Genomic DNA, 57,671 nt, shown 5'->3' on the forward strand with positions numbered 1-57,671 from the left:
AGTTTATCTATTAAAATAAAATACTTCGAACTCAAATGAGAAGAATTTTAGCAAACAAGTAAGAATCTGCCCCATTCCTATGATAAGATAGATGTATAGTAAACTTATACGTATATCAGGAGGTTTCTTATGGCAAAAGATGCTAGCTTCGACATTGTATCAGAAGTCAATACAGAAGAAGTAAAAAATGCGATTCAGCAAACAACAAAAGAATTGACTAATCGATTTGACTTCAAGGATTCTACGGTAGAAATCAAATTAGAGAACAGCAATCTAGTTGTCTTGAGCGATGATGATTTCAAAATCGAACAGATTAAAGATGTATTATTTGGTAAGTTGATCAAAAGAAATGTGCCAATCAAAAATATCCATTTTTCCGAATCGGAACACGCGCTAGGTGGCAAAGCTCGTCAAACTGCCGATCTTGTCAACGGAATCGATCGCGAAAACGCGAAAAAAATCACTACAGCTATCAAAAATGAAAAACTGAAAGTAAAAGCACAAATCCAAGAAGATCAGATTAGAGTGACAGGTAAAAACCGTGATGATCTACAAGCTGTGATTGCTTTATTACGTAAACTTGACTTACCAATCGAGTTGCAATTCACTAACTATCGTTAATGAAAAAAACGAGGCTGACATCTGTCATCCCTCGTTTTTTTGATTTACTGCTTCTTTGGATGACCAAAAACGCTGTATTCCTTCTTCCAATTCTCCAACACTTCGTACTTCTCTTGCTGTTTGCCAATGCTGTGGGAATAAACGTCGATAAGAAAAACGAGCAAATCGTTGATCTGCCAATACCACGATTCCTTGATCCGCCATGCCACGAATCACTCGACCACCAGCTTGCAACACTTTGTTCATTCCAGGAAGCTGATAAGCGTAAGCAAATCCAAGGTGTTCCTTCTCATCATAATATGATTTGATCAGTTCCTGCTCATGATTCATCTGCGGCAAACCTACACCTACGATCATACTGCCGATCAATCGGTTCCCTCTCAAATCGATTCCTTCTGAAAAAATCCCACCAAGTACACAAAATCCTATCAATGTTTCATCGGGATCTGCTTGGAATTTTGCTAAAAATCGTTCGCGTTCTTCCTCATTCATGTCCGTTTCTTGGATCAGCACATTGCTGTCAGGGTATTGCTGTTTGAATGCTTCCGCCGCAAGGTCTAAATATTGATAAGAAGGAAAGAAAACGAAATAATTTCCGACCTTTCCATCAGCAAAAGCATGGATCGTCTCTACTAATTCTGCCAGACTTTGTTCCCTTTTTCGATAAGTCGTCTCTAGGTAATTTGCGATGAAAACTTGCTGGTTTCCTTCTGGGAAAGGACTCGGCAGTTTGTAAGCTAGACTTTTTTTTCCGCCCAGTGTTTCCTGATAATAAGATAGGGGTGAAAAACTCGCAGAAAAAAGGATACTGCTTCTTCCTTTATCCAACGACTGCTCAAGAAACAAGCTTGGATCAATACAAAACTCTTTTACTATCAGATCGCGATACGTTTTTTCGACCGTTGTTTCATAGTGATCATCATAAAATTCACTGACCTTCAAAAAATGAAGCAAATCAAAATAATAAGGAAGCAATTGTTCTTGTGATGGATGCTCAGGAAATTCTGCTAGCCATTCTTTGATTTTTTCGCTTAATTGATAACCTGCCTTTACTAAAGATTCAGCCGGTGCTTTTTGATGATGATAATCCCAATGATCTTCTTTTGCTATTTCTCGGATCGAATCAAATTCTTTCAATAGTTTGTTGAAACGACGATGGAGTTTTTTGAATTCCTTTGGTATAGCTTCCTTACTTCGTTTCGTTTTTTCATAAGATAGTTCTGCCGAATACATCTCTCGGGAACGATTCACCAAATTATGTGCCTCATCAATCAAAAACAGATAATCCTCGTTTTTTTCATCTTCAAAAAAACGTCTTAAATAAACAGTGGGATCAAACAGATAATTGTAATCCCCAATGATCACGTCGCACCAGATACTGACATCTAATGATAGTTCGAAAGGACAAAGTGTATGCTTTCTTGCATAAGTTTCAATGACTTCTCGAGTGATCTGATTCTCATGATTCAAAAGATCCCATAACCCTTCATTGATACGATTGTAATAACCATTGGCATACGGACACTGATCTGGATTACAGGTCGTCTCATCTAAAAAGCAGATCTTATCTTTAGCCGTCAAAGTGACACTTTTTACTTCAGCTCCAGTATCTTTTAATGCTGTCATGGCATCTTCAGCTACTTGTCTAGTTATTGTTTTGGCCGTTAGATAAAAGATCTTTTCTCCCTCTTCTTCCCCTACAGCTTTCAAAGCGGGGAATAACGTAGAGATTGTTTTTCCTGTTCCGGTAGGTGCTTCTACAAACAATTTCTGTTTCGTACGGATCGTTTTATAAGCAGCTACCGCTAGTTCACGCTGGCCTTTCCTATACTCATCATGGGGGAATTTCAAAGCCATCAAAGAGGCATTGCGTACAGTGCGCCAGTTTTCTTGAAAAACAAGCCATTCTTTATAATCTTCAGTCAGTTTTTTAAAAAAAGTTTCTAACTGCTCTCTTGTCTGATGTTCGACCTTTCTCGTAATCACTTCTTCTGCCGCCTGAAAGTAAGTTAATTGCAGATTTATTTCTTGTAAATCATGTTCTTGACTATAGATATAAGCATATACCCTTGCTTGATGAAAGAAAAGTTCCACTTGTTCTGGTTCTAAATCTTCAAATCGTGGTTCGGAGGTTTTGATTTCATCTATATAATAAATACCGTCTCTTTTGAAAATACCGTCTGCACGGCCTTCAACGATCAGGTGATATTCATCTAATGGAACTGTTGTTTTTAAAAAGACTTCTTTTTCATAGTCTTCTCCCGCATCTTTTTGGAGCTTGCGGTGGATTCTTGCTCCTTCTAATGCAGTATGGCTACTTTTTTTACGATTGTCGATACTTCCACGTCGCAAAATAAATTCTACTAAGTGCCGCACAGATATTTTTGACTGTTTGATCATTTCCACCACCTCTTTCTCTCTAAGATTACCTGAAAAAGCCTAGTTTAGCAAAAAGAGCTCTCTTTTCAAGCATAAAAAAACACCCTGCTGATTAGGCAGGGATATAGGATATAGAATTTGGATTTTTGGATGAGTCTAATGTAACAAGGACATATTAAAATGCTATGAAAACTTACTTTCCTTCTCTTTAGAATATCCAAATACTTTTCATATAGTCTGATAATTCAGATAAGTAAAGAGAAATAAGTACCTGTTTTTGTTTCCTAGCAATGAATGCGTTATACTAATGGATGAAAGAAGTTTTGGCTATCAAGGAGGAATGCACATGCATATCGAAAGATTAAAAACAGGAATGATTGAAGAAAACTGTTATTTGGTCTACAACGAAGAAGCACTTTTGATCATTGACCCTGGAGAAGATGCGGAACAAATCAAACAAGAAATCAAAAAAACAAACCAACAACCGGTAGCGATTTTACTTACCCATACCCACTATGATCATATTGGTGCAGTAGAACCCTTACGCGCATATTATCAAATCCCGGTGTATGTCAGCCCACTAGAGCAAAAATGGCTAGGTGATCCGATTTTGAACCTTTCTGGACTCGGACGACATGATGATATCGCTGATATTATTGTCTCACCTGCAGAATATGAATTTGAAATGAAAACTTATACTTTAGGGAACATGTCTTTTCGTGTAGTCCCTACTCCAGGGCACTCCATCGGAAGCGTTAGCTTTATTTTTGATGATTTTGTCGTTTCTGGCGACGCCCTATTTAGAGGAAGTATCGGTAGAACCGATTTGTATTCAGGGAATTTAGAACAATTACTTCACAGTATTCGGACCCAGCTGTTTGTTTTACCTGATGAATTTGCAGTCTATCCAGGACATGGTGATGCAACAACGATCGAACAGGAAAAAAGGACAAATCCTTTTTTCAATCGTTAAAAACGATTTAGGAGGAGAATAAAATGACAGAAACTACACTTTATATCGTACGGCATGGAAAAACGATGTTCAATACAATCGAACGCGTACAAGGCTGGTGTGATACGCCACTCACAAAACAAGGACAAGAAGGCATCCATTATTTAGGGCGCGGGTTAAAAGATGTCGACTTTTCTTTTGCTTATTCTAGTGACAGTGGTCGGGCGATCGAAACTGCTCGTATTATTCTAGGAGAACATTCTAAGGGAAAAGAAATTCCTTATTTTATCGAGAAACGGATCAGAGAATGGTGCTTCGGGTCTCTTGAAGGCGGCTATGACATGGAAATGTGGGGTGTGATCCCTCGCGTATTGAATTTTAAAACATATGATGAAATGTTTACCACAGAAGTTTCTTTTGAACAAATTGCCAATGCTGTATACAACTTGGATACGGCTGGATGGGCAGAAACTTATGAAACATTGCGAGATCGTGTGTGGACAGGATTTGAAGATATCGCCCATCACTGCGAAAAAAACGGCGGCGGAAATGTTTTAGTCGTATCACATGGTTTGACGATTGCCTTCTTGCTTAATCTGATCGATCCTAAACAGCCTGTTCGTGCTGGTCTTTTAAACGGCAGCGTAACAAAGGTTACTTATGCAAACGGTCGATTTTCTATCCATGGTATCAACGATACGTCTTATATCGAAAACGGGAAAGCACATAGTCGAGACTCGTTTTTATGATGGGATATTTTAATTTTTAACAGAGAATCATAAAAGGCAAAGTCTGAACGAGGGCTTTGTCTTCTTTTTTTCTCTTCGTATTCTTATCTGCTTCATTTCTCAAGTTTTTCTTAATATTAAAAAACAGATTGGGTTTATCAAAAAATAACGGTATACTATAAGATGTATCTTAATTGGGAAGGAAGGAATTTATGTTTTTTGCAAATATTATTAAAGCAGTGATTCTCGGTATTATTGAAGGAATAACGGAATGGCTGCCCATCAGTAGTACTGGTCATCTGATCCTAGCAGATGAATTCATCAAACTGGATGCCAGTTCACAATTTATGTCGATGTTCAATGTCGTTATCCAATTAGGGGCGATCTTAGCTGTCGTCGTTCTTTATTTTCACAAATTAAACCCCTTTTCTCCAAGTAAATCAACGATAGAAAAAAAAGATACTTGGACACTTTGGTTTAAAGTGATCGTTGCTTGTATACCAGCCATCATCATTGGTTTGCCTTTGGATGATTGGTTAGAAGCAAATTTCCACAAGTTCTTACCCGTTGCCATTGTTTTGATCGTTTACGGTATTGCCTTTATTATTGTCGAAAAACGTAACAAAAACAAAACACCTCGTTGGACTTCGCTGAATGACTTTACGTACCAAGCAGCTCTTCTTGTTGGGTTATTCCAAGTCTTGGCACTTGTTCCCGGAACATCCCGTTCTGGTGCAACGATCCTAGGAGCTATCTTGATTGGCGCTTCACGTTTTGTCGCTACAGAATTCTCATTTTTCTTAGGGATTCCTGTCATGTTTGGCGCAAGCGGCTTGAAGATCGTCAAATATTTAGCTGAAGGGAATTCATTCAAAATGGAAGAAACTGTTGTTCTTCTTGTAGGAACATTCGTCTCTTTTGTGGTTTCTGTCTTAGCTATTAAATTCTTATTAAGTTATTTGAAGAAAAACGACTTTACCGCTTTTGGCTGGTATCGTATTATCCTTGGTATCATTTTAATTGGTTATTGGTTTATCGCAATGTAAGAAAAACCAGAACAATTCTCTTGTATGAGAAATGTTCTGGTTTTTTATTTTATTTGATGATAATTATTATAAATAATAAAAGCCGCATCGAGCTCCATAGTCAAATGATAACCATTATCGTTCTCATTTAGCTGTTTTTATTATCAATTACATTTTTATTATGCTATCCTTGTTTTGACAAGGAGGACTGATAACGATGACTAATCAGAAAAAAGCTTTTGCAGCAACAATTGGCTGTCTTTTATTTATGATTGCCGGTTTTATTTTCGACCGATTCTCTCTCACCATCACCCCGCTTTTTTATATCAGCGCTATTATCATCGGTGGATACAAACAAACATCGGAAGGCTTGAAAGAATTGTGGAATGACCGAACACTGAATGTGGACTTATTGATGGCTTTAGCCGCTATCGGTGCCTGTTTGATTGGTAATTACTTTGAGGGAGCAATGTTGACATTCATCTTTTGTTTAAGCGGTGCATTAGAGGAATACACAACCAATAAAAGTCAAAAAGAAATTACCGCTTTGATGAATCTTCAGCCACAAAAAGCTCAGTTGCTAAAAGAAAACGGACAAATGCAAGAAGTAGATGTTTCGCAATTAAAGGTGGATGACTTGGTGTTCGTCGCTAAAGGAGCGGCTGTTCCGATCGATGGTTGTTTAGAAAGCACACAGGCAACGATCGATGAGTCTGCATTAAGCGGTGAATCTGTACCTGTAGAAAAATATTTAGGAGATGAGATGTTTGCAGGTACGCTGAATCAAGGAAATCCCATTACGATTCGAGTAACAAAAACGAGTGCCGAAACTGTCTTTGCTAAGATTATCCAATTAGTGGAAGAAGCGCAGAATACGCCAACTCAAACAGCTTCATTTATCGAACGGATCGAAAACAATTATGTAAAATTGATTTTGCTTGCTGTGCCTCTAATGATCCTTCTCCCCCACTTTTTCTTAGGTTGGAGTTGGGATGAAAGCTTTTATCGAGGAATGGTATTATTAGTCGTGGCTTCTCCTTGCGCGCTTGTCGCATCCGCTACTCCTGCTTCTCTAGCTGCTCTTTCAAATTCTGCAAAAAATGGGATTCTAATCAAAGGCGGGATCCATTTAGAGAAGCTATCTGAATTAAAAGCGATTGCCTTTGATAAAACAGGAACGCTCACTAAAGGAAAACCAGTTGTGACTGACAGCTTTTTCTTTGATGAGAAGGATTTGGCACAACAACTTCTTGTTACTATGGAACAAAAAACGACACACCCTCTTGCTCATGCGATTTTACAATATTTCGATTGCACAATACCCGAAGCAATCCAATGCCTATCAATAGAAGAAATTACTGGTTTTGGATTACAAACTACCTATTTAGGGGCGCAATGGAAAGTTGGCAAACACGCTTATGATCCTGAAACGATGATAATCAGCAAAGAGATTGGGGAAATGATCGAACGTTTAGAAAATCAAGGAAAAACTGTAATCTATCTTTCTAAAGATCAACAGTTAATCGCTGTTTTAGGTCTGTTGGATATTCCAAAAGCAAATGCCCAACAGGTGATTTCCTACTTTAAATCCCAAAACATCCATACAAGTATGATAACTGGCGACCATTCTGGCACAGCAAAGGCTATTGCTGAACAAGTAGGGATTGAACATTACTATGCAAGCTGTACTCCGGAAGAAAAAACACAACTAGTCAAAAAAGAAAATAAACTTTACCAAGTAAATGCGATGGTTGGTGATGGAGTCAATGATGCGCCTGCTTTAGCAGCTGCTTCATTAGGTATCGCTATGGGACAAGGAACAGACGCCGCAATGGATATCGCAGACATCGTCTTAATGAAAAATGACTTAGATAAATTCGTCTACAGTCATCGGCTATCTTTAAAAATGCGGCGGATCATCAAACAAAATATCATTTTTTCGATTCTTGTTATTCTCTTGTTGATTGCTTCTAACTTCTTGCAATTTTTAAATCTACCTCTTGGAGTAGTAGGACACGAAGGAAGCACGATATTGGTTATTCTGAATGGCTTGCGCTTACTAAGACCTTTACCTGCTCTTTCTGATTCTTCAAAAAAATGTAAGTCTTGTCCACTATACCAAGCACGGCTGTCTTCTGCCAAATAAGTGAAGTTTTTTATGATTTTGTTTATTTTATGAAAAAATCAGCGTATGAATAGATTTCGAAGGATAAATTCCTGCTTTTGCAACTTTCAAAAAAGATGTTATGATTGTTTCGAAGAAAGTGAGGAATATATTTTATGGAAAGTTGGCTTTTTTTAGGTATTATTTTACTTGTAGCAATTTTAGCTAAGAATCAAAGTCTAATGATAGCGGCAGCTTTTGTTCTGATTATGAAGCTCGTACCAGCCTCCCGTTCCTTTTTCCCTTGGCTTCAAGGCAAAGGAATCAATATTGGTGTGACGATCATCACTGCAGCTATTCTGATCCCTATCGCAACAGGAGAAATCGGTCTACGTGATTTATTAGAAGCCTTTAAATCCCCTATCGGCTGGGTAGCTGTTTTTTGCGGTGGGCTAGTGGCTGTCTTATCTTCCAAGGGCGTAGGATTGATTGCTTCTGATCCGCAAATCACTGTTGCGCTTGTGTTTGGCACGATTTTAGGTGTTGTTTTCTTAAGAGGAATCGCCGCCGGACCAGTCATTGCTTCTGGCATTACTTACTGTATCTTACAAGTATTTGCTTTAGGAAAATAGATCAAATTTTGCCTATTTTTAGGAGATTCTTAACACCCCCAATTTACTGATCCGTGATATACTGACAACGAGGTGATACAATGTTCGAAAAATTGAAGTATTTCATAGGAACAATTGGCTGGTTTCTTTTAGCGGTACTTTTGATTCTGGGCTTAGCTTATCTTTTATTTCCTGATTTGATACAAAATGTGTTAGATACTGCTTTTTGATTGACCTATTAGAATGATATAGGGGAAGCTCCTGCGATGCAGGAGCTTTTTTAAACAATGACCGAGCGAATGAGATTTCCTATTGAAATCGATGCTCTTTTTTCTTTTTGGCTCTTCTCCTCTTTTTTGTTATACTAGATTACAGTGGACAAAAGAAGGAATGATTGCATCCACTTTAACGAATATCAAAATGGAAGAAATAGTACCTGTTCTCAGGTTACTTTGGAAAGAAAGGAAGACGCTTGTGGAAACTTTTGAAGGTCTTTTAATTGATACGTATGTTTTACAAGAACAGCCAATGATGCTGACTGGAATCAACTTGCAGCTTGAGGACCGTGTGATCAATGGCCTGCTTAAAGATCGCTATTTGGCAAAGTACATCTTACGTTTGCCACTAAATAAATATGTACTGGAAGTAAGTGGCAAATGGAACCGTCGGAATCAGTTAGTCATTAAAAAAATGTTGATAAAAAATATTGATGAATACATTAAAATAATCGGTACACCAGAATAACCTTTACCGATCAAAGGTGACTGGTTATAAAATAACTGCAGTTTCTTAATAGAAAAACAAAGAACAATAGGGAATCGTATCCCTTTTCAAAAAAAACTTTGCAAACGGTTCTCTTTGTTATATAATGACTTAGTACCAAACATTCCCATTCAATCTTTGTTTAAATAGATAAATAAAAATCTAGTTTGGTTTGACGCTATTGCCTCCCACAATAGCGTCTTTTTGATTTTTTCAGCTTGATTTATCTGTTTTTACTGATAAAAAAGTTTAAATAAAAGACTGTTAAGGAAAAAAACTTGTCATGTTCATATTGCAAAGCGCGCTGCCTTTAGGTATAATAATGAATGTTGAATTATGCGGTCACACGCGTAAGAACTTAAGTTATCGGAGGTGAAACTAATGCCAAACATTGAATCTGCAATCAAACGTGTTCGTACAAGCGAAAACGCTAATGTGAAAAATTCATCTCAAACAAGCGCTATGCGTACTGCAATCAAAAAATTTGAAGATGCTGTAGCTTCAGGTGCTGACAACGTAGATGCGTTATATAAAGAAGCTGTTAAAGCTATTGATATGGCTGAATCAAAAGGTCTAATCCACAAAAACAAAGCTAACCGCGACAAATCTCGTTTAAGCAAAAAAATCGCTAAGTAAAAGAATCGGCTTCGGCCGGTTTTTTTATTTGTCAAAAAAACCAAAAGCAACCAGTATTCCCGCATGCTTTTGGCTTCTTCTTTCTTTCTATCGATTTCTCAACAACTGCCCTGTGCGCAAAACGAAAAGTTGAAAACTTAATTCTTTTTCGATTTGTCCCGTTTTGATTTGATAATCCATTTCGACTAATTGATCAAATAACTGTACCAGCAACTGTTCATCGAATTTCCGTACTTCTTGCATGGCAAGTTTTACACGGTAGGGATGGATTTTTAATGTTTCTGCAATATTGGCCTGCTGATAGCCAATCTTTACAAGAAATTTTGTCTGTAAAAACAAACGTAATTGAGAAAGTAAAATCGCATTGATTTTAATTGTTTCCTCCCCTTGCATGACTAAATCTTCATATAAACGCAAGGCTTGTTCTGTCTTCCCTTTTAAAATATATTGGGTCATGTCAAAAATATTATGTTCCAATGTTTTAGGAACTAATTGTTCTACTTCTCGAACAGTGATCTGCTGTTGATTTTGTCCATAAAGAATTAATTTCTGTAACTCTCTCATCATTTTGGATAAATCTAAGTCGGTCAACCGCAAGAATAAATCAATGGCGTTTCGTTCCATTTTGATGGAAGAGTTCTCTAAGGTATTCATCAGATATTGACGTACTTCTTTTTCATTCAACTGTTGGACGTTGATGATGGTTGCTGTTTTTTTCAATTGTTTCGTTACTTTTTTCCGTTCATCCAACTTTTCATATGGTGCAAAAAATACTAATACAGTCGATTCTAGTGGTTCTTTCAAATAAGCTGTCAGTAAATCAGTATTTTGTTCGATCCCATTGTTTACTTTCTCACCTGTTAAAAAATATGGGTTCTCCACAAATACTAATCGTTGATCTCCGAAAAACGGCAATGTCTCTGCTTCAGCCACTACCTCCTCTAAACTTGCATTTTCCATGTCAAAACTTAAAAAATTTAAATCATCTTCGCCCTCTAATTTGATTTTTTTAACTATTTCTGCCCGAACTTGATCTTGGAGAAACTTTTCTGTTCCTAAGATCAAGTAACAAGATGCAAGTTTTTCTTTACGTATTTTTTGTAACTCTGCTTGTATACTCAAATTACTCACCACTTTCAAAATTATCCTACCATGAGAAGATGAGAATTACTAGTCTATCATTATTTCCACTAGACCATGAGGATGAAAAACTGGATGCCAGCGATAGGTGATCATTCCTTGCTGATCGGTTCGCCATGTTCTTATCTGATTTTCTTCTAGTGCCTCCAATACTTCGCTGTGAGGGTGACCATAACGATTATTTACTCCGCAGGATATAATTCCATGTTTCGCTTCAATACGGGAAAGAAAATCCGTATTACTTGATGTGCGGCTACCATGGTGACCTAATTTGACTACGTCGGCTTTCAAATTAGGATAAACAGAAAGCAGCTGTTCTTCCATCGCTTGATTCAAATCGCCTAAAAACAAAAAACGCTGATTATTATAGTCCAGCCATAAACCAACCGAATCTTCATTTCTTCCTTCTCCCTTTTCAAAAGGGGTCAATACATAAAGATCATAATAGCCTTTGATCCTGTCGCCATGTTTGACTTCAATGATTTTAGCGCCATTTTTTTGAGCTTCTGTTAAATGCCTTCGCAACGGCTCATTTCGTCCAGCACCCCAGCCAATATAAATTTTTTTGATGGTGAAATGCTGAGATAATGTGGACAATTCTCCCACATGATCCGTATCGTCGTGTGTCAAGATGAGTTTATCGATCACACTTATTCCCTGTCCTTTTAGATATGGAACGATATTCCTTTCAGCAGGAGGTCGTACGATACCTTGCGCCCACTTTTCCCTTTCAAAGTACAACTTACCACCCGTATCAATCAAAATCGTTTCCTTTCGAAAAGGACTTTGCAAAAAGATACTGTCTCCTTGGCCAACATCGATAAAAGCAATCGTTGAAGAAAAACGTAAAAATGGCAAAGTCAATAACATCAAAGAAAACAGACCAACATAAAACAAGAGTTTCATCGGCTGCTCGTTCAATCTATCCATACAAATCAGCAATCCGAAAATATATACCCCTGATAGCACAAGAGGTAGACGCCCTATAACAAGAGGCGATCCTGAAAACAAATCGATTACTCGTTCAAACAAGATCAGTCCCTCTTCTATCAGCAAAAGTAAGGTTCTCGGCAACCAGCGATTGAAAAGCGTGAGAAAGAACGCACTAGGAAGAAAAAGAAACTTGAATACCGGTGCAATCAGTAATGTAAAAAGACTGCCTAAAAGAGGCCACTCATAAAAATGCCATACAATCAATGGCATCGTGATCATGGTAAATAGGACATGAGAAGCCGTTTTTTTCATCCAATCTCCATCAAAAGAAATCAGGATAAACAAAAAACTCATGAAAAAACTAAGCTGCCCGCCCGCATGAAAAAGAAATCGAGGATCAAATAGCAAAAGAAGCCAAAAGACAACTGCAAATAAGTCCATAGAGGAGTAACGTTTATTCAATAATTTGACTAGCAACCGCAATAAAAACAACAGACTAGCACGCAAGACAGAAATAGAACTGCCTGCAAGAGAAACATAACAGATAGTTAGCAGACTCAACGGAATGATGCTGACGTGCAGTGGCCATCCGATACGTCGAAACAAATAATACAGCCACCCTAAATAAAATTGGATGTGTAATCCCGATAGGCTGAATAGATGCAGCAAACCACTCGCCCTAAAAATTTCTTCTGATTCTCTGAATCCTGAATCTTTATAACCCCATAATAAAGAATTGATATATACACTTATTTTTTGCGGAAATTCAGATTGGACAAAAGAAATAAGAGCGCCTCTTTTTCTCTGGAGCCAATTTCGCCAATGATTTTGTATGGTAATTTTTTCGACCCTTTGAATTTGGAATCGACCAGAGATTCTATGGTTCCTGAAGTAAGCTTCTTGGTCAAAAGTATAAGGATTTCGCTTTTTTTCGGGAGAAATAAACTCGCCTTCAGCTGTCAATTCTATCCCCTTCCCTCGGAACCCAAGCCAAGTTTTCAACTCTGCTTCGGTGTTTACTTGATAAGAAAGCTGTATCTTCTGTTTACTCTCTGACAACCTTCCTTCCATTGTCAAAAAACTACCATTTGCACGAATCGTATCTGTAGATAAAATCATTTGCGCAGCTGTTTCTTTTTCCTCTAAAAATGAATATTCTTGTAGCTTATAAGAAACGGATACCATTATGCTACCCACAATACAGAAGTACGCGATAAAACGTCCTTCTTTTAGCGAAAACCACAAAAAAATTCCGGCAAGAAACAAACGATAAATCCAATTGTCCGTATCATACAACAAACAAATAATCATCGACGTAACTGCCGGAAAAATCAACCGATTTCGAACATGCCTTTCTAAAACGCTAGACATGTTTTCCTGTTAATTCATTTTGAAGTTTTGAAAAATGCTGCGAGTCTAAAGCAACTTGGTGTACAGATACGCCTAATTGTTCAATCAACGCTTGAGCATACGGATCATTTCGATAGTCATGGAGATAATTGATCCCTTTAACACCAGCTTGCAGCAAAGCTTTTGTACAAGCTAAACATGGAAAATGTGTGACATAGATTTCCGAACCTTCCGTCGGGATACCGAGTTTCGCGCACTGTAGCAGCGCGTTCATCTCTGCATGGATCGTTCGCAAACAGTGTCCATCTACAACATAGCAGCCTTCATCTATGCAGTGGACATCTCCACTGACTGCTCCATTATAGCCGCCAGCAATGATCCGTTTTTCCCTCACGAGTGTCGCTCCTACTTCTAAACGTGTACACGTACTGCGTAAAGATAACAATACTGCCTGAGCCATAAAGTACTGGTCCCAGGGAATGCGTTTGTTTTGAGTCTTATCAGTAATTTTTTCTTTGTTCGTATCGCATGGTTTTGAAGATTTTTCTAACATGGTTTACATTCCTCCGTTTTTTCAAGTTGGTCAAAAAAGCACTCCATTGCTTAAACAAACTATTCTTTAAATATACCGAATCATCACGTCTGACAAAAGAGCATATCCTTCACTGCCGAAATGAAGTCCGTCATCCATTAGCCTCCATTTATTGCTCTTTTCAGTTGATTCTGAATCATTCTATTTAATTGTAACGAAGTTTTTTAGTTTTTCAACTGTCTTTTCACCGATACCAGAGATCTCCTGCAGGTCTTCCACTTTCTGGAATGATCCGTTTTCTTCTCTAAATCGAATGATTTCTTGCGCCTTGACTGATCCGATCCCAGGAATCTGCTGGAGTTCTGAGGGACTGGCTGTATTGATATTTATTTTTGAAGGCTCGGAATCTGCTGTAGATTGTTTTCCTTCGGGGGATACCAACTGATCAAGATGTTCTGGCAGCTCTTCACCTATAGCAGGGATATATAGGACTTGCTGATCTTCTATCTTCGCAGAAAAGTTGATTCGATCGCTATCCGCTTCTTCTAATAATCCTCCTGCGCGCTTTAGTACATCATAGACCCGTTCTTCTGAAGAAAAAGAATAGATACCAGGCTCCTTCACACTTCCTTTGATATCGGTGTACATAACCTTTGGACGAACGTCCTCTTCTACAGTGTTTCCTCCAGGCAATTGATTTTCTTCACTGGAACTAAATGGAGAAAGTATTTCTTTTGCAGCGATTTCTTCTGGTTCTCTATGAAATAACAGATTTGACAATAAAAAACCACTGGCTATACAAAAAATAAGAACTACCGTAGACATACAAATAATCAACCTAGGGGAGGTGAGTATTTTCTTGCTGATTTTTTCTATCATTATTCCTTTTTACAGAGAATGATCAGTAAAAATCATTCATTACTCCTTTCATTTGAAATCGAAGAAACAGTGTGCTCTGGCAAAATCGTCCCTTCAACATCTAATTACGTCAATTTTTTCTTTTTTTTTTAGCAGAAAGATATTTTGACGAAAAAAAGGATTGTGACAGAAAATATGTCACAATCCCTTATTCAAAATAAATAGTATTCAATTAGCTCAAAAGCTTGCATCTGCGGTAAATAAATCCAATCAAAAGAGGAGAATCTGTTTTTGCTTAGCTATTTATTCTTATTACTTGATACAGAGCAGCTTTTTCACAATTTTTTTAGTTGGTTCATTTCATTTTCTCTAGATAGTCAAGCGCATCTTGTACTGTTTTTACTGGTACGATTTTCATGGAGGAATTCAATTTTTTGGCAGCGGCTTTTGCTTCTTCATAGTTGGTTTTTATTTCAGGATATTCTTTCTTAACATCGTCTGAGATCGTATCATCTGGTGCAAAGAAAATCTCTACACCGGCTTTATCCGCACTTGCTACTTTTTTATCGATTCCTCCGATTCGGCCGACTTCTCCTTCGCTGTTGATCGTTCCAGTTCCGGCAATTTGCTTACCATGTCGCAAATTTTTACCAGTGACCTGTTCATAGATCTCTAAAGTGAACATCAATCCCGCTGATGGTCCACCAATAGAGCCAGAATTAATGCGAACGTCTGTATCTGATTCGATCTCTGTATGATCAGTAAGTGTGATGCCTATTCCTGCCTTTTTATCTGTTGGCAACTCGATCAGATCACCAGATGCTGTTTTTTCTTCACCATTATGCAAATAGCTGATTTCGATTGTTTGTCCAACTTTTTGGCTTTTTACATAATCCATAAATGCTTCTGTACTTTGAAAGCTTTTGCCGTCTACTTTTGTTACTGTATCTCCAACTGAAAGCTTGCCAAAGAAATTCGATGTTTTCTCTACACTCATGACATATACGCCTTTGAATTCCATTTTATAAGGCTTGCCTGCAAGTTTTAACGCTTGTTCGATTGCTGCGTTTTGGGAAGAATCCATATAATACTGCTGCATTTGATTATATTCTTCATTTGTTGCCCCACCAGTCAGTTCTTCTTTACTGATCAATTCTTCAAAGGGGGCTAGTTTAGCCTTTAGCGCCAAAAATCCGGTAGCTTGCCTGATACCAACAGAGGTAAGAGAGAAAGACCCAGAACCTTTGTCTTCTTTGTCATTGACTGTAATTAATTCTTTCAGATCGATCGTTGCTCCTGGTGATTCCACATAATATGGCAGAGGAACTACTACAAATCCGATGATCAACATTCCAAATATGATAATCAGTACTGTTTTCAACCATTGTTTAGCTTTCATTTGATTCACGCTTTCCAGCTAAAGCTTCGTTGATAACTGGCGGTAAATAACTGCTCACGTCTCCACCAAAGTGCAGTACTTCTTTTAAAATACTGGAACTGACATGGCTATATTCTGGTTTTGCCAATAAGAACACCGTTTCCAATTCCTCGTTTAGATGATGGTTCATCTGAGCGATTTCTCGTTCATATTCGAAGTCTTTGATACTCCGTATTCCTCTGACTAAGGCATCCGCGCCGATTTCTTTTGCCGTTTCCACTGTCAATTGATTTTCCTGATGTATGACTTTTACATTAGGAAGATGTGCCACAGCTTTTGCGATCAATGTCATTCTTTCTTCTGGAGGAAACAAACTTTTCTTTGAAGTATTGATAAAAACACCAATTACCACCTCATCGAATAATTTAGCCGCACGCTCCACTGTATCTAAGTGTCCTTTTGTAAAAGGATCAAAACTTCCTGGGAATAATGCACGTTTCATTGATTTCCCTCTTTTCTATAGATAGTCACAGCTGTTATGCCATAAATCTGTTTTCTTATTTGATGGAATCCAGCCACAGATTCTGGCAATTCGACTGTTTTATCCGTTTCGCATACGATAACTGCGCTTTTAGAAAAAAGTCCCAGTTCTTCCATTTTATGGATTTGATCAATGATTTTTTGTTTTGCATACGGCGGATCAAGAAACAAGTAATCGAATTGTTGTTTCTCTGCTGCTAGCCGTTCGATTGCTTTGTCCGCATCAAGTTTTATTGTGGTAAACTTCTCTGGTTCTTTCGTAATCTCGATGTTTTCTTTGATGATTTTTAGCGCTTGGTAATTTTTGTCTACGCATACTGCATGACTACAGCCTCTGGATACGGCTTCGATAGCTAGACCGCCGCTTCCTGCAAACAGATCCAATACTGTCTCTCCATCAAAATATGGTCCAATCATATTGAATATGGATTCTTTTACTTTATCTGTAGTTGGTCTGGTGTTCGCCCCTGCTAAACTTTTTAAGCGGCGTCCGCCATAATTTCCTGATATTATCCGCATCTACTCACTCCTTAGAAATGGTACTGGTACTAGTATACCAAAAAAAAGACAAAAAAATACTTGGACAATGATCAATTTTTGATAGTTGTCCAAGTTATTTTTTTATTAAAAAACTGCTCATAAGAGATTTTTAAAGATGTTCAGCTAATCGGATTTCTGTATTCAGCTCTTCGATTTCGAAACCTTCTTCTTTTAATACCGTTTTATTACCTATCTTATCAGCAAAATTCATTTCGATATCTGGTCGGTAAGAACGTTCTACGTTTCGAACAAAATGTAATTTACGGATTCGTTCTTCTGTCTCTTCAAATGTCTCTTCATTCAAGTAAAGAACGACATATTTCATTCTTCTTGAGACATAATGCAACAAGCCGAACTTTTTTAGATTCTTTAATTGTTTTAAGCTGTAGACCCATACGATCAGCCCGCGTCGTTTTATTATTTCAAATTCACTATTGTCAACTTGCATGACAATTCCCTCCGCATCCAAAGTGTTTTTTCGTTTCAAAGAACGGACTACCTGCATCTACCTTGATTTCATTAGAAACTTCTTCGGCAAGTGCTTGGACAATTTGATCCAACAGACTTTGTAACTGTGTTTCACTATACCTAAAAGCTGCGACATGCTCATTCAGATCAAGCTGTCTTTTTGCGTTTCGAAGAGCACGTTTTTTTTCACGGTAATCAGGTGCATATTCACCGTATGCCGCTACATTTTCAAACGCCTTTTTCTGCGACAGGAACGATTCTTTTAATTGGCAGACTTCTGCAGATTCTTTCATTGATTGTTTATGTTTGAAATAAGAAGCCATCGTTTTACTCTTTTTTATCATTTCAGCGACTCGGAGGCATTGATCCTCCAGTTGAAACAGCTCTTCGTTAACGATCACTGCTATCACTACTTTCTCCGTTTTCTTCTTGCAATAAGACTAACATATTTTCTTTAGAAAAAGCAATGCCTAATGAATCCGTTCCCGGATCCATAAAGCGGTCATGATTATATGGATCGCTGTACCAATATAAAAACGAAAAAGTAGCGTCGATTGCTGGATGAATAAACAGCCCACTAGTATTTTCTAATTTCTGTTTACTGATTAACTTCTCCAATTCATCATTCGTCAAGGAGAATTTCGTTGTCGTTTGTCCACTGCCTAGCGATTTTTGCCAATCAGCCATGCGTTCGTCTGACAAGATTTCTTCAGGCTTTGTCAAGAAATCATGTAGCAGCAGCCGACTGTGGTTTTGAAAGGCAAGTGTTTGGTTGTATATAGGAAGTTCGTCTTCTCTTCTAAGCATGTTTAGTAAAGTCGTACTTTTTCGTTCTTTGCCGCGATTGATCGATTCCCAGTCAGCCGATTTATCTGCTTCATAATGTGGGAGACCTTCACCAAACACTTGATACGGTAAAAGTTTCAAAAGACTATCTTTATCTAAATATACAACTGAAAACAGACCGTTAGTTGTTTGATCAAAAAACAAAATAGCAAAAGTGTCATTATCAAAAGCAATCAGTGGACGATAATTCATATCCTCTTCCATCAGTTCGATTCCAACTTCTGTGTCATGATACTCAAAAGTGAAATTAGTATAGATAGTCGTGAGCTTTGTTAGGTCCTGCATCGTCATTCCTAAATAAAACGGCGTGATATCAGCAGGTCCTGTTTGCAGTACTTTAACAGTTGCGACCATGCTATCTTGGACATTCACTTCAAACGTGAGATGACTGGCTTTATTTTCATAATATCTTGTTTCAAAACCAAACCCACTAGTTAATCGATCATAGGATTGTCCAAAATCTTTTTCTAGCTGTTCGATCGGTTTTCCAATATAAGTAGAAAAACCAGTTGCTTTAAGCTCCTGGTATTTCCACGTTGTCATTTGATTTGAGATTTGTTGATCAGAGTTTTCCTTCACTTCAAGTTTTGGCGGGAACAAGACTGGTTCCATATAGAATGCCGCAATAACTAATAGCAGAATCAGCCAAAACAAACCCAGTCTTTTCATGTTTCCCCACCTTTCACTTATTATTTTTCAGTCACTTCAATCAAAAGGTCGCCAGATGAAATCGTGTCGCCTGAAGATACATATACATGTGCGACTTCTCCGTCAAAACGTGCTTCGATGGCTGTTTCCATTTTCATTGCTTCAGTAATCATCAACGTATCGCCTTTTTTGACGTTATCCCCTTTTTTCACTAATACATCAAGCACAGAACCAGACATCGTTGCTCCGATTTGTTCTCGGTTTGTTGGTTCAGCTTTCAATCGAGTTTGGACCGCACTGATGATTGAATTATCTTTGATAGTGATTTCACGTCTTTGCCCATTCAAATTGAAGAACAGTACGCGATTTCCTTCGATATCGGGTTCTCCGATTTCATCTAAACGGATGATCAGCGTTTTTCCACGTTCGATTTGTACATTGATCGTTTCACCTAAACGTATCCCTTGGAAGAATGTTGGTGTATCCAGTAATGTAACATCGCCAAATTGATTATACGCTTTTTGATAGTCCAAAAAGACTTGCGGATACATCAAATAACTTAATACTTCGTCTTGTTTTGGTTCATAGCCGATTTTTTCTGCCAATTCTTTTTTCACTTCGTTGAAATCGACTGATTTCGCCAACAGTCCTGGACGTTCACTCAACGCGGGTCTGCCCTTAAGAATGATCTTTTGCAGTTTTTCAGGAAATCCACCGACTGGTTGTCCTAGTTCTCCTTGGAAGAAAGTCACTACAGATTCAGGGAAACTTAATGTTTCGCCTTTTTCATAGATGTCTTCTTCTGTGAGATCATTTTGGACCATGAATAGCGCCATATCTCCTACGATTTTAGATGATGGAGTTACTTTCACGATATCGCCAAACATCAAATTGACAGTATGGTACATTTGTTTGATTTCATCCCAGCGATGACCTAGTCCGACAGCTTTTGCCTGCTGTTGCAGATTTGAATACTGTCCTCCCGGCATCTCATGCATATATACTTCTGTTTCAGGAGCATTCAAGCCATTTTCAAATGGTTTGTAATACATACGCACATCTTCCCAATAATGGTTCAATTTCTGTGCATTTTCAATTGTGATTTCTGGCAGCCGTGGGCCATTGACCAGCGCATAATACAAGCTGCTCATGCTAGGCTGACTCGTGTTCCCACTCATTGCACTCATTGCTACGTCAACGATGTCTACTCCTGCTTTTGAAGCAGCGGAATAAGTGATAATCCCGTTTCCACTAGTATCATGAGTATGCAGATGGATTGGCAGATCCGTCGTTTCTTTCAATTCACTAATCAAACGATAAGCTGCTTGCGGTTTAAGCAATCCAGCCATATCCTTGATTGCAATGATATGCGCACCCAGTTGCTCTAGTTCTTTTGCCATGTCTTTATAATACTGAACATTGTATTTTGCTCGGCTTGGATCGTTGATATCGCCAGTATAGCAGATAGCTGCCTCTGCGATTTTACCAGTATCCCGTACAGCTTGGATACTTTTTTCCATTTGAGGAGTCCAGTTCAAACTATCAAAGATTCGGAAAACATCAATCCCTTGTGCTGCTGCTTCTTTGACAAATTCCACCAATACATTGTCAGGATAATTAGAATACCCAACGGCATTTGAACCTCTGAAAAGCATTTGCAGCAAGGTATTAGGCATTAAAGAACGGATTTTTCTCAATCGTTGCCAAGGATCTTCATTCAAAAAGCGGTAAGCCACATCAAATGTTGCTCCCCCCCACATCTCACTTGAAAAGAGTTCAGGAAGACCTTCTCCCGTTAAGCGTGCAATCTGCTTGAAATCCTTTGTCCGAACACGAGTTGCTAGCAGACTTTGATGAGCGTCTCTAAATGTCGTATCCGTCAACAATAAATTTTCCTGTCCTTTGATCCATTCGACCAAAGCATCGGCACCCTTCGCATCTAATACGTTCTTAGCCGTTACATAATCAGTTCTTGTGATTAGATCTTTAGGCATACGTGGTTCTTCATAAAATGGTTTTTCACCACTTTCGATACCTGGAAAACCATTGACAGTAATTCCACCGATATATTTCATCGTTTTGTTTCCGCGGTCTCGTAGTCGAGGAAATTCAAATAATGTTGCTGTACTATCGATAAAAGTTGTTTTTGCATTTCCTGATTGGAATTCAGGATGTGTGATGACATTTAGCATAAATGGAATATTTGTTTTTACTCCACGGATCCTGAATTCTTTCAAGCAACGTTCCATTTTCTGAATGGCTGTTTCAAAAGTAGCACCATGCGTACATACTTTTACTAACAATGAATCAAAATACGGCGTCACCACATAGCCAGCGTAAGCATTCCCTACATCCAGACGTACGCCAAAACCGCCAGGTGAACGATACGTATCGATTTTTCCTGTGTCTGGTAAAAAGTTATTCAACGGGGCTTCCGTAGTGATTCGGCATTGAATAGCTGACCCATTCAATTTGATTCCTTCTTGCTGAGGCAATCCGATTTCTTTATGCAAATCTAACCCTTGGGCAATCAATAGTTGCGTTGTCACGATATCAATATCTGTAATCATTTCTGTGATCGTATGTTCCACTTGGACGCGAGGATTGACTTCGATAAAGTAAAAATCATCTCCTTCAACAAGAAATTCTACCGTACCCGCATTGACATACCCAACATGTTTCATCAATTGGACAGCTGCCTGACAAATTTTTTGACGTTGCTGTTCGTTCATAGAGACACAAGGCGCTACTTCTACTACTTTTTGGTGGCGACGCTGAACAGAACAGTCTCTTTCGAAAAGATGGATGACATTTCCATGTGTGTCACCAAGAATCTGTACTTCGATATGCTTAGGATTGGCGATGTATTTTTCAACATACACTTCATCGCTACCAAAGGCAGCTTTTGCTTCGCTTTTTGCACGTTCGTAACCTTCTCTTGCACTCTTTTCATCATGAGCCACACGCATTCCGCGACCTCCGCCGCCTAGAGCTGCCTTGATCATAATCGGATAACCGAATCGTTCAGCAAATTCCAATGCATCGTCTACAGAAGCGATGGGACCATCTGTGCCTGGAATCGAAGCAATCCCTGCTTCAATGGCTGCAGCTTTTGCTTTGATTTTATCTCCAAAAATATCTAAATGATGCAGTTTGGGTCCAACAAAAGTGATGCCCTCTTCCTCGCACCGTTGCGCAAAATTCAAGTTTTCCGATAAAAGACCATAACCAGGATGAATGGCATCAGCCCCGCATTCTTTCGCGATAGAAATGATCCCTTCAATATCTAGATACGCATCAATCGGTTTTTTCCCTTGTCCTACTAAATATGCTTCATCCGCTTTAAAACGGTGTACGGAATATTCATCTTTTTCTGCATAGATTCCAACAGTTTTAATTCCTAATTCTGTACAAGCACGAAATACACGTACAGCGATTTCACCCCTGTTAGCAACTAAAACTTTTTTCATCGAACCACTCCTACATCTTTTTTTATTATAAACCTAAGCTCTTGCGTTTTTCATCCGCACTAATGTTGAGGACAAAGCCGACACAGATCGAAAGCATCAGCAAACTGGATCCTCCTTGACTTAAGAATGGGAACGTGATCCCTGTCAAAGGAATGACACCAGTGATTCCTCCCAGATTGACAAACACTTGGATCAAAAACATTGCGCCGATCCCAATGCACAAAAGCGAATTGAACGGATCTCTTGAACGAATCCCTACAAGAATAATGCGCACGATCATAAAGAATAGCAACGCTAATATCAAAATCCCCATAATCACTCCGAGCTCTTCCACTACGATTGCATAGATAAAATCGGTTTGTGCTTCTTGTAAAAATCCCTTTTTCTGAATACTGTTACCTAATCCTCTGCCAAATAACCCGCCATTGAACATGGCATAGTAGCCGTTAACTAATTGATGGCCTTTATTTAATTCATCCGAGAAAGGATTTTGGTAAATAGCAAAGCGATTATAGATATACTGTAAACGCCCAGGCAAGATTTTTCCGTTTGTAATATTGATTAGCCAAATCGTAAAAGTACTTAAACAAAAACCGCCTACTCCTACAATCAAAGTATACACATAATTGACTCCGCTGGCTAAAAGCAGAACCAAAATAATCAAAAAGATAACTGCCGCATTCCCAAAATCGGGAAGGATAGCGACCAAAGCAGTCAGTCCGATAACCATTGCAAGTGGACGTTTCACAGTCCCTAGAAAATCTTTTTGCACACTGTTTTGCCTTTTTGATAAAGTCAGAGACAGATACCAGATAGAAATGATCTTTAGGTATTCGGCAGGTTGGATCGAAAATCCTGCAATTTGAAGCCATCCTTTTGCTCCATTGATTTCTTTACCGAAAAACACAACGATCAGCAGCAAAATCGTCAAAACTGCGATGGCTGCCATAATCAAACGCTGGTTTTTCAAAACATCTGTTTTCATTTTGTAGAGTAGTGCGATAGCAATCAAGCTGAGCACCCAAAAAATACTTTGGTTAATGACTGATGCGGACGGATTTTGTCCGTTTTCTAATAATAGATACGACGTAGAACTATATACCATGATCAAACCCAAAACACATAAAATCAAATAGGGAATCAAGATACTATAGTCTAATAGATGCCTTTTTTTTACTTTCTTAGGCAAGTCTATTCCTCCTTGCCAACTTCTTTTTTATCATAATTTTCTTGGTAAACCTCACTGTATAACTGATTCAATTCTCGTTCCAGCTCACTTAACATCAGCTGTCCCTCGTTTTTTTCGATTACTCCTATACGAACAGCAAACCCGACTTGCTGGGAGAAACCGTACATCTGTGTATCTACCACTTCTTCGAAGGCTTTGCATTGCGAGATACAGAGACTGTTATTTTGGTTTCGGATTAATCGTTTGATCCGTTCTGCTTCATCATTTAATACTTGGATCGCAAGTTTTTTCGACAAAGAATCCATCTGTGCTTACCTCCCGTTCTAATTCCTTAATTATAACATATTTGATTTTCATAGGGAGCAAAAAAACAGATTTAACCAGTTGTTTTTATTCGTTTTTACGTAATGGTCCTTCTTACTTATCCAGAACGTTAGAATCCATATTTTTTATCCGAGATAAAAAGGCTTCTCCGTATTTATCAAGCTTGCTTTGACCAACTCCCTTTATCTGAAGCATCTCCAGTCTGCTTGATGGACGTATTCGGCTCATTTCTTTCAAGGTGGAATCTGAAAATACAACATACGGGGGAACGCCTGCTTCTGATGCTAGATCCGTTCGAAGTTCCCGCAACACTTCAAATAGTGTATCGGTCTCTTCATCCGACAGCTGCTGGACTTTCTTGGGTTCCTTTCGATAAACAGCTTCTTGTCCTTTTAATACTTGGATCCCTCTTTCTGTTACTTTCAAGATGGGATATTCTCCATTAACGGTCAGAAGATAGCCATTCGATATCAAATATTCAATCAATTGCATCGTTTCTTTTTGCGATTGTTTTTTCATCAGTCCATAGGTAGATAAACGTTCAAACCCTAAGGCTCGCAGCTTTTGTTCTTTCGATCCTGCCAAGACTTTCATTAGCATCTGCTTGCCATAATTCTCCCCCATACGTTTCAAACAAGAAAGGACCATCTGTGCTTGTGTCGTTACTTCTACTATTTCTCTGTCATCTAAACAGTTACCACAACGATTGCACGGACTGCTTGTCTCGCCAAAATAGTTTAGGATGTATTGCTGAAGACAGGATTCTATATACGCATATTCTGTCATCGCTTTTAATTTTTCATATTCTTTTTGCTTTTGCCCCTCTTCTCTTTGGGACTGCTGGATAAAAAACTTTTGGACCTGAATATCTTGAGGAGCGAAAAGCAGGATGGCTTCACTGGAAAGACCATCTCTTCCCGCACGACCAGCTTCCTGATAGTATGCTTCTAGAGACCCAGGAATTTGATAATGGATAACAAAACGGACATTGCTTTTATTTATGCCCATGCCGAATGCATTGGTCGCTACGATTAGCTGTAAGCGATCGTATAAAAAGGCCTCTTGCATTGCCGTTCGCTCATTCTCATTTAGGCCACCATGATATCTGCCTATAGAAAATCCAAATTTTTTAAGCAAATGATAGATTCGGTCTACTTCTTTTCTCGTCGCTGCATAAATAATACCCGATTGATTTTTGTTGATTTTCAAATACTCGACTAGATACTGTTCTTTTTTTTGGTCTTTCACTACTTGAAAGCGGAGATTTTCCCGTTCAAAACCAGTCTGGATGTGATTGCCGTCAGGGATTTTTAAAAGTCTTTTTATGTCAGCAGCTACTTGTATAGTTGCTGTAGCCGTCAGAGCAACAATGACAGGTCGATTTGCCAGTTGATCTAGCTGGTTCGCCATTTGTAAATAACTTGGACGGAAATCATGCCCCCACTGAGAGATACAATGCGCCTCGTCAATGGCAATCATACAGACGTTCCATCGATTCATCGCTTGAATGAAATCCGGCATGATAAAACGTTCTGGAGCAATATAAAGTAAACGATACTGCTGCCTATCGATTTCTTGGAAGCGCCTAGCTGTTTCGTAACCATCTAACGAGCTATTGATAAAAGTGGCGGGTATACCTAATTGATTCGCTGCATCCACCTGATCCTTCATCAGAGAGATCAAAGGGGATACAACCACAGTAAGCCCATCTAATAGTAAGGATGGAAGCTGGTAACAGATTGATTTCCCACTTCCGGTAGGCATGATCCCTAATACATTTTCCTGATCAATGACTTTCTGGATAATTTCTTTTTGACCAGGTCTAAACTCATTATAACCAAAGTATTGTTTTAATAAGTCGTTCATCTTCCCGCTCCTTTCCCTTGCCATTTTACTTCGGTTTTCACCGAAGGACAAGTTGGTCCTCTCGTGAAACATACGTACAATATGAAACAAATTCAGACTATAATTAAGTTCTTTAAAAGTCTTTTAAATGTCTTTTGGCGTATTTTCTGAATTTATGTCCATTGACAAAGATGACTTCTCCACAGAAATGAGTTGGACAAAAAAAGAAACCAGCTATTTTTTATAACAAGCTGGTTTCTCTCTTCATCCTTTTACAGATTATTTTTTCTTTTTAGATGCTTTTTCACGAGCATTTTTCTCTAAAATTTGTTTTCTCAAGCGAATGCTTTCTGGTGTTACTTCGCAATATTCATCATCATTCAAGAATTCCAAAGATTCTTCCAACGTCAATTGTTTTGGTTTTTTGATGACAGATGTTTGGTCTTTAGTAGCAGACCGTACGTTCGTCATTTGTTTTGCTTTTGTGATGTTGACAGTCAAATCATTATCACGGCTGTTTTCTCCGATAATCATTCCTTCATATACTTCCGTACCTGGTTCTACGAAGACTGTACCGCGTTCTTCGATACTCATGATAGAATAGGTCGTTGCTTTTCCTGTATCGATCGAAACAAGCGCACCTTGGTGACGTCCACCGATTTGACCAGGAAGCATTGGCAAATATTGATCAAAAGTATGGTTCATGATTCCGTAACCGCGTGTCATTGAAAGGAATTCAGTTGAATAACCGATCAAACCGCGAGCAGGTGTCAAGAATGTCAAACGGATTTGTCCGTTTCCTGTATGGACCATATCTTGCATTTCACCTTTACGTAAGCTCAAGGATTCGATGACACTGCCCATATATTCTTCTGGTGTATCGATTTGCACGCGTTCAAACGGTTCGCATTTTACACCGTCGATTTCTTTTTCAATAACTTCTGGACGAGATACTTGCAATTCGTATCCCTCACGGCGCATGTTTTCAATCAAGATAGACAAATGCAATTCTCCACGACCAGAAACTGTCCATGCATCTGGAGAGTTTGTTGGTTCAACTCGTAAAGATACATCTGTTTGAATTTCTGCCATCAAACGTTCTTCAATTTTACGAGCAGTTACGAATTTACCTTCTCGACCGGCAAATGGTGAATTATTAACTAAGAAAGTCATTTGCAATGTTGGTTCGTCAATGTGAAGGATAGGTAACGCATCTTGATGATCCACAGGAGTAACTGTTTCACCGACAAAGATGTCTTCCATACCTGAGACAGCAATCAAGTCTCCAGCTTTTGCTTCTTGAATCTCTAGACGTTTTAGTCCAAAGAAACCAAATAATTTCGTTACACGGAATTTCTTAACTGTTCCGTCTAATTTAATTAATGCTACTTGGTCGCCTACTTTGATTGTTCCTCTAAATACACGTCCGATTCCGATACGACCTACATAATCGTTGTAGTCAAGTAATGAAACTTGGAATTGTAATGGTTCGTCGCTATTATCGACAGGAGCAGGAATTTTTTCAATGATCGTGTCAAAAATAGGTGCCATTGTTGGTTCTTGATCTGCTGGGTCGTCTGATAAGCTTGACGTACCATTCAGTGCAGACGCATAAATCACAGGAAAGTCTAACTGATCATCATCTGCTCCCAATTCGATAAATAGTTCAAGAACTTCATCTACGACATGTTCAGGACGAGCAGAAGGTTTGTCAATCTTGTTTACGACAACGATTGGTGTGATATGTTGTTCCAATGCTTTTTTCAATACAAAACGTGTTTGAGGCATTGTTCCTTCATACGCATCTACGACCAACACAACGCCGTCAACCATTTTCATGATCCGTTCTACTTCGCCACCGAAGTCCGCGTGTCCTGGAGTATCCATGATGTTTACGCGGATTCCTTTATAGTCTACAGCTGTGTTTTTGGCTAAAATCGTGATACCACGTTCTTTTTCTAGCGCATTTGAGTCCATCGCACGTTCTTGCAATTGCGTATGTGCGTCTAATGTATCTGATTGTTTTAATAGTTCATCAACTAATGTTGTTTTTCCGTGGTCAACGTGGGCAATAATTGCGACGTTACGGATATCGTTTCTATAATTCAATGTAACTAACTCCTTTTTTATTGGTTCTTTATGACAGGGCAAATTTTACTCGACTGCTAATTATAGCAGACTTTTTTCATGAAATATAGTAAAATGTTTTCATTTTTTCGAGAAAATTAATCTTTTGCCCGTTTTTATCATTTTTGTGAATGATTTCTACCTTTTTTCAGCCTTCTTTTTTCAAAAGGTCTGCGATTTCTGCATATGCACAAGGAGTCCCTGCTAAATAGTATTCCCTTTTGTCAAATGTCAAAGGAGTGCCAAAAAGACCGCTTGTCACCATACCAAACTCTTCCAATAAAACATTTCCCGCTGCATAATCCCAAGGGCTGAGATTCGAAATGTAAGCAATATGGTTTCCTTTCAAGATTGCGGCTAGTTCAAGACCTGCACACCCGTACATACGTGTTCCCATGCTGCTTTCCGCAATCTCTCGGATTCCATATTTATTATGACCGAAAAGATAGCTATTCACACCAAGTAAGCCTTCTGATAATGATTTATTTGTTGGTCTAGGCATTGGTTTGTCATTTTTATAGACACCTATTCCTTTTCCACCCCAAAAAAGCTCATTTCTCATGACGTCATAAATGAAACCAAGTTTTCCAACGCCGGATTCATAAACAGCGAGCATGATACAAAAATTTTCCCCTTCAATCACGAAATTCAATGTGCCATCGATAGGATCGATGATAAAGACTCTTCCATCGAGATCCGATAGTTGATTACACCCTTCTTCTTCTGCCAATATTTTTGCCTCTGGATCAAAGGAATGGATTTTTTCGATTAGAAAATTCTGGATGTTTCGGTCGACGTTTGTCACTAGATCCGTTCGATTTGATTTTTGCGAGATCGTTAATGTTTGTTGAGAAGATTTGATTTTCTCACCAGCTTCTTCTAGCCAGGATTTGATATGATCAATCATCTGTTCCATTTATCTCACCCGTTCATTCTCAAAGTTTTGTTTGGATTTTTTTTTGCTTGCTGCACTGTACGATATAAGGAGTACCCGGAAGCTTTTTCAAATTCCCGTCCCAATCGTTTTTCTTCTCCGATGGATTTGACAACTGTTTTGAACTGCTGATAGGTCTTCAAAAAATCTTCATTATTTATCCCTTTTTCGTTCGCACGTTCCAGATCTTCCCACATCTTCATTACAATGACCATTTCATCTGTTGTCCAGTCTAAATCAAGTGGATACTGATATTCTTGCATCTTCAACTCTCCTATTTCATATTCTTCTTTAGTGTAGCACAGGAGACGGTAATAAACCAAGAAGTTGTCGTATTATTAAGTTTACATAATTAAATTATTGATAATGAAAAAAAATAAAAAAGGAGACTGAAAACTTACTCCTTTTTTTATCATTCTTATCAATTATTAAGTTTCTTCGTATTAAACCTAAAGAAACTTGATTTATCTTAGATGATCGTGTGTAATATTGCTTGTTTTTCTTCTCTTGGCGAGTAATTGAGAGTTAATCACTCGGATTGACTGCCCGTTTTTGTTTTTTTCTTCCATTTGACGTTCTGCTTTCCTTCTCAGCCTTTCTTGTACTCCATTATTTATAAAAGTTTTTTCTTCATTGATAAGTTTATCAAAGCTAGGGGTCATGATTTCACGAAGGGTATGATCTTGATTCCTAGCGTATGTTTCCCATAATATATTACTTGCTTCCATATTAGATTGTTCTCTAAGCGCTATAATCGTGTTTTTTTTATACCAAATTAATTCGGAATCACCTATAAATACTACTTGGCTTTGTTCAATTCCGTGTCCTTCTCGGTCAAGTACCTCAAGCAAAGAAGGTCCTTCGATACCAGCATTTCGGAGCATGATAGTTTCAATCTTTGCGTACTTCTCGGAATTTGCGTCAAACAAATCAGATAAATGATGAAAGAAGCGCTCTTCAGTTCTACGAATCAATTGTCTAATCTGTTCTATTTGTGGTTGTTGACCAAGTGGTAATGATGGATCAATTTGGATATTTGCGCCTACCTCAGTTCCTGGAATTTTCATTTCTAACTTCCTTCTTTCCCATTTGATAGATTACATTGCTCAAATATTTCTGCTTATTTTTTATGATATCAGTTTATGTAATAAAAATACGTACCATTATTTTCTAGAAAAAGAAAAAACGCAACCGATTTCTCAGCTGCGTTTCGCCTGTATTATTCAAATCAAATATGGATTGGCAAGCCTAATGCTAATTCCGAAGCATCCATGACGATTTCGCCAAGAGATGGATGCGGATGAATCGTCAAGGCGATATCTTCAGCATTCATTCCTGATTCGATTGCTAAAGCTAATTCAGAAACCATATCGCTTGCACCGACTCCACCGATTTGTGCACCAATCAGCACGTTATCTTCGATCGTCGTAACTAGACGGATGAATCCTTCTGTTTTACCAAGCGATAATGCCCGACCGTTCCCTGAAAATGGGAATTTATATGCTTTTGCTTCGATACCAGCATCTTTTGCTTCTTTGATCGTCATACCTACAGAAGCCAATTCAGGATCAGTGAAGGCTACTGCCGGCATTGCTTTATAATCTACAGCTACTTTTTTGCCAGAGATTGCTTCAGCAGCGATTTTTGCTTCATAACTGGCTTTGTGTGCTAATGCCGCCCCTGGAACGATATCACCGATGGCATAGATGTTAGGTACGTTCGTACGTCCTTGTTTATCTACCGTGATCAATCCTCGTTCTCCTACTTCGACACCCGCTTGTTCTAAGCCCATATCATCTGTATTCGGACGACGGCCTACAGTGACCATCACATAATCAGCAGTAACAGATTCTTCTTTTCCGTCCACTGCATATTTCACTGTCACGCTGTCACCGTTATCGACTGCTTCTTTCGCCATTGCATTCGTTACGACTGTTACGCCTTTTTTCTTGAAATCATCTTCTACTAATTTTACTAGATCTTTTTCGTAAGTTGGTAAAATTTGTGGTGAGCCTTCAAGAATCGTTACTTCTGCTCCTAAGTTTGCGTACGCTCCGCCCAATTCGGCACCAATCACACCGCCACCGATGATCACAAATTTCTTAGGTACTTCTTTCAATGCTAATCCGCCAGTAGAATCTAACACACGTCCTCCGAATTTAAATCCTGGAATCTCGATTGGACGGGAACCTGTTGCGATGATTGCGTTATTGAACGAATAAGTTTGAGCTGAATCTGGATGGATGACGCGTAGTGTGTGATCATCTACGAAGAACGCTTCTCCTTCGATTGTTTCAACCTTATGTTTTTTTAATAGGAAACCAACTCCAGAAGTCAACGTATGGACAACTTTGTTTTCTTTCCATTCTTGTGTTTTCGCAAAATCTAGTTTGACGTTTTCACTAGTTACTCCAAACATTTCAGAATCTAGTGACTCTTGATAATGGTGTCCTGCAGCTATCAGTGCTTTTGAAGGAATACAGCCGACATTCAAACAAACACCGCCAATATACTCTCTTTCAATGATTGCTACTTTTTGTCCCATTTCAGCAGCGCGGATGGCAGCTACATAGCCACCAGGTCCCGCACCGATTACAACTGTATCTAATTCTACAGCAAAATCTCCAACTACCATTTGTTTATCATCCTTCCATCATTAATAGCTCTGGATCAGCTAAAAGACGTTTGATATTATTCATTGCTTGTTGCGCAGTTGCTCCATCTACGATACGGTGATCGAAACTTAATGACAGTTTCATCACACGACCGACAACGATTTCGCCTTCAGCATTTACGATTGGTTGTTGTGCAATCGTACCTACACCTAAAATAGCTACTTCTGGATAGTTGATGACTGGTGTAAACCAACCGCCACCTACAGATCCGATATTGCTGATCGTAATCGTTCCATTGCGCATATCTTCTGCAGATAGTTTGCCGTCATGAGCTAATTTTGCTTTCTCATTGATTTCGTCTGCAATAGCAAACATTCCTTTGCGGTCTGCATCTTTCACATTTGGTACATATAGTCCGTGATCCGTATCAGTTGCAATACCGATATTGTAGTAATGTTTATAAACGATTTCTTGGTTTGCATCGTCGATAAATGCATTCAATACTGGGTATTTCTTAACAGTCGCTGTTAAAGCTTTCACGACATATGGCAAGAAAGTAAGTTTCGTACCATTTGCAGCAGCAACTTCTTTAAATCGTTTCCGATTATCCCATAGTTTAGACACTTCTACTTCATCATGCAATGTCACGTGTGGAGCTGTATGCTTACTGTTGACCATTGCTTTAGCAATAGCTTTACGTGTTGGTGTCATTGCTACACGTTCTTCCAAGTCTCCTAAGTTGGACTTGAATGGTTTTGCTGGTGCAGCTGGTTTGCTTTCTGCTGCAGGAGCTGCTTCTTTCGGCGCTGCCGCTTCTGGCGCTTCTGATTTCGCTGGTGCGCTGCTTGGACCACCTGCCAAGAAGTTTTCGATGTCCTCTTTTGTTACTCTGCCACCTTTTCCAGTTGCAGTTACTTGTGAGATATCTACATCTTTTTCGCGGGCAAATTGACGAACAGATGGCATAGCCAATACACGTTTATTTGGATCGGCAGCTTCAACGACACTTGCTGAACCTGATGTTTCCACTTTTTCTTTTGGTGCTTCAGCTGATGGCGCACTAGTTGATGGTGCGCCATTGTGTCCAGGAGCATCGATTTCTACTAACACGTCCCCAACATTTGCTACTGTGCCTTCTGGGACAATTACGTTTTTAACTGTCCCGGTTACGGGTGACGGGATTTCTTCTACTGATTTGTCGTTTTGAACTTCTAATAATGTATCATCTTCATTGATTGTATCTCCTGGTTTGACGAACCATTTGACGATTTCACCTTCTGCAATTCCTTCACCGATATCCGGTAACTTGAATTGGAAGACTCCTTCGCTTGACGATCCAGCTGATCCTGTATCAACAGTTGGTTCAGCAGCCGGGTTAGCTGGAGTTTGGGATTCTGCGGCTACACCACTGTCCCCTTCATTGTCTTCGTGTCCTGGTGCATCGATTTCTACCAATACATCCCCAACATTTGCTACTGTACCTTCTGGAACAATGACATTTTTAACCGTTCCTGTTACAGGTGAGGGGATTTCTTCTACTGATTTGTCGTTTTGAACTTCTAATAATGTATCATCTTCATTAATCGTATCTCCTGGTTTGACGAACCATTTGACGATTTCACCTTCTGCAATTCCTTCACCGATATCCGGCAATTTAAATTGATAAGCCATGACTTTGTTTCGTCCCTTCTTTTCTTAAAATTCCGCGATTTCTTTTACTTTGTCTTCGATATCTTTTGCGTTTGGTAACCAAACATTTTCTGCTTGTCCAAACGGGAAGACTGTATCAGGTGCAGAAACTCGTCCGATTGGGGCTTCTAATGAAAGGATAGCGCGTTCTGAGATCTCAGAAACTACTTGCGCAGCAACACCCGCTTGTCGTTGCGCTTCTTGGACAACGACTACGCGACCCGTTTTTTCCACGGATTGAATGATCGTTTCTACATCTAATGGCGCAACTGTACGAAGATCAATGATTTCAACAGAGATATTTTCTTTTGCAAGATTGTCTGCTGCTTTGATTGCTTCACGCACCATTGCCCCGTATGTGATAACAGATACATCTGTTCCTTCACGAGTAACTGCTGCTTTGTCCAAAGGAACTTCGTAAGCTTCATCCGGCACTTCTTCTCGGAATGAGCGATATAGTTTCATGTGTTCTAGGAAAACAACTGGATCGTTACTTCTAATAGAAGAAATCAATAGTCCTTTTGCATCGTAAGGATTTGATGGGATCACTACTCGAATACCAGGAGACTGGGCAATCAAACCTTCTAAATTATCTGAATGCAGTTCTGGGGTATGAACACCGCCACCAAATGGTGAACGGATCGTGATTGGTAGATTTCTAGTACCGCTCATTCGATATCTTGTACGAGCCATTTGAGCTACTACTTCATCCATTGCTTCGAAAATAAAACCAAAGAATTGGATTTCAGGAACTGGACGAAATCCTTCCAACGCAAGCCCAAAACTCAACCCTGCGATTCCAGATTCAGCTAAAGGAGTATCGAATACTCGGTCTTCTCCGAATTTTTCCTGCAATCCTTCAGTTGCCCGGAAAACTCCTCCGTTTTTCCCAACATCTTCACCAAAAACAACGACATTCTCGTCATTTTCTAGTTCAAGTGCTAAGGCATCGGTGATTGCTTGGATCATTGTTTTTTGTGCCATGATTATTTCGACTCCTTCGCTTCATAAATTGCAATTTGTTCTTTGATTGATTGTGGAGATACTTCGAACATGTTTTTCAAGAAATCTGAAACCTTTTGTTTTGGAACTTTGTCGGCTTCTGCGATAGCTGCCTTGATTTCTTCTTTAGTTGCTTCAATCACTTGTTCTTCTTTTTCTTCAGACCAAAGTCCTTTTTCCGTCAGATATTTACGGAAGCGGATCAATGGATCTTTTTTCTGCCATTCGTCATCTGTGTCTTTTGTACGGTAGCGGGTTGGATCGTCCCCAGATAGTGTATGTGGTCCGTAACGATAAGTCAGTGTTTCGATTAGGACTGGTCCATTTCCACTGATTGCCCATTCCCGTGCCATTTTAGATACAGTATATACTGCAAGCGGATCCATTCCATCGACTTGAATACCTGGAATCCCAGCTGCGACAGCTTTTTGTGCAAGTGTTTTTGCTGCGGTTTGTTTTTCACGAGGTGTAGAGATCGCATACCCGTTGTTTTGGATATAAAATACAGCATTTGCATGGTAAGCGCCAGCGAAATTGATTGCTTCGTAAAAATCACCTTGTGATGAACCGCCATCACCAGTATAAGTGAAGACGACATTTTTCTTGTTGCGTTTCTTCAAACCTAATGCAACACCGGCTGCTTGTACATATTGTGCACCGATGATGATTTGTGGTGGTAGAGCTTTCAATTCTTCCGGATAAGAATTACCTGCAGCATGTCCTCTAGACCATAAAAATGCTTGTGATAAAGGTAAACCATGTTTTACTAGTTGAGGGACATCCCGATAACCTGGAAGAAGAACATCTTCTTTATCAAATGCATACGCACTGGCTAGCTGACTTGCCTCTTGTCCGGCAGTTGGTGCAAAAAAGCCTAGGCGTCCTTGGCGGTTCAGCGCTGTCGAACGTTGGTCTAATACACGAGACCATACCATGTGAGTCATTAATTCAACGAGTTCGTCATCGGATAAATCAGGTACTAAATCTTTGTTAACTACGTTTCCATCTTGATCAAGTGCTTGATATACTGGGAAATCTGCATTGACTTCATCTAGCAGTGCTTGGAAGTCGATCGGTGCTTTTTTGTTTGCCATTTGTCACACATTCCTCTCTCATCTATAAGAAAATCTCTTCATTCTGCGATTGAAACAGCGAATAAAACTGTATCACTATTTAACCGTCTTCATTAATAAATTATCATGGATTTATGAGAAATACAAGCTAAAAGCACAAATTTTCACGATGAAAGGAAATTATGTCAATCCGCATATTAACAGCTTTAGTGAATATAATCACAATAAGGAAAGCGTTTTATATTTATACTGTGTTTTTTCTATTTTCTAATCAAACTTAGAATGATCTGTTTCTATTTAGAAACGCTGGTGTTATACAGTTTTGCTGCAACTATTTATTTTCTTAAGATATCGTGAACGGTTGTACAAAGAGTGTTTTTTTCCCTAATACTTTGCCTCATCTTCTTTTTACGAAAAAAAAAGAAACAGCCGGAAATTTAAATCCCAGCTGTTATATTCTTTAATCTTTTTACTTTGTGAAATTATTCTGTTAACCACTGTTCTAAAGTTTTCATTTTTGAATAAAACAACGATATGTTGGCTTCATCTAGACGACTGTAATTGATTCTGATTCCATTTATATCTTGCCCAAAAAGTAGACTTGGTGCGATTCCTAGACCCATATCTACTACTTTTTCTGCTAGTTGGGGGTCCAGCTTTTTTCCATCCCAAGTGATCCAAGCATAATAACCACCTAAAATCGAATGAAGCTTGAAAAACGATTGAGACTCCGCCCAAATGCTTATCAGTCGGCTTTTTTCTTTCAATTTTTTTCTTACATCCAACATTTTCAAATCAATTGCTTCATCAAATACATTAGCTGCCGTGATTTGTGTGAGGATGTTCATCGAAAACTCCATCATTTCTTGCGCTTTAGCTAGTTGCGAGATAAAGGCGTCCGGTCCGATCAGCCAACCGATTTTCGTTGTTTTTCCTAAAATCCTAGATAACGAACCGACATATAATACATTATCCGGATCAATCGTTCGTATAGGAAGAACTTCATCTTGCTTTAGAAATGAAAGGTCCGTAAATACATCGTCTTCAATAATTGGAAGCCGATACTGCCGACACAATTCTACTAGCTTTTCTCGCCGCTTTTGACTCATCACTTTTCCTGTAGGGTTTTGAAAATTCGGGTTGATAAGCACTGCTTTCAATTTATTTTTATGGATCGATTCTTTCAGTTTTTCTAAGTCGATCCCTTCTTCATCCATCGGTATCCCAAATAAACGCGTTCCTGAGGCTTTGAAAAGAGGTAATCGGTAAAAAAAAGAAGGTGACTCTACAGCTATCCCCTCTCCAGCAGAAAGAATCGTTTGTAAGATCAAAAAGATTGCTTGCTGGCCACCACCAGTCACCAGAAGCTGGTTTAGGGAAAACGTCAGTTCAAATTTACTTTCCAAATACCGTTTGATTTTGTTACGTAACGGAGTATAGCCTAAAAGATCCATTTCTTTTTCTTCCGCTAAGATTTCTTCAAGAGAATAAGAAGGAAACTCAAAATTCGGCAAAAGCTCATCTGGCATCTCACTCGCAAATAAATCAAGGAACAATGTTTTTTGGCTCTGCTTTGCTTCTTTTATTTTTTGCTCATACCAATCCGTCTGTTCATAGCGAGGTGAGATCATTTGTCGCCAATCGATTCTTGGAACGGCGAATTTCCCCCATTCAGTCTGATTGACGAACCAACCGCTACCACGTTTACTTGTTAAAACGCCAAGCTCTCTAAGTTCTTCCAATGCATGAACAACGGTGGAACGATTTACACCAAAAAATTGCCCTAGTTTTCGTTCCGATTCAAGTTGATCTCCAGGATTGATTCTTCCACTTTCGATTTCTCTCATGATCTGTTCCATGATTTGACGATAAATCGGTCCTTGTTTTTTCTCTACTTTTTCCCACATAGTCCTCTCTTTTCTGTTGTCCATTCTTTCTATTGATTTTACCGAATTTACGAGAAAAAAGAAAAGCTTTTTTTGCAAAACATAAAAAACGGAAGGTTCTGTTAAGAACCTTCCGCTGATATTTTACTCATTATTTAGATCGTATCTCCGTTAAAAATCGAATTTTTCACGATGACATAATCAACTTTCCGAATGGCTTCCAGATCTCTTCCTCCAGCATACGAAATAGATGATTGAAGGTCTTGTTGCATTTCCACTAGTGTATCTTTCAAAGATCCTTTGTGTTGGATCCAGATTTTCTTTCCTTCAACATTTCGTTTTTCACCTTTTTGGAATTCTGAAGCAGAACCAAAGTATTCTTTATATACAATTCCGTTTTCGACTTTTGTTTCGCCAGGAGATTCCTCGTGACCGGCAAACAATGAGCCAATCATAACCATTGTCGCTCCAAAACGGACAGATTTTGCAATATCGCCATGTGTTCTGATCCCACCGTCAGCGATGATCGGCTTGCGAGCTGCTTTCGCACACCATCTAAGAGCTGCCAGTTGCCAGCCTCCAGTTCCAAAGCCTGTCTTGATTTTTGTAATACATACTTTTCCTGGACCAATCCCGACTTTTGTTGCATCTGCGCCCGCATTTTCCAATTCACGGACGGCTTCCGGTGTACCAACATTACCGGCAATCACAAAAGTTTCAGGCAAATATTTTTTAATATGCTGAATCATATCAATAACTGAGTTAGCATGTCCATGCGCGATGTCGATAGTGATATAATCAGGATTTAGCGATTCTTCTGCCAACTTCTCTATAAAGGAATATTCCTCTTTCTTGACACCAACGCTGATTGAGGTAATCAATCCACGTTTTTTCATTTTTTTGATAAACGGAATTCGAGCTGCTTCATCAAACCGATGCATGATATAGAAATAACCATTTTCCGCTAAGAATTCTGCAATCGTTTCATCAATAATCGTCTGCATGTTGGCAGGCACTACTGGCATTTTGAATGTATGTTTACCTAATGTGACCGTTGTATCACATTCAGAACGGCTATTTACGATACATTTATTAGGAATTAATTGAATATCTTCGTAATCAAATACTTTCATTACATTATCCTCCTGATGTTCACATCCAGCAAAACACGAACATTATTAATTTAATCAAGGCTTTTTTTAGCGCCCTATGTAATTTAACTCAATTAAGCGAAAAAATCAAGAGCAAAAAGAGAATTTATACGAACGGCAAAAAAACATACATTATTTTTTAGTCTATACAAACGAAGCAATGAATGTTCGCTTTTAGTGAAAAAAAGACTGTGACAAACGTTTTGTCACAGTCTTTTTTCTGAATAAACGGTGTTCTCCTACGTTGTCCGTTTTTTCTTGTTATACAAGTCTAATACAACGGCTAAAAGCAAAATCAACCCTTTGATCGCCTGCTGCCAATCTACCCCGACGCCTAAAATCGACATGCCATTGTTCAATACACCCATGACCAAGCCACCGACAATCGCACCCATAATCGTTCCGATGCCGCCGGATGTTGAAGCACCGCCAAAATATACTGCCGCCATCGCATCTAGTTCCATCGAAGTACCCGCTTGAGGTGTCGCCGCATTTAACCGAGCAGCTAAAACTAATCCAGCTAAAGCTGCCATAACTCCCATGTTGACGAAAACCCAGAACGTGATCCGCTTTGTTTTGATTCCTGATAGTTCAGCCGCTTTTCGATTTCCGCCCGTCGCGTAAATCTGGCGACCTGCTACTGTTTTATTTGTCAAAAACCCATATGCTGCGACGATCAAACCGAGAATGATCAAAATAATCGGATATCCTTGATAAGAGGCAAAGATATAAGTTATCCCTAGTACAACGACTGCTGTAAATACCGCCTTTACCAAGAAAGCTGCTGGAGATTCCACTTCAAATAAATGATTTTTCCGACGATTTCTTGTTCGCCATTGTCCAACAACTAACACGACTGTGATGATCATTCCTAAAATCAATGTCAAGAAGTGAAGGCTGCTTCCTTCGCTTAAGTCTGGTAAATAACCCGTAGACATTTTTTGGAAAACAGCTGGAAAAGGTGCTAGAGATTGACCGCCTAGAACAACTTGTGTCAGTCCACGAAACATCAGCAATCCTGCTAAAGTCACGATAAACGCCGGTATCCCAGCATAAGCTACCCAAAAACCTTGCCATGCGCCGATCAGCCCGCCTACTGCAAGACATGCGATGACTGTCACCCACGGGTTCATTTGGCGATTGACCATCATCATGCCCGCAATTGCACCAACAAACGCCATCACTGACCCTACCGACAAATCCACATGACCTAAGAGCACAACTAATAACATCCCTGCAGCTAGTACTAATATATGACTATTTTGCAAAACAAGGTTAGTTATATTCAATGGACGCCAGAAAATACCATCCGTCATCAATTGAAACGCAATAAGTAGTCCCGCTAAAATAATCACCATGCTGTAGCGACCAAAAAGATCAGCTGCTCTACTTTTCAAATTTAGTTTTTTCTCTTTTTTATCTGTAAGATTTTTTGCTTGTTCCAACTTAACCCACCTCTTCTTTCGTCATTAATTTCATCAAGACTTCCTGATCTGCATCTTCTCGCGAGACTTCTCCTGTAATACGTCCTTCGTTCATCGTATAGATTCGATCACACATTCCTAAGATTTCAGGAAGTTCAGAAGAGATAAGACAGACAGCTTTGCCATTTGCTGCCATTTCTTCGATAATCGTGTAGATCTCATATTTTGCCCCAACATCTATCCCACGGGTTGGCTCATCTAAAAAAAGAATATCGGGTTGTGTCATCAGCCACTTAGATAAAACGACTTTTTGTTGATTCCCACCACTAAGACTACTGACAATTTGATGGATGGAGTTTGTTTTTATACGCATCTTTTTCCGGAAATTTTCTGCCTCAGTTACTTCTTTTTCTTTATCTAATACTCCTTTTTGACTTATTTTATCCAAACTGCTCAGCGTCACGTTTTCCCGAATATCCATCAGCAGATTCAGTCCTAAAGATTTTCGGTCCTCCGAGACATAAGCGAGTCCGTTTGCAATGGCTGAAGGAACGGTCTTAACTGATATCTCTGCCCCCTCCTTTAATATACGTCCGGATATCTTGCTTCCATAAGAATGTCCAAATAGACTCATAGCGAATTCAGTTCTGCCCGCTCCCATCAGCCCAGCTATTCCTACAATCTCTCCTTTTTTCAAATGCAAGTTGATATGGTCGTTTATGATTCGCTCATGATCAAGAGGGTGATAGACCGTCCAGTCTTCTACTTTAAAATAAACTTCTCCAATATCCGGTTTTCTTTCAGGATAACGATCAACTAAATCTCTGCCCACCATTCCGCGAATAATATGCTCTTCGCTGATCATTTCATTTTCTAGCGTCTCAATCGTCTGTCCATCCCGTAAAATGGTGATTTGATCTGCGATATCCACGATTTCATTCAGCTTATGTGAAATAATGATGGAGGTTACACCTTGCTCTTTCAACTCTCGGATCAATCTCAGCAAATTCGCGCTTTCTTCTTCATTCAATGCAGCGGTAGGCTCATCCAAAATCAACATACGGACGGATTTTGATAACGCTTTAGCTATTTCAACTAGTTGCTGTTGCCCTACGCCAATCTGAGATACTAGAAGATTCGGGTCGATAGACAAACCGACTTTATTCAGCAATTCATACGTTTTCTTTTCTGTCAGTTCCCAATCAATCACGCCTCTTTCTGCTTGTTCATTTCCGAGAAAAATATTCTCTTTTATTGAAAGATAAGGACTTAGTGCTAATTCTTGATGAATGATGACGATGCCTTTTTCTTCACTATCTTTCAAATCTTTGAATTGACACAGCTTTCCATCATAAAAGATTTCCCCGTCATAGGAGCCATATGGATACAAGCCGCTCAAGACATTCATCAATGTTGATTTTCCCGCTCCGTTTTCTCCGCACAATGCATGGATTTCCCCACGTTCAATCATCAGATTCACGCAATCTAACGCTCGGATTCCAGAAAATTTTTTGGTGATATCTGCCATTTTTAAAATACAATCCGCCATAATTCTTATCCTCTCTCTGACTTAGATCTCTTTAGTTCCTTGTTTGTTCCTCTTAATTTTTCAGATCGGATTCTTTATAATAATCGGTGTCGATCAGCTCAGCTTGATAATTATCTTTATCGACAGATACTGTATTTGCTAAATACGTAGGAACAGTCTTCACCCCATTATCATAAGTTTCAGTATCATTGACCGGAACCTCTTCTCCATCACTGATTGCTTTAATCATTTCAATCGTATTTTTTGCTAAGATACGTGTGTCTTTAAAGATCGTTTGTGTTTGTTCCCCGGCCATGATCGATTTGACGCCAGCAACTGTCGCATCTTGTCCAGTAATCACAGGTAAAGGTTTACTTTCACTCCCATACCCCACGCCTTTTAATGACGAAATGATCCCTAAACTTATTGGATCATATGGCGACAAAACAGCATCCAATGTTTGGTCAGTATAATTTGCGCTTAACAGATTATCCATCCTTGCTTGCGCCGTAGAACCATCCCAGCGAAGCGTAGCGATTTGACTGAAACTCGTCTGTCCAGATGGCACGACCAACTGACCGTTGTCCATATATGGTTGTAAAACAGACATCACTCCGTTGTAATTAATTAGTGCATTGTTGTCGTCAGGCGAACCACCAAATAATTCAATCGTGAATGGTCCTTTTCCTTCTTTCAATCCTAAGTGCTCCTCAATATAAGCTGCTTGCGATACACCTACTCCAAAATTATCAAAAGTCGCGTAATAATCGACATTTTCTGAATTCATCAGTAAACGATCATAGGCGATTACCTTGATATCTGCTTCTTTTGCTTTAGCTAACACATCAGTTAAAGCCGAACCATCGATAGAAGCAATCACAAGTGTATCTACCCCTTTTGTAATCATATTTTCGATTTGTGCTACTTGATTTTCTACTTTATCTTCTCCATATTGAAGATCTGTTTTATAACCCAGTTTTTCTAATTCCGAGACCATGTTGTTCCCATCAGCGATCCATCTTTCTGCTGATTTGGTCGGCATAGCGATTCCTACATACCCCGTACTATCATCTGCAGATCCTGAATTGCCACACGCACTTAATAGAATGCTCGCGGTCAAAATAGCGATACTCCCAAGAATCTTTCTAAATTTGTTTTTCATTTTTTATCCCCCATTCCAATTGATACACCGAGTATAGCTAATAAAGAAAGCGTTAACATTGATTTTTTTATGGGATTTACTTTAAATTTTTTAGGTGTACTTTTTTTGTCTTGGATTTTTTTAAGTTTCTTGGATTTTTTTCGATTGATTCCTTTTGACTTTGATTTTCCCTTTTATCTGATAAGATAGTACTAACAAATCCAGATGGAGTGATTTAAAGTGAAACGTGTTTTATTTTTTTTAGCCCTTATTGTAATCGCTTACCAAACAATGGGGTGTACACCTAATACAAAGGAAGCACCTGACCCACTAGTCGTTGGTTTTTCGCAATCAGGAACGGAGAGCAGCTGGCGGAAAAAGCATACTGAATCAATTATCACTGCGCTTGAAAAAGAAGATTACCAAGTTCTCTACCGAAATGGTTACATGAATCAGGAACGGCAAATCCAAGATATACGGACGTTCATTGCTTATAAAGTGGATATGATCATTTTTACTCCTTTGCAAGAATCCGGGTGGGACTCTGTATTAAAAGAAGCAAAGCGAGCAGGAATCCCTGTCATACTTGTCGACAGACATATTCAAACGAATGATTCCGAGCTTTTCGTCACCCACATCGGCCCCAGTTTCAAAGCAGAAGGAAATCGGGCAGGTTTATTTGTCAGCAATCACTTCACAAATTCAAAGAAACAGGAAATCAGAATCCTAGAACTTGCTGGTTCAGAGAACTCCACACCGACCAAGCTACGCTCCGAAGGATTTTTGGAATCAATCAATCGTAAACCAACCCTAAAAAAAGATGGAACCATCGACCATAAACCTCCAATGACTATTGTTCACCGAATTGTCGGTGATTTTATTCGGATGAAAGGAAAAGACCAGATGAAACGATATTTAGAAACAAATGATTTATCCGAAATCGATGTATTATACAGCCATAGTGATGAAATGACTCACGGTGCTTTAGCTGCGATAAAAGAAACATCAATCAAACCTGGAGAAGATTTGATCATTGTAACGATTGATGGACAAGAAGATATGATCGAGAAGCTACGCTCAGGAATCGTCAATTGCGTAGTCGAGTGTAAACCTGATGTCGGCTGGTATGTAGCCAATACCGTTACTCGTTATTTTGGAAATCTTCAAACAGGAAAAACATTACCTAAAGATATTTTTATTTCCGAGACTGTCTTTTCCCAACAGAATATAGCTAACATCCCAACCAGAAATTATTGACTGGAGAAGTATCATGACAAAAAATTTAAGCATAAAACAGATTTTTGCCCAAGCAAACAAAGCCATGCTTCTATTTGCTGTTATCCCTTTGCTACTGAGCATACTGTTATATTCGCAGCAGCTTTTGATTTATCAACAAACGATCGCAAATATCCAAAAAGCAGATGCAATTGCTTTGAAGGTTGATCAAAAAGTTTTGGAAAGTATGTGGGACTTGATTTCTGGCCAAGTAACCGTAGATGAGTTCAATGAGGAAAATATCCTAGAAGAACTTAGGAATGATATTCGAGAGATCAAAAATAATACAAATACACTTAAAGAAATTAGTACGTTAGATGTATCGTTACGTACGATCGATACATTGGAAGATTATCAAACTGAGCTCATTCATCATATCTTGGCAGAAGATTTTATGGATACCAATGAGCAGATCATCAATCAGGTAGATTCTGTCACTCAACTACTGTCAGATATTTTACAGGATTTTGTTCGTGTGGAAATCGACTTAGCAAGTCAAAAAAATACGACGCTTGTCCGCTCGCTCATTTTATTAACGATAGTCGAATTGGGGGTTCTTAGTACTATTTTTTTCTATGCGAAAAAGAATCGTCGCTTTTTAGAACAAAAGGTCCAAGAGCCGATCAATCAGCTGATCACAATGTCCGAACAGCTTTCTTCAGGAAATCTTGGATTTCGTTTAAACATGCCAGAAACACAAGAACTACAGACACTTACCGCTAGTATGAACAAAATGGCGGAAGATCTAAACCAGTCTTTACGGGAGAATGCTTTGAAACAATACCATTTAGCACAAAGTGAAGTTCGTGTATTGCAAGCTCAGATCACTCCCCATTTTATTTATAACAGTTTGGATGCCATCATTTCTTTGATCGAACAAGACTGCTTTGAAGAAGCTCTGACTATGACCCATGCACTTTCCGGCTTTTTTCGTACGTCTTTAAGCAAAGGACAAGACTGGATTCCTCTTGAAAAAGAAATCAGCCATATCAATGATTATCTGGTCATTTTAAAAATAAGATATGGACATATGCTTGACTATAAGATCGATATACCAGAAACACTTTTTCCTGTTTCTATTTTAAAGATGATCTTGCAACCATTGATCGAAAATGCTGTGTACCATGGAACAAAGTACGTTCGTCACAAAGGATTTATTCGTATTACTGCATGCAAAATCGACGAAATGATCCAATTCAAAGTCATAGACAACGGTATTGGCATTCCTGCAGAAAAACTAGCAGAAATACGTAAAGAGTTAGCCAAAGGGATCGATTCAGATTTCAGTATCGGCTACGGGCTTTACAACGTAAACAAGCGTCTCCTTCTCTATTACGGAAATAATCAAAAACCTATCACGATTGACAGCAAATACCGAGAAGGGACAACTGTCACACTGACGATTCCTATATCTCCCAAAACAATTGGAGGAAACAAACATGTATAAAGTTTTTATCATCGAAGACGAATACCTCATTCGCAATAACTTGCGGGAACAAATAACTGCCCTTGGTTCTTATTATCCAATCACTTATGTCGGGGAAGCTGGAGATGGTGAGATGGCACTGTCTTCGATTATCGACTTACAGCCCGATATCATTCTGACTGATATCCAAATGCCATTCATGGACGGTTTAACTTTTTCAAAAGAAGCAAGGAAACTGCTTCCTTGGACTCGCCTCATATTTATTAGCGGATTCGACGATTTCGATTATATGAAAGGGGCAATCCAAGTACAGGCAGATGATTATCTACTTAAACCAATTAAAAGCAACGAATTGAAACAAGCAATTGAAAAAGCAGTGACTGCTTTAGACTTGCAGCAAAAAGAAACGCACCCTTCTTCTGATCTTGTTTTCGAATTGAAAAAAAATCATTTCTTGAACGGTTTGTTCAAAGGCTCACTTACGATCAGTGAAACATTGAAACTTGCTGAATCTTTCAATCGCTCTTTAGCAGGGAAAAAAATGACCGTATTATTAGCAGCAAACCAAGTCAGTACAGACTTTGAAGATTACGCTCATCTCAGTGATTATTTGAAGTTTTTATTTAGGGAGAATCAACAAGTGATTTTTTCTGCTGTTTCCTCTCGATTCATTAAATTTTTAATAGTTGATCCTCTTGAAGAAAATGTGATCGAAACCAGTTATCAGGTAGCCCAAACGTTGGTCCATGAATTAGAAAAGGGACAAAAAAATAATTTTTCTGTCGCCATCGGTCCTGTCGCAGAAAGAATCAGCGAATTACCTGCATCTTTTGAGATCACGCAGATGATACTTGAAACCGCCAGTTCCCTTAAAGATCAAATTATCAGCTATGAGGATTTGATTAAAGAAGCGAAACTTCCAGTTGATTCTGTCTTTTACTTTGATCTCTCACTTGATTTGTCTTCATTATCGAAAAACGAAGTATCTAAGTACATCGAACACTTGACGAAACCACAAGGCACACCAACTCGAACACGATTATATCGTTTATTTGTCTTGACTAAGCTACTCCAGCATGTCCGCCTGAAAGAAAAGGAAATCCCGCAAGAAATGGTTCATTGCACATCCACCAGTCAACGCTTAGCAATCAGCGCCGACGACTCGCTTTACCGTTCGACTGTTTATATGTTCATTTCTTTCTTAACTGCTCTGCCCTCACAGCCTTCAAGGAACAAATATCAGCCAATTTTGAACCATGCATTGGATTTTATCAAAGAAAATTTTACCAATCCAGATATGTCCTTAACTTGGGTCGCTCAACAAGTTGCATTAAGCCCCTCTCATTTCAGTACGATTTTTTCTCAATCGTTTAACCAAACATTCATCGATTATCTGACAGAACAAAGAATCGAATTAGCAAAAAAATTATTACAGCAATCAGACTATCGTATCTCAGATATTGCTTTTGAGATTGGTTATAATGACCCTAACTATTTCAGTTATTTATTTAAGAAAAAACAAGGGATTTCCCCAAAAGAATATCGGACACAGCTTTTCCTTGAAAACAAAAATAAATAATAAATAATAAATAAAATCCGTATAGTGATACTCTTTCCCGTTGGCAATTAAAAAAAGACGGAATATCTCGAAGCTGAAAATAGCTTTCAAGATATTCCGCCTTTTTAACTGATCGCACCGTTCACCTACTTATGACAACTTTTAAGGTAAAATGTTTCCAGCAGCACGGTACAATTCGTACCAATCTTCCCGAGACATGTTAATTTCTGATACTTGAGCGATTTCCTTGATTCGCCCTACGTTCATCGTACCGGCGATTACTTGCATATTGGCTGGATGGCGCAAAATCCAAGCAGAAGCCAAGCCAGTTGGTGTCGTTTGATATTTAGCTGCTAGTTCTTCTAATGTTTGGTTTAATTCAGGGAATTTTTCGTTCCCGATAAATACACCTTCAAAAAATCCATACTGGTATGGCGACCACGCTTGAATCGTCATATCATGCAAACGGGAATAATCAAGTACACTACCATCATGGTCGATACTTGCTTCATCTGTCATATTGACATGAATCCCTTGATCGATCATTCCAGTATGTTTCAAGCCAAATTGCAGCTGATTAGCTACTAATGGTTGACGAACATATTTTTTCAGCAATTCGATTTGCATTGGTTTTTGATTGCTGACACCAAAATAACGGACTTTACCTGATCGTTCCAATTCATCAAACGCTTCAGCTACCTCTTCTGGTTCCACCAATGTATCTGGACGATGAAGAAGTAAAGCATCCACATAATCCATTTTCAGACGGGTCAAACTTTTTTCCACAGATTCAATGATATGTTTTTTAGAAAAATCAAACATCACACCTGGAACGATTCCACATTTTGTTTGAATAAAAAGATCTTCTCGTTTGATTGATGTTTTTGCTAGAGCATCTGCAAAGATTTCTTCACATTCACCGTTTCCATAAATATCTGCATGGTCAAAAAAATCAATGCCGTTTTCATAAGCTGTCTCAATCACTTTTACTGGATCTTCCGCATTGTTGATACGCATACAGCCTAAGATTACTGCAGCTACTTTCTGATCAGAAGTACCTAATTGAACTTTTTTCATCTGAACTCCTCCTTATTTATATACACAACAAAAGTGTACCACACTCTTTATGAAAAGGCTTCACTAAAATCGGCGCTTCCCACTATATTTGTTGTATTTTTTTATAAATGGAAGCAGCTGATTTACTTCACGACCAGTTCGCTATTGGCAGCTTTTTCTCCAATATCTGTACGATAAAATGTTCCATCTGTCGTTTTATCCATTAACGCGGTGTAGATTTTTTCCTGCGCTTCTTTGATCGTCTCACCGTATGCTTCTACTAGATAAAGGCGTCCTCCTGTTCCAACTAGTTTGCCGTTATTTGAGGACACTCCAGCATAGTAAACAGAAAGCTCTTCTTCCAGAAAATCTGGTAGAACCATTCCTGTCTCATGTTCTTCGGGGTAACCGGCAGCTGCCACCACAACGCCTACATTGTATCCTTCTTGCTGCCACTTTAACTCTACTGCACGATTCTCTAATAAGTCATCGATTACTTGCGCAAAGTCACTCTTCAACCGAGAAAGAACAACTTGCGTTTCAGGATCACCGAAACGCGCATTGAATTCGATCACTTTTGGTCCTTCCTTCGTAGCAATCAAACCCGCATATAAAACACCCGTGAAAGAGCGTCCTAGTTCTTTCATTCCCAAAGCCGCTGGTTTTAAAACTTCTTCCACAGCTTTTTCAATCATCTTTTTTGGAATTTGCGGCACTGGTGAATAAGCACCCATTCCGCCTGTATTTGGCCCTTTATCGTTATCAAATGCCCGCTTATGATCTTGCGAAATGACCATCGGATACACCTTGGTATCACGGACAAACGCCAAAAGGGAGAATTCTTCTCCTGCCAAAAACTCTTCTACGACGATTTTTTTGCTGCTGTTCCCAAATCGATGCTGGTTCAACATTTGTTCTGCTACATCCAGCGCTTCCTTCACTGTTGTAGCCACGACTACACCTTTTCCAGCTGCTAAGCCATCCGCTTTCACTACGATTGGCGCACCGTTTTCTTTGATATACGCTGCTGCTTTTTCGTAACATTCAAAACTTCTGGATTTAGCTGTCGGGATTTGATAAGTATCCATCAATTGTTTAGCAAAACTTTTCGAACCTTCGATCAGAGCTGCTGCTTTTGTCGGACCGAAGATTTTCAATCCTTCTGCCATAAAATCATCGACGATCCCATTTAATAAAGGAACTTCAGGACCAACGATACTCCAATCAATAGCCTCATTCTTAACAAAATGAATTAATGCTGAATGATCTTGTTCACTGATAGCGACACAATTGATGCCATCCTTTGCCATTCCAGGATTTCCTGGCGCACAATACACAGTATCCACCTTCGGACTGTCTAAAAGTTTTTTACTTATTGCATGTTCACGACCACCTGCACCGATCACCAAAATGTTCATTTATCCGACTCCTCTCTAATGTCTAAAATGCCGAACATCAGTAAAGACCATTGCTAGATCGTATTTGTTCGCCATATCAATAGAATCTTGGTCTTTGATACTTCCACCTGGCTGAATGATTGCTTTTATACCATGTTTAGCTGCATATTCAACTGAATCATCCATTGGAAAATAAGCATCGCTAGCTAAAACTGCACCTTCCATTTTCTCTTGCGCTTGTTCAATCGCAATTTTTACTGAACCGACTCGATTCATCTGCCCGGCTCCGATTCCTACTGTCTGACGTTCGTTTGCCAGCACGATCGCATTAGATTTCACATGTTTGACAGCTTTCCAAGCAAACGCCAATGCTTTTGCTTCTGCTGGAGTTGGCTTACGTTTTGTCACGACTTTCCACTCTTCTTCGTTTTCCATTGCCAGATCTTGATCTTGTACAAGAAGTCCACCTAAGACTGAGACCGTTTCTTCTCGATTTTGATTTTCTTCTTGCGCAAAGTCTACTGTCAGTAATCGGATGTTTTTCTTTTTTTGCAGTAATTCCAAAGCTTCTTTTGTATAAGAAGGAGCAATGATGATTTCTAGAAACAGCTTATGCATCTGTTCTGCTGTTGGCAGATCTACTTCTCGATTCAAAACGATGATCCCACCAAAGATTGAAACAGGATCTGCTTCATATGCTGCTTCCCACGCTTCTGAAATCGTAGATGCTGTCCCAATACCACAAGGATTCATGTGTTTCAAGGCGACTACCGTTGGCTCGTCATATTCCTTCATGATCCGTAACGCAGCATCTGCATCTCGGATATTATTATAAGAAAGTTCTTTCCCATGGAGTTGTTTTGCTGCTGCGATCGAATATTTTTCCAGAAGAGCGGACTGATAAAAGGCAGCGGCTTGATGGCTATTTTCACCGTAACGAAGCGTTTGTTTTCGTTCATACGTAAGTGTCAATTTTTCCGGTTCTTTTTCTTCCACCCAATCCGTTAAGTATTGAGCGATCAATGCATCATATGCAGCAGTATGACGAAAGACTTTTGCCGCTAGTTTTTGTCTGAAAGAAAATGAAGTATGCCCATACTGACGTAATTCTGAAAGTACTTCTTCATAGTCAGATGGATCAACAACAGCGGTGACAAATTCATGGTTTTTTGCTGCACTACGGAGCATACTAGGACCACCGATATCAATATTTTCAATAGCTTCTGCTATTTCGACATCTGGTTTCATAATCGTTTCTTTGAAAGGATATAAATTAACACAAACAAAGTCGATTGGTTGGATATTTTCCGTTTCCATTGCCTCCATATGGCTAGGGAGATCGCGTCTTCCTAAAAGACCACCATGGATTTTAGGATGAAGTGTTTTGACACGGCCATCCATCATTTCAGGAAACCCTGTCACTTCTTCGATCGAAAGCGTTTTGATCCCAGCTTGATCCAACGTATGCTTTGTTCCTCCTGTTGAAATGATTTCTACTCCTTGTTCAATCAAACCTTGGGCAAATGCTACAATCCCAGTTTTATCTGATACACTGATCAATGCTCTTGTCATTTCAGATAGCCTCCATTTTCAATAATTTCACTAATCACTTCTGGATAGATCCGATGCTCTACTCTATGGATTTTTTCTTCTAAAGAATCGAACGTGTCCTCCTGTTCGATCCTCACTTTTTCCTGCCGGATGATTGGTCCAGTATCTACACCTTGGTCGATATAATGAATTGTGACACCCGTTTCTTTTACTCCAGCTTCAAATGCATCACGAATGCCATGCAAACCAGGGAATGCAGGTAAAAGAGATGGATGGATATTGATGATTCTTTTATCATAATTTTCCAGCAATACTGGTCCAATGATTCGCATGTATCCAGCTAATACAATCAAATCGATCTTTTTTTCTTTCAATTTATGCAAAATCGCTTCTTCATACTCTTTTTTGGAGTCAAATTCTTTAGGTGAAAAACAATCTGCCGGTACATTCAATGCGACTGCACGTTTCAAAACATATGCTGCAGGCTGATCACAAAACAACCAGTCAATCGAAGCTTCCAATCCTTTTTTCGATAGATAATCGGCTAGCGCTTGAAAGTTGCTTCCGTTTCCAGAAGCAAAAACAGCGATTCTCATCGTTCTTCTCCTGTAAACACTACACGATGTTTTTCTTTGGCGATCACTTTTCCGATTTCATAAACTTTTTCGCCAACTTGCTCAATCTCATGTACTATTTCTTTTACTTTTGCTTCCTCGACTGCTAAGACCATCCCAATGCCCATATTGAATATTTCATACATCTCCATCATAGGAATCTCACCATATTTTTGTAAACAGCCGAAGATCGGAAGAATCGGCCATGTGCCAAGTTTGATTTCAGCAGCCATAGATTCTGGTAACATTCGCGGGATATTTTCTACAAACCCTCCACCAGTGATATGTGCAGCTCCTTTGATTTTCTTTTCTTTGATCAGGGGAAGCAAGGCAGAAACATAGATTTTCGTTGGTTCAAGTAATACTTCGCCAAGTGTTTTTTTCAATTCTGGCAGGTTTGATGATAAAGAAAACTGCTGCTGCTCAAAGAAAATTTTGCGAACAAGAGAGTACCCATTTGAATGGATTCCGCTAGATGCTATTCCAAGCAACACGTCTCCTGGGTTGATTGTTTCTCCTGTCAATAATTGAGATTTTTCAGCTATCCCTACAGCAAATCCGGCTAGATCATAATCATTTCCTGAGTACATACCGGGCATTTCAGCTGTCTCTCCGCCAATCAGTGCCATATTTCCTTGAACACACCCATCCGCTACACCTTTTACTACATTTTCTAAACGTGTCGGATCATTTTTCCCCGTTGCTAAGTAGTCTAAGAAATACAACGGCTCTGCGCCTTGTGCTAAGATATCATTGACACACATCGCTACGCAGTCGATTCCGATCGTGTCGTGTTGGTCTGCTTCGATTGCCACTGCTAATTTCGTCCCTACACCATCGGTCCCCGAAACAAGGACTGGCTCTTTTAATTGAAAGACCGATAAATCGAAACAGCCGCCGAATCCTCCTATAGCGCCCATCACACCTAATCGTTCCGTTTTTTTGACATGCTTCTTGATCCGTTCTACTACTTCATATCCAGCTTCGACATCTACGCCAGCTTTTGCGTATGCATTTGCCATTGGCTTCATATGCTCCCTTCTTGATCTGCTTTTAAAAGAACGATACTTTTTCTTTTAGTGATTCCTGATATTTTTCTTCATAGTCATATAACGGCGTCGGATAATCTCCGTTGAAATAAGCCATACACAATCCTGAATACGGAGCATCTTTTTCCAGACCGATCGATTCGATCAGACCCTCTTCACTTAAAAAACCTAAAGAATCGGCACCGATACATTCTTTGATTTCATCAATCGTGTGATTGGCCGCAATGAGTTCTTTACGCGTTTGAATATCAATCCCATAAAAACATGGATATTTCAAAGGAGGAGAAGCAATCCTCACATGTACTTCTTTTGCTCCTGCTTCTTTCAAAAGATGGACGATCCGTCTGCTTGTCGTGCCCCGAACGATCGAATCATCAACCATAATCACCTTTTTCCCTTCCACTACCCCACGTACAGCAGATAATTTCATTCGGACGCCTTGCTCTCTTAGCTCTGGCGTCGGCTGGATAAATGTTCGGGCAATGTATTGATTTTTTACTAATCCAATTTCGTAAGGGATACCGCTAGCTTCTGCATAACCACTTGCGGCTGATAAAGAAGAATTAGGTACACCAACAACCATGTCTGCTTTTACTGGCGATTCTTTCGCTAAATTCCGTCCCATATTTTTCCGTGCAGTATGCACATTGATTCCTGCGATATTTGAATCCGGTCTGGCAAAATAGATATATTCCATCGAACAAATAGAAAGCTGCGTGTCCTTCGTAAAGCAAACAATCTGGATTCCTTCATCATTGATGATCACTATCTCACCAGGCTGGACATCTCTTATAAAACGTGCCCCAATAACTTCTAATGCACAAGTTTCCGAGGCAATCACGTATGCTCCGTTTTTCATTTGTCCGATTGCTAATGGACGAAAACCATTTGGGTCCAAAGCGGCAATCATTGCCGTTTCTGTCATTAATAAATAGGCAAAGCCACCTTTGACTTCATTTAAAGCACTTTTCAATTTATTTAAAAAATCTGTTTCTTCACTTCGTCGGATCAAATGCATCAATATCTCCGTATCGGAGTTGGAATGGAAGATCGCCCCATTTTCCTCTAACTCTTTTCTAAGGGAACGAGCATTGATTAAGTTACCATTATGCGCTAAGCCGATCGACTGATCATGGAATTTGAATAGAAAAGGCTGAATATTGTCCACACTTCCATTGCCTGCTGTTGCATAACGTACATGTCCGATTGCAGCTTCTCCCGTTAACTGCTGCAATTTTCTTTGATCTTTGAATACCTCAGAAAGTAGACCCAGATCTCGATGACCCATGAGTTTTCCTCGATCATTGGACACGATACCAGCACCTTCTTGTCCTCGATGCTGAAGACTATGGAGCCCGAAGTATGCCACACTAGCGGCGTCTGGATGACCCCAAACACCGAAGATTCCGCATTCTTCATTTAAACTCTTCACTTCATAAGACATACGATTGCATCCTCCCAGCACTTTCTTGCTACTGCTGTTTCTATTTTGATTTGACCGTCAGTTGCTGAAATTTCGATTATCGCTTCATCCGTCACCTTACCTGCTAAAACAGCAGCATCTCCCATCATTTCTTCGAATCGTGTCTGGTTTTCCGGTGCAACTGTCAATACAAATCTTGATTGAGTTTCTGCAAACAATTGAGCAGAGGGCAAGCCAAACTGCACAGATAAACCTAGCTGATATTTGAAAGCTGATTCTGCCAGTGCAATTGCCAAGCCACCTTCTGAACAGTCATGGGCACTTTCGATCAATCCGTTTTGGATGGCTGTCAATACTAACTCCTGGTTTTTCTTTTCAACGGCTAGATCAAAGTTTCGAATCACCCCTTCGATTCTTCCAAGCTGCATCTTTTGTAATTCACTGCCATCAAAATCTGCAAACGTCTTGCCTAATATATAGATTAGATCCCCTGATTTTTTGAATTCCTGAGTAGTGATATGTTCATGATCCTCGATCAATCCGACCATACCGATCATCGGTGTTGGATAGATTGCTTGACCGTCCGTTTCATTATATAAAGAGACATTTCCTGAAATAACAGGAGTTCCTAACGTTTCACACGCAGCAGCAATGCCGTCAGCTGAAGTCGATAATTCCCAAAAAACTTCTGGTTTATCAGGAGAACCATAGTTCAGGCAGTCGGTGATCGCCAAGGGTCTACCACCGCTAGCAATGATATTTCTAGCTGCTTCTGCCACTGCTATTTGTCCTCCGACTTTTGGATCCAAATAGAGATAGCGAGCGTTGCAGTCTGTGGTCATCGCTAATGCTTTATTCGTCCCTCTGACTCTCATCACAGCCGCATCGCTTCCTGGACAGACAACTGTATTGGTTTGTACTTGTGAATCATAAGTTTCGTAGATTGAACGTTTCGAAGCAATCGTCGGTTGTTGCAACAGATCAAGCAATACTTGTCCAGGTTCTTCAATAACCGGCTGATAAGGGGCCAACTGCTGAAAATCTGCGATTCGAGCTGGTTCTTTCATCTCTTTATGATAGACTGGCGCATCTTCAGCCAGCGCATCGACTGGCAGATTCGCTACTTCTTTCCCTTGATGATATAGACGATATTGCCCGTCGTCTGTTACTTTACCGATAGTGACTGCATCTAGATCATACTTCTGAAATAGTTCTTGGATTTTTTCTTCCTCTCCTGATTTGACACAAATCAACATCCGTTCTTGTGATTCCGATAGCATCATTTCATAAGGCGTCATTCCAGTTTCTCTTTGTGGGACTTCGTCTAATGTCAATATAAGTCCTGAACCAGCTTTTGAAGCCATTTCCGCACTAGATGAAACAAGTCCTGCTGCTCCCATATCCTGTATACCTACTAGAGAATCCGAATGATGCAAGATTAATTCCAAACACGCTTCAAGCAGCAGCTTTTCCATAAAAGGATCGCCTACTTGTACAGCAGAACGTTGCTGTTCTTCTTCTTGACTAAATTCTTCTGAGGCAAAAGTTGCGCCGTGGATGCCGTCGCGACCTGTTTTTGCTCCTACATACATGATCGAATTGCCGACACCAGCGGCTTGCCCTTTCTGGATATCTTTGTGTTCAATCAAACCTACACACATTGCATTGACTAATGGATTTCCTTCATAACAAGGATCAAATGCAATTTCGCCACCTACAGTCGGTATGCCGATACAATTGCCATATCCGCCGATACCTGCAACTACTTCTTCTAGTAAATATTTTGTTCTTGGATTATCTAATTCGCCGAATCTCAATGAATCTAGCAACGCAATTGGACGAGCCCCCATGCTGAAAATATCTCTGATGATTCCGCCAACTCCTGTCGCAGCTCCTTCATAAGGCTCCACGGCTGAGGGATGGTTGTGACTTTCTGCTTTGAAGACAACTGCTAGTCCATCACCGATGTCGACGATGCCTGCGCCTTCTCCAGGGCCTTGCAAGACATGAGGTCCACTAGTAGGAAATTTGCGTAGAACCGGTTTAGAATTTTTATAGGAACAATGTTCGCTCCACATAACAGAAAACAGTCCAGTTTCCGTATAATTAGGCATTCTTCCTAAGATATCTTCTTCGATCATTCGATATTCTTCATCAGTCAATCCCCATTCGGCATAGATTCTTTTTTTCTTGATCTCTTCAGCTGTCGGTTCATTCAATGTTTTCATCTATACGGTCACCTTTCCGAAGTTTTTTAAAATGGAAGCAAAGAACCGTTTCCCATCTTCTGATCCTAGCAAGTCTTCTACTGCACGTTCTGGATGAGGCATCATTCCTAACACATTCCCCGCTTTATTCGTAATCCCTGCAATGTTTTCCACGCTGCCGTTGATGTTGTCATTATAAGTAAAGACGATCTGATTATTTTCCTTTAGTTCTTCAAGTGTTTCTTCGTCACAGAAATAATTTCCTTCCCCGTGAGCAACTGGAAGAGAGATTATTTCATCTGCTTCATATTCTGAAGTAAAGGCCGTCTTAGGATTGACTTTCAATGGTACAGTTTTACAAATAAAATGCAAAGACTCATTTCGTCTCAGTACACCTGGCAACAGTCCAGCTTCTGTCAATATCTGGAATCCATTACATGTACCGAATACGGGTTTCCCTTCTTCAGCAAAACGAATCACTTCTTCCATGATTGTAGAAAACCGAGCAATCGCGCCGCATCTCAAATAGTCACCATAGGAGAATCCTCCCGGCAGTAAAACCCCATCAAATCCTTCTAAAGAGGACTCATCATGCCGAACGAATTCGGCATCAGCGCCCATGATCTCGCGAACTGCCCATAACATATCTGCGTCACAATTTGAACCTGGAAAAACGATGACCGCAAATTTCATGTTACACTTCCTCCATTTTTTTGATTTCATATCGGTATGTTTCCATATTTACATTTGCAAGCAACTTGTCACAAATCGTTTCAATCACTGTATCGATTGGTTCTTCTGTATCAGCAAGTTGTATCTCAAAGTATTTTCCGATATGGATATCTTCGATTGTTTCATATCCCATACGATGGACTGCTTTTTTTACTGCCTCTCCTTGAGGATCTAACACTGAATCTTTATAGGTTACATAAACTTTTACGAAATACATCATACTCGCTCCTTTTCTTCAGTTAGTTCCGATAGACGGTTATATACTTCTTGATAGACTGGAATCAGATCACCTAAGCCTCTGCGGTAAACGTCTTTGTCCATATGTTCATTCGTACGTTCATCCCATAATCGGCAAGTATCCGGTGTTACTTCGTCCGCAAGTAATATTTTTTCATTCGACCGACCAAACTCTAGCTTGAAATCTACTAAAACCAGACCAACCTTAGCGAATAATTCGATCAAAATTTTATTGATAGCTAATGCTTGGGTTTTCAGCTCACTGATTTCTTCCGGTTTTGCCAGTTGCAAGAAATAGATATGCTCTTCATTGACAAAAGGATCATCCAACTGATCATCCTTATAGTAGAATTCAACGATTGGCTCGATTAATTTTTTGCCTTCAGGAACACCTAGACGTTTTGAGAAACTTCCTGCTGCAATATTTCGGATAACCACTTCCAGAGGGATGATTTGTACTTTTTTTACTAATTGTTCGGTTTTAGATAATTGTTCAATAAAATGATTTTTTATTCCTCGCTGGGTCAGATAGCGGAAAATCGTACTTGTGATTTGATTATTCAATTCTCCTTTCCCACTTATCTGATCTTTCCTCGCGCCATTCAACGCAGTCGCCTGATCTAAGTATTCTACCCAAATCAAGTTTTCATCAGAGGTAAGATATAATTTTTTGGCTTTCCCTTCGTACAGAAGTTCT

General features: G+C 39.3%; 50 protein-coding genes (1 of these 50 cut by a window edge). 12 read left to right on the forward strand and 38 right to left on the reverse strand.

Annotated features, from left to right (window positions below):
• Window positions 1–129 precede the first annotated feature (129 nt).
• Entirely contained in the window at window positions 130–621 is a 492-nt protein-coding gene (locus tag IGJ53_RS08270; protein WP_002309430.1) for a YajQ family cyclic di-GMP-binding protein, read from the forward strand.
• 24 nt (window positions 622–645) lie between these two features.
• Here IGJ53_RS08270 and IGJ53_RS08275 read toward each other — a convergent pair whose 3' ends face one another.
• Window positions 646–3,021 carry an ATP-dependent DNA helicase gene (locus IGJ53_RS08275; protein WP_010732697.1) on the reverse strand — a complete coding sequence of 792 codons (2,376 nt, stop codon included), beginning with the start codon at window positions 3,019–3,021 and terminating at the stop codon, window positions 646–648.
• A gap of 325 nt (window positions 3,022–3,346) precedes the next feature.
• Here IGJ53_RS08275 and IGJ53_RS08280 point away from each other — a divergent pair, with 325 nt between their 5' ends.
• The 8 genes from IGJ53_RS08280 (at window position 3,347) to rpsT (ending at window position 9,818) form a co-directional block, all read left to right on the forward strand.
• Window positions 3,347–3,973 carry an MBL fold metallo-hydrolase gene (locus tag IGJ53_RS08280; RefSeq protein ID WP_010732698.1) on the forward strand — a complete coding sequence of 209 codons (627 nt, stop codon included), beginning with the start codon at window positions 3,347–3,349 and terminating at the stop codon, window positions 3,971–3,973.
• A 23-nt stretch (window positions 3,974–3,996) separates the two neighbouring features.
• Window positions 3,997–4,701 carry a histidine phosphatase family protein gene (locus IGJ53_RS08285; protein ID WP_002329133.1) on the forward strand — a complete coding sequence of 235 codons (705 nt, stop codon included), beginning with the start codon at window positions 3,997–3,999 and terminating at the stop codon, window positions 4,699–4,701.
• Window positions 4,702–4,892: 191 nt separating this feature from the next.
• Window positions 4,893–5,726, forward strand: coding sequence for an undecaprenyl-diphosphate phosphatase (locus tag IGJ53_RS08290; protein ID WP_002309434.1), 834 nt, complete (start codon window positions 4,893–4,895; stop codon window positions 5,724–5,726).
• Between the two features lie 196 nt (window positions 5,727–5,922).
• A complete protein-coding gene (locus tag IGJ53_RS08295; RefSeq protein WP_438750023.1) occupies window positions 5,923–7,851 on the forward strand; it encodes a heavy metal translocating P-type ATPase in 1,929 nt (642 codons plus the stop codon).
• A 134-nt stretch (window positions 7,852–7,985) separates the two neighbouring features.
• The gene (locus IGJ53_RS08300; protein ID WP_002315133.1) at window positions 7,986–8,441 is read left to right on the forward strand and encodes a DUF441 domain-containing protein; all 456 of its coding nucleotides are present in this window, start codon (window positions 7,986–7,988) and stop codon (window positions 8,439–8,441) included.
• Window positions 8,442–8,521: 80 nt separating this feature from the next.
• Window positions 8,522–8,650: a hypothetical protein gene (locus IGJ53_RS08305; protein WP_002292186.1), complete on the forward strand. Its 129-nt coding sequence runs from the start codon at window positions 8,522–8,524 to the stop codon at window positions 8,648–8,650.
• A 244-nt stretch (window positions 8,651–8,894) separates the two neighbouring features.
• Window positions 8,895–9,164 carry a hypothetical protein gene (locus IGJ53_RS08310; protein WP_002289125.1) on the forward strand — a complete coding sequence of 90 codons (270 nt, stop codon included), beginning with the start codon at window positions 8,895–8,897 and terminating at the stop codon, window positions 9,162–9,164.
• Window positions 9,165–9,563: 399 nt separating this feature from the next.
• Window positions 9,564–9,818 (forward strand): 30S ribosomal protein S20, encoded by a 255-nt coding sequence (gene rpsT / locus IGJ53_RS08315; protein ID WP_002292188.1) that lies wholly within the window; start codon window positions 9,564–9,566, stop codon window positions 9,816–9,818.
• A gap of 87 nt (window positions 9,819–9,905) precedes the next feature.
• Here rpsT and holA read toward each other — a convergent pair whose 3' ends face one another.
• The 27 genes from holA to chvE form a co-directional block, all read right to left on the reverse strand.
• Entirely contained in the window at window positions 9,906–10,952 is a 1,047-nt protein-coding gene (gene holA, locus IGJ53_RS08320) for a DNA polymerase III subunit delta (RefSeq protein WP_002335668.1), read from the reverse strand.
• 36 nt (window positions 10,953–10,988) lie between these two features.
• On the reverse strand, window positions 10,989–13,262 hold the full coding sequence (locus IGJ53_RS08325) for a DNA internalization-related competence protein ComEC/Rec2 (protein ID WP_438750025.1): 2,274 nt from the start codon (window positions 13,260–13,262) through the stop codon (window positions 10,989–10,991).
• Window positions 13,255–13,794, reverse strand: coding sequence for a ComE operon protein 2 (locus IGJ53_RS08330; RefSeq protein ID WP_002292191.1), 540 nt, complete (start codon window positions 13,792–13,794; stop codon window positions 13,255–13,257). Before IGJ53_RS08330 ends, IGJ53_RS08325 begins: the two co-directional genes overlap by 8 nt.
• A 180-nt stretch (window positions 13,795–13,974) precedes the next feature.
• Entirely contained in the window at window positions 13,975–14,553 is a 579-nt protein-coding gene (locus IGJ53_RS08335) for a helix-hairpin-helix domain-containing protein (RefSeq protein ID WP_259742422.1), read from the reverse strand.
• Between the two features lie 433 nt (window positions 14,554–14,986).
• Entirely contained in the window at window positions 14,987–16,030 is a 1,044-nt protein-coding gene (locus IGJ53_RS08340) for a SepM family pheromone-processing serine protease (protein WP_002292194.1), read from the reverse strand.
• On the reverse strand, window positions 16,020–16,511 hold the full coding sequence (gene coaD / locus IGJ53_RS08345) for a pantetheine-phosphate adenylyltransferase (protein WP_002374472.1): 492 nt from the start codon (window positions 16,509–16,511) through the stop codon (window positions 16,020–16,022). Before coaD ends, IGJ53_RS08340 begins: the two co-directional genes overlap by 11 nt.
• Window positions 16,508–17,068 (reverse strand): 16S rRNA (guanine(966)-N(2))-methyltransferase RsmD, encoded by a 561-nt coding sequence (gene rsmD / locus IGJ53_RS08350; RefSeq protein ID WP_259742421.1) that lies wholly within the window; start codon window positions 17,066–17,068, stop codon window positions 16,508–16,510. Before rsmD ends, coaD begins: the two co-directional genes overlap by 4 nt.
• A gap of 130 nt (window positions 17,069–17,198) precedes the next feature.
• On the reverse strand, window positions 17,199–17,537 hold the full coding sequence (locus IGJ53_RS08355; RefSeq protein WP_002292197.1) for a YlbG family protein: 339 nt from the start codon (window positions 17,535–17,537) through the stop codon (window positions 17,199–17,201).
• Window positions 17,527–17,967, reverse strand: a complete 441-nt coding sequence (locus tag IGJ53_RS08360) for a YlbF family regulator (protein ID WP_259742420.1) — start codon at window positions 17,965–17,967, stop codon at window positions 17,527–17,529. Before IGJ53_RS08360 ends, IGJ53_RS08355 begins: the two co-directional genes overlap by 11 nt.
• The gene (locus IGJ53_RS08365) at window positions 17,948–19,072 is read right to left on the reverse strand and encodes a CAP-associated domain-containing protein (RefSeq protein WP_002374460.1); all 1,125 of its coding nucleotides are present in this window, start codon (window positions 19,070–19,072) and stop codon (window positions 17,948–17,950) included. Before IGJ53_RS08365 ends, IGJ53_RS08360 begins: the two co-directional genes overlap by 20 nt.
• 20 nt (window positions 19,073–19,092) lie before the next feature.
• Window positions 19,093–22,521, reverse strand: a complete 3,429-nt coding sequence (locus tag IGJ53_RS08370) for a pyruvate carboxylase (RefSeq protein ID WP_438750029.1) — start codon at window positions 22,519–22,521, stop codon at window positions 19,093–19,095.
• Between the two features lie 25 nt (window positions 22,522–22,546).
• On the reverse strand, window positions 22,547–23,710 hold the full coding sequence (locus IGJ53_RS08375; RefSeq protein WP_002309450.1) for an FtsW/RodA/SpoVE family cell cycle protein: 1,164 nt from the start codon (window positions 23,708–23,710) through the stop codon (window positions 22,547–22,549).
• A 2-nt stretch (window positions 23,711–23,712) separates the two neighbouring features.
• Window positions 23,713–24,015, reverse strand: coding sequence for a YlaN family protein (locus IGJ53_RS08380; protein WP_002292202.1), 303 nt, complete (start codon window positions 24,013–24,015; stop codon window positions 23,713–23,715).
• A gap of 112 nt (window positions 24,016–24,127) precedes the next feature.
• Window positions 24,128–25,900, reverse strand: coding sequence for a DNA helicase RecQ (gene recQ, locus IGJ53_RS08385; RefSeq protein ID WP_259742418.1), 1,773 nt, complete (start codon window positions 25,898–25,900; stop codon window positions 24,128–24,130).
• Window positions 25,901–26,158: 258 nt separating this feature from the next.
• Window positions 26,159–27,988 (reverse strand): translational GTPase TypA, encoded by a 1,830-nt coding sequence (gene typA / locus IGJ53_RS08390; protein WP_438750032.1) that lies wholly within the window; start codon window positions 27,986–27,988, stop codon window positions 26,159–26,161.
• 166 nt (window positions 27,989–28,154) lie between these two features.
• Window positions 28,155–28,922, reverse strand: coding sequence for an inositol monophosphatase family protein (locus IGJ53_RS08395; RefSeq protein ID WP_042956913.1), 768 nt, complete (start codon window positions 28,920–28,922; stop codon window positions 28,155–28,157).
• Between the two features lie 5 nt (window positions 28,923–28,927).
• The gene (locus tag IGJ53_RS08400) at window positions 28,928–29,203 is read right to left on the reverse strand and encodes a UPF0223 family protein (protein ID WP_002313830.1); all 276 of its coding nucleotides are present in this window, start codon (window positions 29,201–29,203) and stop codon (window positions 28,928–28,930) included.
• Between the two features lie 201 nt (window positions 29,204–29,404).
• Window positions 29,405–30,007, reverse strand: coding sequence for a hypothetical protein (locus IGJ53_RS08405; RefSeq protein WP_259742417.1), 603 nt, complete (start codon window positions 30,005–30,007; stop codon window positions 29,405–29,407).
• Window positions 30,008–30,168: 161 nt separating this feature from the next.
• A complete protein-coding gene (gene lpdA, locus IGJ53_RS08410) occupies window positions 30,169–31,575 on the reverse strand; it encodes a dihydrolipoyl dehydrogenase (protein ID WP_002289686.1) in 1,407 nt (468 codons plus the stop codon).
• 7 nt (window positions 31,576–31,582) lie between these two features.
• The gene (locus IGJ53_RS08415) at window positions 31,583–33,226 is read right to left on the reverse strand and encodes a dihydrolipoyllysine-residue acetyltransferase (RefSeq protein WP_259742416.1); all 1,644 of its coding nucleotides are present in this window, start codon (window positions 33,224–33,226) and stop codon (window positions 31,583–31,585) included.
• Window positions 33,227–33,250: 24 nt separating this feature from the next.
• Window positions 33,251–34,228 (reverse strand): alpha-ketoacid dehydrogenase subunit beta, encoded by a 978-nt coding sequence (locus IGJ53_RS08420; RefSeq protein ID WP_002292208.1) that lies wholly within the window; start codon window positions 34,226–34,228, stop codon window positions 33,251–33,253.
• Between the two features lie 2 nt (window positions 34,229–34,230).
• Window positions 34,231–35,340 (reverse strand): pyruvate dehydrogenase (acetyl-transferring) E1 component subunit alpha, encoded by a 1,110-nt coding sequence (gene pdhA / locus IGJ53_RS08425; protein ID WP_002292209.1) that lies wholly within the window; start codon window positions 35,338–35,340, stop codon window positions 34,231–34,233.
• A 461-nt stretch (window positions 35,341–35,801) separates the two neighbouring features.
• A complete protein-coding gene (locus IGJ53_RS08430; protein WP_259742414.1) occupies window positions 35,802–37,226 on the reverse strand; it encodes a PLP-dependent aminotransferase family protein in 1,425 nt (474 codons plus the stop codon).
• Window positions 37,227–37,360: 134 nt separating this feature from the next.
• Window positions 37,361–38,338 (reverse strand): GMP reductase, encoded by a 978-nt coding sequence (gene guaC / locus IGJ53_RS08435; protein WP_002287992.1) that lies wholly within the window; start codon window positions 38,336–38,338, stop codon window positions 37,361–37,363.
• A gap of 257 nt (window positions 38,339–38,595) precedes the next feature.
• Window positions 38,596–39,801 carry a multiple monosaccharide ABC transporter permease gene (mmsB, locus tag IGJ53_RS08440; RefSeq protein ID WP_086328301.1) on the reverse strand — a complete coding sequence of 402 codons (1,206 nt, stop codon included), beginning with the start codon at window positions 39,799–39,801 and terminating at the stop codon, window positions 38,596–38,598.
• A gap of 1 nt (window position 39,802) precedes the next feature.
• Window positions 39,803–41,329, reverse strand: coding sequence for a multiple monosaccharide ABC transporter ATP-binding protein (gene mmsA, locus IGJ53_RS08445; RefSeq protein ID WP_438750037.1), 1,527 nt, complete (start codon window positions 41,327–41,329; stop codon window positions 39,803–39,805).
• A 52-nt stretch (window positions 41,330–41,381) separates the two neighbouring features.
• Window positions 41,382–42,470: a multiple monosaccharide ABC transporter substrate-binding protein gene (chvE, locus tag IGJ53_RS08450; protein WP_010732716.1), complete on the reverse strand. Its 1,089-nt coding sequence runs from the start codon at window positions 42,468–42,470 to the stop codon at window positions 41,382–41,384.
• A 219-nt stretch (window positions 42,471–42,689) separates the two neighbouring features.
• Between chvE and IGJ53_RS08455 the strand changes: the two genes are divergently transcribed.
• Genes IGJ53_RS08455 through IGJ53_RS08465 form a run of 3 tightly spaced genes read left to right on the forward strand, consistent with a single transcriptional unit; the run spans window position 42,690 to window position 46,729 of the window.
• Window positions 42,690–43,706 (forward strand): ABC transporter substrate-binding protein, encoded by a 1,017-nt coding sequence (locus IGJ53_RS08455; RefSeq protein WP_259742412.1) that lies wholly within the window; start codon window positions 42,690–42,692, stop codon window positions 43,704–43,706.
• A gap of 13 nt (window positions 43,707–43,719) precedes the next feature.
• Window positions 43,720–45,171 (forward strand): sensor histidine kinase, encoded by a 1,452-nt coding sequence (locus IGJ53_RS08460; RefSeq protein ID WP_002374432.1) that lies wholly within the window; start codon window positions 43,720–43,722, stop codon window positions 45,169–45,171.
• Window positions 45,164–46,729 carry a response regulator transcription factor gene (locus tag IGJ53_RS08465; RefSeq protein WP_259742411.1) on the forward strand — a complete coding sequence of 522 codons (1,566 nt, stop codon included), beginning with the start codon at window positions 45,164–45,166 and terminating at the stop codon, window positions 46,727–46,729. Before IGJ53_RS08460 ends, IGJ53_RS08465 begins: the two co-directional genes overlap by 8 nt.
• Window positions 46,730–46,870: 141 nt before the next feature.
• Here the strand turns inward: IGJ53_RS08465 and IGJ53_RS08470 are convergent, their stop codons facing one another.
• The 10 genes from IGJ53_RS08470 to purC all read right to left on the reverse strand — a co-directional run.
• Window positions 46,871–47,785 carry an aldo/keto reductase gene (locus IGJ53_RS08470; RefSeq protein ID WP_259742410.1) on the reverse strand — a complete coding sequence of 305 codons (915 nt, stop codon included), beginning with the start codon at window positions 47,783–47,785 and terminating at the stop codon, window positions 46,871–46,873.
• Between the two features lie 122 nt (window positions 47,786–47,907).
• Window positions 47,908–49,182: a phosphoribosylamine--glycine ligase gene (gene purD, locus IGJ53_RS08475; RefSeq protein ID WP_259742409.1), complete on the reverse strand. Its 1,275-nt coding sequence runs from the start codon at window positions 49,180–49,182 to the stop codon at window positions 47,908–47,910.
• A gap of 15 nt (window positions 49,183–49,197) precedes the next feature.
• Window positions 49,198–50,733, reverse strand: a complete 1,536-nt coding sequence (gene purH, locus IGJ53_RS08480; RefSeq protein ID WP_438750042.1) for a bifunctional phosphoribosylaminoimidazolecarboxamide formyltransferase/IMP cyclohydrolase — start codon at window positions 50,731–50,733, stop codon at window positions 49,198–49,200.
• Window positions 50,730–51,308, reverse strand: coding sequence for a phosphoribosylglycinamide formyltransferase (gene purN, locus IGJ53_RS08485; protein ID WP_010732721.1), 579 nt, complete (start codon window positions 51,306–51,308; stop codon window positions 50,730–50,732). Before purN ends, purH begins: the two co-directional genes overlap by 4 nt.
• On the reverse strand, window positions 51,305–52,357 hold the full coding sequence (gene purM, locus IGJ53_RS08490; protein ID WP_010732722.1) for a phosphoribosylformylglycinamidine cyclo-ligase: 1,053 nt from the start codon (window positions 52,355–52,357) through the stop codon (window positions 51,305–51,307). Before purM ends, purN begins: the two co-directional genes overlap by 4 nt.
• Window positions 52,358–52,379: 22 nt before the next feature.
• Entirely contained in the window at window positions 52,380–53,819 is a 1,440-nt protein-coding gene (gene purF, locus IGJ53_RS08495) for an amidophosphoribosyltransferase (RefSeq protein WP_438750046.1), read from the reverse strand.
• On the reverse strand, window positions 53,804–56,026 hold the full coding sequence (gene purL, locus IGJ53_RS08500; RefSeq protein ID WP_086328306.1) for a phosphoribosylformylglycinamidine synthase subunit PurL: 2,223 nt from the start codon (window positions 56,024–56,026) through the stop codon (window positions 53,804–53,806). The genes purF and purL overlap by 16 nt, the downstream gene beginning before the upstream one ends.
• On the reverse strand, window positions 56,027–56,698 hold the full coding sequence (purQ, locus tag IGJ53_RS08505) for a phosphoribosylformylglycinamidine synthase subunit PurQ (RefSeq protein WP_002292228.1): 672 nt from the start codon (window positions 56,696–56,698) through the stop codon (window positions 56,027–56,029).
• 1 nt (window position 56,699) lies between these two features.
• A complete protein-coding gene (gene purS, locus IGJ53_RS08510) occupies window positions 56,700–56,954 on the reverse strand; it encodes a phosphoribosylformylglycinamidine synthase subunit PurS (RefSeq protein WP_438750048.1) in 255 nt (84 codons plus the stop codon).
• On the reverse strand, window positions 56,954–57,671 hold the 3' portion of the coding sequence (gene purC, locus IGJ53_RS08515; RefSeq protein WP_002374406.1) for a phosphoribosylaminoimidazolesuccinocarboxamide synthase. 11 nt of this gene lie beyond the right edge of the window; 718 of the gene's 729 nt are visible here — the last part of the coding sequence; the start codon falls outside the window, past its right edge — the gene reads right to left on this strand; it ends in the stop codon at window positions 56,954–56,956. The genes purS and purC overlap by 1 nt, the downstream gene beginning before the upstream one ends.

Origin of the sequence: Enterococcus sp. DIV1283b (genome assembly GCF_051710965.1) — a bacterium.
Lineage (GTDB): Bacteria > Bacillota > Bacilli > Lactobacillales > Enterococcaceae > Enterococcus_B > Enterococcus_B lactis.

Bases quoted from the DNA above. Each gene is read 5' to 3' on its own strand.
- IGJ53_RS08395 (WP_042956913.1), bottom strand. From the start codon at position 28,922: ATGGAACAGATGATTGATCATATCAAATCCTGGCTAGAAGAAGCTGGT.
- purL (WP_086328306.1), bottom strand. From the start codon at position 56,026: ATGAAAACATTGAATGAACCGACAGCTGAAGAGATCAAGAAAAAAAGA.
- purF (WP_438750046.1), bottom strand. From the start codon at position 53,819: ATGTCTTATGAAGTGAAGAGTTTAAATGAAGAATGCGGAATCTTCGGT.
- recQ (WP_259742418.1), bottom strand. From the start codon at position 25,900: ATGAACGACTTATTAAAACAATACTTTGGTTATAATGAGTTTAGACCT.
- IGJ53_RS08325 (WP_438750025.1), bottom strand. From the start codon at position 13,262: ATGTCTAGCGTTTTAGAAAGGCATGTTCGAAATCGGTTGATTTTTCCG.
- purM (WP_010732722.1), bottom strand. From the start codon at position 52,357: ATGAAGCCAATGGCAAATGCATACGCAAAAGCTGGCGTAGATGTCGAA.
- IGJ53_RS08270 (WP_002309430.1), top strand. From the start codon at position 130: ATGGCAAAAGATGCTAGCTTCGACATTGTATCAGAAGTCAATACAGAA.
- pdhA (WP_002292209.1), bottom strand. From the start codon at position 35,340: ATGGCAAACAAAAAAGCACCGATCGACTTCCAAGCACTGCTAGATGAA.
- purH (WP_438750042.1), bottom strand. From the start codon at position 50,733: ATGACAAGAGCATTGATCAGTGTATCAGATAAAACTGGGATTGTAGCA.
- rsmD (WP_259742421.1), bottom strand. From the start codon at position 17,068: ATGCGGATAATATCAGGAAATTATGGCGGACGCCGCTTAAAAAGTTTA.
- IGJ53_RS08355 (WP_002292197.1), bottom strand. From the start codon at position 17,537: ATGCAAGTTGACAATAGTGAATTTGAAATAATAAAACGACGCGGGCTG.
- IGJ53_RS08415 (WP_259742416.1), bottom strand. From the start codon at position 33,226: ATGGCTTATCAATTTAAATTGCCGGATATCGGTGAAGGAATTGCAGAA.
- purQ (WP_002292228.1), bottom strand. From the start codon at position 56,698: ATGAAATTTGCGGTCATCGTTTTTCCAGGTTCAAATTGTGACGCAGAT.
- IGJ53_RS08295 (WP_438750023.1), top strand. From the start codon at position 5,923: ATGACTAATCAGAAAAAAGCTTTTGCAGCAACAATTGGCTGTCTTTTA.
- IGJ53_RS08305 (WP_002292186.1), top strand. From the start codon at position 8,522: ATGTTCGAAAAATTGAAGTATTTCATAGGAACAATTGGCTGGTTTCTT.
- IGJ53_RS08290 (WP_002309434.1), top strand. From the start codon at position 4,893: ATGTTTTTTGCAAATATTATTAAAGCAGTGATTCTCGGTATTATTGAA.
- IGJ53_RS08285 (WP_002329133.1), top strand. From the start codon at position 3,997: ATGACAGAAACTACACTTTATATCGTACGGCATGGAAAAACGATGTTC.
- IGJ53_RS08300 (WP_002315133.1), top strand. From the start codon at position 7,986: ATGGAAAGTTGGCTTTTTTTAGGTATTATTTTACTTGTAGCAATTTTA.
- IGJ53_RS08340 (WP_002292194.1), bottom strand. From the start codon at position 16,030: ATGAAAGCTAAACAATGGTTGAAAACAGTACTGATTATCATATTTGGA.
- IGJ53_RS08460 (WP_002374432.1), top strand. From the start codon at position 43,720: ATGACAAAAAATTTAAGCATAAAACAGATTTTTGCCCAAGCAAACAAA.
- guaC (WP_002287992.1), bottom strand. From the start codon at position 38,338: ATGAAAGTATTTGATTACGAAGATATTCAATTAATTCCTAATAAATGT.
- mmsA (WP_438750037.1), bottom strand. From the start codon at position 41,329: ATGGCGGATTGTATTTTAAAAATGGCAGATATCACCAAAAAATTTTCT.
- IGJ53_RS08280 (WP_010732698.1), top strand. From the start codon at position 3,347: ATGCATATCGAAAGATTAAAAACAGGAATGATTGAAGAAAACTGTTAT.
- IGJ53_RS08465 (WP_259742411.1), top strand. From the start codon at position 45,164: ATGTATAAAGTTTTTATCATCGAAGACGAATACCTCATTCGCAATAAC.
- IGJ53_RS08330 (WP_002292191.1), bottom strand. From the start codon at position 13,794: ATGTTAGAAAAATCTTCAAAACCATGCGATACGAACAAAGAAAAAATT.
- lpdA (WP_002289686.1), bottom strand. From the start codon at position 31,575: ATGGTAGTTGGAGATTTTGCTGTAGAATTAGATACAGTTGTAATCGGT.
- IGJ53_RS08400 (WP_002313830.1), bottom strand. From the start codon at position 29,203: ATGCAAGAATATCAGTATCCACTTGATTTAGACTGGACAACAGATGAA.
- IGJ53_RS08405 (WP_259742417.1), bottom strand. From the start codon at position 30,007: ATGAAAATTCCAGGAACTGAGGTAGGCGCAAATATCCAAATTGATCCA.
- purS (WP_438750048.1), bottom strand. From the start codon at position 56,954: ATGTATTTCGTAAAAGTTTATGTAACCTATAAAGATTCAGTGTTAGAT.
- purN (WP_010732721.1), bottom strand. From the start codon at position 51,308: ATGAGAATCGCTGTTTTTGCTTCTGGAAACGGAAGCAACTTTCAAGCG.
- IGJ53_RS08365 (WP_002374460.1), bottom strand. From the start codon at position 19,072: ATGAAAAGACTGGGTTTGTTTTGGCTGATTCTGCTATTAGTTATTGCG.
- purD (WP_259742409.1), bottom strand. From the start codon at position 49,182: ATGAACATTTTGGTGATCGGTGCAGGTGGTCGTGAACATGCAATAAGT.
- IGJ53_RS08275 (WP_010732697.1), bottom strand. From the start codon at position 3,021: ATGATCAAACAGTCAAAAATATCTGTGCGGCACTTAGTAGAATTTATT.
- IGJ53_RS08430 (WP_259742414.1), bottom strand. From the start codon at position 37,226: ATGTGGGAAAAAGTAGAGAAAAAACAAGGACCGATTTATCGTCAAATC.
- IGJ53_RS08370 (WP_438750029.1), bottom strand. From the start codon at position 22,521: ATGAAAAAAGTTTTAGTTGCTAACAGGGGTGAAATCGCTGTACGTGTA.
- chvE (WP_010732716.1), bottom strand. From the start codon at position 42,470: ATGAAAAACAAATTTAGAAAGATTCTTGGGAGTATCGCTATTTTGACC.
- rpsT (WP_002292188.1), top strand. From the start codon at position 9,564: ATGCCAAACATTGAATCTGCAATCAAACGTGTTCGTACAAGCGAAAAC.
- IGJ53_RS08420 (WP_002292208.1), bottom strand. From the start codon at position 34,228: ATGGCACAAAAAACAATGATCCAAGCAATCACCGATGCCTTAGCACTT.
- IGJ53_RS08470 (WP_259742410.1), bottom strand. From the start codon at position 47,785: ATGAAAAAAGTTCAATTAGGTACTTCTGATCAGAAAGTAGCTGCAGTA.
- coaD (WP_002374472.1), bottom strand. From the start codon at position 16,511: ATGAAACGTGCATTATTCCCAGGAAGTTTTGATCCTTTTACAAAAGGA.
- IGJ53_RS08380 (WP_002292202.1), bottom strand. From the start codon at position 24,015: ATGGATTCTTTGTCGAAAAAACTTGCGATCCAAGTATTAAATGATGAA.